Raw genomic sequence first — 56,516 nt, 5'->3', positions numbered from 1 at the left:
GACGCCGTGGTCGATCCCGACGTGTTCGAACTGGAACACCATGTCGAGCTCGCGCCGCTGCGGATCCGTGACCAGCACGGCCTCCTCGAGAGTGACCCCGGGCATCTCCCCGACCGTGAGGAAGGCGCCCTCGCGGTGCGCGAACACGGCCTCGTTCATCTCGCGGAGGTACTCGTGGAGCCGCGGCCCCACGCCGCCCATGATGCCCGTGCCGCCCTGCTCACCGTCGATCGCCTCGACGTCCTTCGAGACGAGGTTGATGACGTCCATCCGGAAGCCGTCGACTCCGCGGTCGAGCCAGCGGTTCATCATCGCGTGCACCGCTCGCCGCACCTCCGGATTCTCCCAGTTGAGGTCGGGCTGCTGAACCGCGAAGAGGTGGAGGAAGTACTCGTCCGTCGCGGGATCCAGCGTCCACGCGGGCCCCGAGAAGTAGGAGCGCCAGCCGTTGGGCTCGGCGACATCGAGCCCGGCGTCGGCCGCCGCGTCGAGCTCGCGTCCCGGCTGGACCGAGCGGCGCCCGCGACGCCACCAGTACCAGTCGCGCTTCGGGTCCTCCTGCGAGGAGCGCGACTCGACGAACCAGGCGTGCTCGTTGCTGGTGTGGTTGACCACGAGGTCCATCACGATGCGGATGCCGCGCTCGTGCGCCTCCGCGAGCAGCAGGTCGAACTCCTCCAGCGTTCCGAAGCGGGGGTCGATGTCCTCGTAGTCCGAGATGTCGTAGCCGTTGTCGTGCTGCGGCGACGGGTAGATCGGCGAGAGCCAGACCACGTCGACACCCAGGTCGGCGAGGTGGTCGAGCTTGGAGCGGATGCCGCCCAGATCCCCGATGCCGTCGCCGTTCGAGTCGGCGAAGGAGCGCGGGTAGATCTGGTAGACGACCGCGCTCGTCCACCAGGGCGTCGATGTGTCCGGTGCGGCTGATCCGGGAGTCGGCGAGGCGGTGACAGAGGGGGTCGAGTCGTCAGAGTTCATGGTCGCGAATCTAGCCGGGACGACCGACACGGAGGGGGGCTTGGCGCACCAGCCTCAGGCGCGATCCGCACCCGTCAGCGGCGCCGTGTAACGATCTGGTGAACCGTCGCGGATCCGGCGGGGTGGCGGCTCCGCTGCTCGGTTACTCTCTCCCCGGCGGGCCCGAGCCGCCGCAGGGAGAGTGGTGGCGTGCCTAGGGACAGGACCGGCGCAGCCGTGAAGGCGCCCCGCCACAGTGCTGGTCCCGACGGCGCAGTTTCTGACGGCGCTGTTCTCGACGGCGCTGCTCCCGACGGCGCTGTCGCCCTCCGCGCCGTGCCCGCTCGTGCCTTTCCCCCTCGCGCCTTCCTCGCTCGCGCCGCCGGCGGTGCCCTCGCCGCGAGCGAGCCGGTCGAGCCGAGCGTCGTCGCTCCCTCTCGCCGCCGCCCACTGGGCGACTCCGGCCACGACCTCTTCCCCTTCATGCTCGACTCCGCCGCCCTCGGCCGCGAGGACGGCGCGGCACTGCTCGAGCGCTACGGGGCGTGGGGCGGCAACGGCGTCGTCGTTACCGACTCGAGCCTTGCGGAGGGCGCGGGCGGCTGGCCCGCGGGGCACCGCGACCGCGACCACTTCGTCCTGCTGGGCCGCTTCGGCGCCCCGAGCGCAACGCCCGCGACCCCGCGCGCGCTCGTCAGCCGTGTCGAGGAGTTGCTGCGCCGCCTCCGCACGGACCGCCTCGACGTGCTCGCCGTCCGCCCTGGCGGCGCGGGTCGCCTCGACGAGCTGCTGAGCGCCGTCGAGGTTCTTGTGGCGCGCGGGCTGATCCGCTCGGTGGTCGCCTCCGGGTTCTCGCCGGAGGAGCTGTTCGAGGCGCGCGTGCTGGCCGCTCACGGCCTGCCCCGGTTCGTCGGCGCGGAGGTGCGCTGGAACCTGCTGGAGCGGCAGGAGTCGGAGAGCGATCTCGGCCTGGTGTCCGCGAGGCAGGGGCTCTCCCTGGTCTCGACCGTGCCGCTCGCACACGGCTTCCTGCGCGGAGTCGAGCGGACCCGTCGCGAGCTGAGCCGCCTCCCCGACGGGGCCCTCGCCGCCGCCCACGTCGGCCGCCGGGGCCGCCGCGTGCTCGCGGTCCTCGACGCGATCGGCACCGAGCTCTCGGCCGCGCCCGCTGCCGTCGCCCTCGCCTGGCTGTTCGGGCGCCCGCACCTGGCCGCGGCGACCGTCGCCCCGCGCTCACCGGCCGATGTCGATGCACTGGTACGCGCGGTCTCGCTCGACCTCGACGCCGGGCACCTGGCCGCTCTGGAGCGCGCGCGCCGCTGACTGCGCCCGTCTGCGACGTCCCGCGGCCGCCACCCGCCACGGCGCGACAGCCCGCGGTGGCCCGTCGCCGGGGTGGCCTAGGGTAAGCACGATGAATCACGGAGTCGCACTGCCCCTCGACCAACCGGAGACCTCGGTCCGGGCCGCAGGCGGATCCACGGTCCGCCGCTCCGTTCTCCCGAGCGGTGTCCGCATCCTCAGCGAAGCGGTGCCGGGCGCTCGCAGCGCCACGATCGGCTTCTGGGTCGCCGCGGGATCGCGCGACGAGCGGACCGGGCGCCCCGCCACCGCGGGGGAGCCGGCCGTGCCCTCCAACGTCGGCTCGACGCACTTCCTCGAGCACCTGCTGTTCAAGGGCACGCAGAAGCGCTCGGCCCTCGACATCGCCGTGTCGTTCGACTCCGTCGGCGGGGAGCACAACGCTCTCACCGCCAAGGAGTACACCTGCTACTACGCCAAAATCCAGGACCGCGACCTGCCGATGGCGGTCGAGGTGATCGCGGACATGGTGACCTCCAGCCTGATCGACCCGGACGAGTTCGAGACCGAGCGCGGGGTCATCCTCGAGGAACTCGCGATGGCGGACGACGACCCGGCCGACGTCGCGGGGGAGAAGCTGTTCGAGGCCGTCTTCGGCGACCACCCCCTCGGCCGACCGATCGGCGGCACCGCCGCGACCATCGGTGAAGCCACCCGCGACGCGGTATGGGCGCACTACCGCTCCGCCTACCGCCCCCGCGACGTTGTGATCACTGTCGCCGGCGCCGTCGACCACGAGGCACTCGTCGCCCTGCTCGAGCGCGTGCTCGTCGCCGACGGCTGGGACCTCGGCACGGCGGCGTCCCCGGTCGAGCGCCGCGTCGGCGGACGCGCCTCCTACACCCGCGGCAGCGCCCTCTCGGTCGTGCACCGCCCCACCGAGCAGGCGAACCTCCTGGTCGGCTTCCCCGGTCTCGCTGCGGGCGACGAGCGGAGGATGACGATGGGCGTCCTCAACTCGATCCTCGGCGGTGGCATGTCCTCGCGGCTGTTCCAGGAGGTGCGCGAGAAGCGGGGCCTGGCCTACTCCGTCTACTCCTTCGCGCCCTCCTACTCCGACGCCGGGCTCTTCGGCCTGTACGCCGCGTGCACGCCCGCGAAGGCGGGGACGGTCGCCGAGCTCTTGCTCGCCGAGTTCCACCGCCTCGCCGAGCACGGGGTGAGCGACGACGAGCTGATCCGCGCCCGCGGCCAGTTGTCGGGAGCGGCCGCTCTCGCGCTTGAGGACTCCGACACCCGGATGTCCCGCCTCGGCCGTGCCGAGCTGACCTTCGGCGAGTTCGTGGACCTCGACGAGAGCCTGCGCCGACTCGCCCTCGTCGGCGCGGAGGATGTCCAGGCACTCGCGGCAGACTTGGCCCGGGGGCCGTCATCGATCTCGGCGGTCGGTGCGGTCGACGAGTCGGCCTTCGCCGGAATCGCCGGGGTCATGAGCGCCTCCGCGATCTGATCCGATCGTCGAACGCCCGCCGACCGCGCACCGCTGCGCCGCACCAGGGAGGACTCCCGTGTCCCACTACATCTACCTCGTCCGTCACGGCGAGCAGCAGGACGCCGAGCACGGTCTGCCGGACGGTCCCCTCTCGGCGCGAGGCGAGCGCCAGGCGCGACTGATCGCCGAGCGGCTCGGCGGAGTGCCGTTCACCGGTGCGTGGCACTCGCCGCTGCGCCGGGCCGAGGAGACGGCCGCGCGCTTCCAGACGCTGCTCCCGAGCCTGCCCCTGCAACCGTCGTCGCTGCTGTTCGACTGCATTCCCTCCGGTCCGACCCCGGACATGCCCAAGGCGTTCGAGCCCTTCTTCGGCAGCGTGACCGCGGCCGAGATCGAGGCGGGCCACGCGCAGATGCAGGACGCGGTCGCGGAGTTCCTGGCACCGTCCCGCGAGGACCGCCACGACCTCCTGATCACCCACAACTTCGTGATCGGCTGGTTCGTGCGCCAGGTCTTCGACGCCCCCGACTGGCGGTGGCTCGGGTTGAACCAGGCCAACTGCGGCCTCACGATCATCCGCGTGCGCTCCCGGAAGCCGCCGGTACTCGTCGTGCACAACGACCTGTCCCACCTCCCCGTCGAATTGCGCACCGGCCTGCCCGAGGCGCAGCCGTACTGAGCCCGCGCCCTGACCGTTGCGGGCGCAGGGTGTAGGAGTCGGTCGGCGCCTCCTTGCGGCCGTCGAGGACTGCGCGGCACGAGCAGCGGCGACCGTGGTGCTGCACGTCCTGACCGGGAACGCCTCCGCGCTCGCCCTCTACGCCTCGACCGGATGGCGGCCCCTCGGCGCTCCCGTGCCGCATCCGCTCTCGGGAGCGCCCATGCTGACCCTGGTGCGCGATCCGCCGCCAGCGCGACCCAGCCGCACTGCGCCGCGGGATACGCTGAGCCGGTGACTACTTCCGTCGCCGTGGTCGGTGCCTCCGGCCGACTCGGCTCCTTCACCTGCTCCCTCATCGACGCGTCGAGCGAGTTCACGCTCGTCGCACGGCTCGGCTCGCGGAGCGATCTCGCCGAGATGCTCGCGGCCGACGTCGTCGTCGACATGACCGTGCCGGCCGTCAGCCAGCAGATCGTCGATGTCGCGGTGGCGAACGGCAAGAAGGTGCTCGTGGGCACCTCCGGTTGGACGGGCGGCCGCATCGCGGCGCTTCGGCGCACCGTCACGGAGCAGCCAGAGGCAGGTGTTGTCATCATCCCCAACTTCTCGCTCGGCTCGGTACTCGCGACCGCCCTCGCCACGGTGGCCGTGCGGTTCTTCGATGCCGCCGAGATCGTCGAGACCCACGGAGCGCGCAAGGTCGACTCGCCCTCCGGTACCGCGGTGCGCACCGCCGAGCTGTTGCTGCGTGCGCGGTCCGAGCTCGGTCCGGTGCAGGCGCCGCATACCGATCAGCGGGCTCGCGGCCAGCAGGTCGCGAGTGTGCCCGTGCACAGCCTTCGCCTGCCCGGAGTCGAGGCGCGCCAGGAGGTCGTCCTCGGCGGCACCGGCGAGACGGTGACCATCCGCCACGACACCAGCTCGCAGGCGTCCTACGAGCAGGGCATACTTCGCGCTCTCGACGCGGTCCGGACGACGACCGGCGTCGTGGTCGGTCTGGACGCGCTGATCGACCTGCGCGCCGCCTTCGACGCCGCTCCTCTGGCCGAGCGGCTCCTCGACGAGCAGCCCGTGGTTGGCCCGGCTCCGTCCGGTCAGGCCGCCGCGGCGACCAGCGCCCCGTGAGGACCCGGGTCGGAGTCGTCCTGATGGCGGTCCTGCTCGCCCTCTACCTGGTCGTGTGCCTGCAGTACTCCGTCGTCGCCTTCGCCGCGGGGACCGCGCCGGGGATCGTCATGGGCATCGGCCTGCTGATCCTGGGCGCTGTCGGGGTGTGGGGCCTCATCCGCGAGCTGCTGTTCGGACTGCGCGCCGAGAGGCTGGCTCGCCGGCTGGAGGGCGAGGACGCACTCCCGCAGGAGGTCCTCGATTCGCGCGCCAGCGGACGTCCGCTACGGGAAGAGGCCGACGCGCTGTTCCCCCGGTACGCGGAGGAGGTGGACGCGCAGCCGGAGAGCTGGCGCGCCTGGTACCGCCTCGGCCTCGCCTACGATGCCAGCGGCGACCGCAAGCGTGCGCGGGGAGCGATCCGCCGTGCGATCGCGTTGGAGCACGCCGCTCCGGCCTGACGGCTCCGGCTCCGGCTCCGGCCAGGCCGCTCCCGATCGCCGTCGCCGGGACTCGTCGTCACCGAGCGCGGGAGGCTTAGGCCAGTACCCACTCCAGCGCCTCGCTGACCGTGCGGTGCCGGAACTCGAAGCCGTCGTCGAGCAGACGCTGGGGGACCAGGCGCTGGCTCGACAGCAGGAGCTCGTGACCGGCATCGCGCAGCGCGAGCTCGATGACCTTCTCGGGCACGGGCAGCCTGAAGGGACGATGCAGCAGCTCGGCGAGTGTGCGCATGACATCGTTCGCGGTGGCGGGGACCGGCCCGGCCAGGTTCACCGGACCGGAGAGCTCGGACGTGAGCAGGTGGCGGAGTGCGGCGGCCTCGTCGTAGAGGCTGATCCACGGCCAGGCCTGGCCGCCGCCGCCGAGCGGCCCGCTCAGGCCGAGCTTCGTGAGGGGCAGGAGCGGCTTGAGAGCGCCTCCGTCGCCGAGGACGAGCCCGGTGCGGGCGGTGACGACCCGGGTCGCCTCGGGCGCGAGGTGAGCCGCCTTCTCCCAGCGGTCCACCACATCGGCGAGGAAGCCGGTGCCGCGCGAGGACCGCTCGGTGAGCTCCTCGCCCGGCCGGTCACCGTAGTAGCCGACAGCCGAGGCGTTGATCAGCGTTGCGGGAGGACTCGAGGACATCCGCATCGCGTCGGTGAGCGTCTGCGTCGACTGGATCCGCGAGTCGAGGATCTCGCGCTTGTACGAGGAGGTCCACGGCAGGCGGCTGATCGAGGCGCCGGAAAGATTGATCACGGCGTCGACTCGATCGAGGACGCTGAAGTCGAGCATGTGTGAGGTGGGCGCCCAGTGGAACTGATCCGGGCTCGTCGGTGCGTGGCGCACCAGGCGAAGGATCTGGTGCCCCTCGGCGCTCAGTTGACGGGTCAGCTCGGATCCGATCATCCCGCTGGCCCCCGAGATCAGGACGCGGAGTCGAGACGTCGAACCTTCTCGCCGGGGCGAGAGCTGCTCGGACGGTGTCGAGACGTGCTCGCGGGGAGTGCGCGCCGCGCGTCGCGGCGAACCCGTGCCGTTCGACCCGTCGTGATCGGAGTGCCGTGCGGATGAGTCGCTCATGGTGCCTCCCGGAGCCGGTCGCGGGCCGCCCGCGTAGTTGATCCAGCCTAGAGCCTCACGCTCAAGAGCCCGCCGATCGTCCGACGAGGCCTGCCCGCGCGAGCAGCAGGTAGAGCTCGCAGCCCAGACAGAGGCCGAACGCGGCGTTCAGGAACGCGGCGAGGAAGGCGACGGCCGCGGCGACGGGGACGGCTCCCGGCACTCCGGCGAGATGCAGGAGAACACCCGCGCCGGTGACGGCCAGGCCGATCAGCTGGGCGAAGCGCAGGGGCCGCGCGTCCTCCCACTCCTGCGGCGGGGCGAGATGCGGGCGGATGAGTCGGCGGAACAGGACGGCCCAGGGGCCGGAGCCGACGCCGCGCCCGGCGGACCAGGCGAAGAGCGCGGCCAGCACCAGGAGCAGGAGGAATCCGGGTTGCGCGAGACGGGCGACCAGATCGGCTCCGACGGGGACCGCGAGACCGAGGCCCACGGTGGTGAGGAGGAGCGCAGCGGTCACCGCGGCGGCGACCCGCGGACCACGGGGGTCGACAGCGCCGGGTGGGGGAGGGGCGGTCGTGGGCGACGGGTGTGTGCTCATCGGGTCTCCAGGAGTCGGTCGAGCTCGGTGGTCAGGGCGGCGCGGGTCGGTGCGCCGCCGATGCGGCTCCGCAGGGTGCCCGCGGAGTCGAGGAGGAAGAGGGTGGGCGTCTGCCGGACACGCAACCGCACGGCGAGGTCGGCGCGGTGTGTCAGGTCGACGTCGAGGTACGCCACCCCGGGCCGCTGCCGGACAAGCTCGCCCAGCATCCGCCGGACCGCGGGGCAGCGCGTGCAGACCTCGCTCGAGAACTGGACGACGGTGGCCTGCTCGCCGAGAACAGCGCCCGGGAGCAGCGCGCCAGGATCGATCGCGCCGGGATCGATTGCGCCGGGATCGATCGTGCCTCCACCGCGGTCGGCACTGCGTGCGACGCGTCCCGTGAGACGCCGGTGCAGGAGACCGAGGGCCGTGCCGATCGCGATCAGACCCGCGAGGGCGGCGGTGATCGTGACGGGGTCCATGCGGGAAGGCTACGTCGCGTGCATGCTTGCAGGAACCTCATGACGCGCCGTGACGCCCGGGTGTGCACCGGGTCTGGTCTAGGTTCGAAGCCGTGACTGAACTGAGCACCCCCCGCCCCGATGATCAGGCTCCTGTGTTCCGGAGCGATGTCGTCGTCGAGCTCGTCCGATCGAGCGCCCACGACTCCGACGTGCTCTTCGCCGCCCGCGTCTCGACGCAGGGCGAGAAGACGCTCGCCGAGGCGCTCGACGGTGAGGAAGCGGACGCCGAGCTACAGCGCAAGCGCGACCGCGGCCTGATTAATTACCTGATGCGCGATCGGCACGGCTCACCGTTCGAGCACAATTCGATGACCTTCTATGTTCAGGCGCCGATCTTCGTCTTCCGCGAGTTCATGCGGCACCGCATCGCCTCCTACAACGAGGAGTCGGGCCGCTACCGCGAGCTCCGCCCGGTCTTCTACGTGCCCGGCCCCGAGCGCAACCTCGTGCAGATCGGCAAGCCCGGCGCCTACTCATTCGAGCCGGGCACCCCCGAGCAGGCCGAACTCGTCGCCGAGGAGACCCGCCGCGTCAGCACACAGGCGTACGAGTCGTACCAACGGATGCTCGGCGCGGGTGTCGCCCGCGAGGTCGCCCGGATCGTGCTCCCGCTGACCATCTATTCCTCGATGTACGTCACGCTCAACGCCCGCTCGCTGATGAACTTCCTCTCCTTGCGCACCAAGCGCGAGGACTCGACGTTCCCCTCTTTCCCGCAGCGCGAGATCGAAATGGCCGCCGAGCAGATGGAGACGCACTTCCAGGAGCTGATGCCCCTCACGGCCGCCGCCTTCACCGCGAACGGCCGTGTCGCCCCCTAGCGGCCCGCGCGGTCCCCAGCGCGCGCGACCACGTGCCCCTGGTCCGTTTTGCCGCCCCGTCCGTTCTGCCGCCCCGTCCGTTCCGCCGCCCCGTCCGTTCTGCCCGCCCGTCCGTTCTGCCGCCCCGTCCGTTCTGCCGCCCCGTCCGTTCTGCCGGCCCCCGTCCGATGTGCAGGAGATGGTGCGATTCGCAGGCGCATCGTGATCGAGAGCGCTCTCTTCCCTCTGCGGCGGCGGCGAGAGCGCGCATCCCCTGCATATCGAACCGCAGCTCCTCCTCCACAGCACCCGATTCTCGGCGCTGTCCACTGATCGGCACTGCCGCCGCCCGCGAGGTCGTGGTCCCCGTCACTCTCGACGCATGCGCTCCTCCACCTCAGCCCTCCTTCGTGCCGGAGGCGTCGTCAAAACAGCTCAATTCCTGCGCGAGGGGACGACTCAGCGAGAGCTGACCCGCGCCGTCGTCGCTGGCTCCCTCGTGCGCATTCGGAAGGGCTGGTACGCCCGTCCCGGTCTCGCTCCCTCCATCGAGCAGGCCTTTCGCGTAGGAGGGGTCCTCGCCTGCGCCGATGCGGCTGCTGTGCACGGGCTCTGGGTCCCGCACTTCCGTGGACTCCACGTGGCCGTCGTGGATCGGGCGTCGCGGCTGCGCGATCGCGAGGAGTACCACCGGCGGCTCGCGCATGCCGCGGACGTCGTCGTGCACTGGTCGGAGACGGCTCCGTCACCCTGCACGCTGGTGCAGAGCATCGAGGACTGCATTGTCATTGCCGCCCGATGCCAGGGAGCCGAGTTCGCCTTCGTCCTCCTCGAGTCCGCTCTCAGGCTCCGGCTCCTCGGCGATTCAGCTAAGCAGCGGCTGCTGGAAAGGCTCCCGCCAAGGATTCAAAGGTTGTTGCTTCCTGCGGGTCGCCTCTCCGAGAGCGGCCTCGAATCGATGGTCGCGTTCCGTCTGCACCGCCTCGGTATCCGCTTCCGGCAGCAGGTGCGGATCGGCGCTCGCCGCGTCGACTTCCTCCTCGGCGAGGCACTCGTCCTCGAAGTCGACGGAGCGGCCTTTCATGAGGCCGATCAGGACAACCGCCGCGACATCGAACTCGGCCGCCTCGGATATCGCATCCACCACTTCCGAAGCTCGGCCGTCCTCCGCCACTGGGACACGGTCGAGGCGGATATCGTCGCAGCGCTCTCGCGCGGCGACCATCTCCGCGCTTGACCTCCTCCGCGCTTGACCCTTTCTGCGCTGGATGACCTCCGACGTCACTCTGCCCGCTCCTCCGGAAGGCTCTCGTGCCGTCACGCCCGTGCCATGTGCAGGGGATCCCGACGGCCCGATCCGAATCAGGCGGTGGAACTGCCCGAAGTGCTGGGACCCCCTGCAAATCGCACTGTGTCCTGCATATCGCACTGTCTCCTGCATATCGCACCGTGTCCTGCATATCGCACCGTGTCCTGCATATCGCACCGTGTCCTGCATATCGCACTGTGTCCTGCATATCGCACCGTATCCTGCACATCGCCATCGCCCCCACCCGCCGACGACGGCACCCCCACCACGCCGTCCGCGGCGGCGCGGCGCCGACCCCGCTACCCTGGCTCCGTGTCAACTCCGGAGAATCCCTTCGGCCAGGTCCTGGTCGCCCTGGTCACCCCGTTCACCGCCGACGGCGAGGTCGACTGGCCCGGGGTCGAGAAGCACATCGACGACTGCATCGCGGCGGGCGCCGACGGCATCGTGGTCACCGGCACCACGGGCGAGACCAGCACTCTCACCGACCCGGAGAAGATCCGCCTGGTCGAGGTCGGCCGCTCGGTCGCTGACGGCCGCGCGAAGATCATCACCGGCGGCGGCTCGAACGAGACCGCCCACGCGATGCAGCTCGCCCGTCAGAGCGAGAAGGCCGGCGCCGACGGCAACATGATCGTCACTCCGTATTACAACAAGCCGACGCAGGCCGGTGTGCTCACCCACTTCCGAATGATCGCCGATGCGACCGACCTGCCGGTCATCCTCTACGACATCCCGGGTCGCACTGGCGTCCCCATCCGCTACGAGACGATCCTGCGCGCGGCGAAGCATCCGAACATCCTCGCCGTGAAGGACGCGAAGGGGGATCTCTCCGAGGTCAGCCGCGTGCTCAACCAGACCGATCTGATGTACTTCTGCGGCGACGACGCGAACGTGCTCCCCGAGCTCGCCATCGGCGCCACCGGGCTGATCGGCGTCACCGCGAACATCGCCGCTGCACCGTACCGCACCATCGTCGACTCGGTGAACGCCGGCGACCTGCGCGCCGCGACCCGCGCGCACCAGCAGCTCGAGCCGCTCGTGCGCGCCTTGATGACGCATGTACCCGGCACGGTCGCCGCGAAGTACATCCTGCACGGCCTCGGCCGCATCTCGTCGCCCCGTGTGCGACTGCCGCTGGTGGGCCCTGAGGAGTCGGAGGCGGCCCTCATCGAGGACGAGCTCGGACTGGTGCGCGACATCCCGGGCGTCGACTTCCGCAACTTCCGGCCCGATCGCAACGCGGCGGCCGGCGGCGCCCTCCCGAAGGTCGCCGGCACCACCCGCTGAGTCCGAGCGGCGGCTCCCGAGAAGGTACTCGCAGAGAAAGAGGAGGGCGCATGCCCAGTCCCGTGATCACTCCCGCGCCCCTCGCGCCGGGCACCCTGCGGATCATCCCCCTCGGCGGCCTCGGCGAAATCGGTCGCAATATGACCGTGTTCGAGATCAACGGCAAGCTCCTGGTGGTCGATTGCGGCGTGCTCTTCCCGGAGGAGAACCAGCCGGGCGTCGACCTGATCCTGCCGGACTTCACGCCGATCAAGGATCGGCTCGACGACATCGTCGCAGTGGTGCTCACCCACGGCCACGAGGACCACATCGGCGCCGTCCCGTACCTGCTCCGGCTCAAGCGAGACATCCCGCTGATCGGCTCCACGCTCACGCTCGCCCTGGTCGAGGCCAAGCTCAAGGAGCACCGGATCAAGCCCTACACGTTGACGGTGAAGGAGGGCGATGTCGAGAACCTCGGTCCCTTCGAGCTCGAGTTCATCGCCGTGAACCACTCGATCCCGGACGCGCTGGCCGTCGCGATCCTCACCGACGCCGGCTCCGTGCTGCACACTGGCGACTTCAAGATGGACCAGCTCCCGCTGGATGGCCGCATCACCGACCTCCGCGCCTTCGCCCGCCTCGGCGAGGAGGGCATCGACCTGTTCCTGGTCGACTCGACCAATGCCGACGTCCCCGGATTCACGCCGAACGAGCGCGACATCGGCCCGGTCATCGAGAGCGTCATGGCGAAGGCGACCCGCCGCGTCATCGTCGCGAGCTTCTCCAGCCATGTGCACCGGGTGCAGCAGGTGCTCGACGCAGCGCACGCGAACGGCCGTCGGGTGGCGCTGCTCGGCCGCTCGATGGTGCGCAACATGGGGATCGCGGCCGACCTCGGCTACCTCAGGGTCCCGCCGGGGGTGCTGGTCGACATGAAGAAGGCGGGCGACGTGCCAGAGAACCGGATCGTCTATATGTCGACCGGATCGCAGGGCGAGCCGATGGCTGTGCTCAGCCGCATGGCGAACCTCGATCACCAGATCGAGCCGGGCGAGGGCGACACCGTGATCCTCGCCTCCAGCCTCATCCCGGGCAATGAGAACGCGGTTTACCGCGTGATCAACGGGCTCACCAGGCTCGGCGCGACGGTCGTGCACAAGGGCAACGCGAAGGTGCATGTCTCCGGGCACGCGGCCGCCGGCGAGCTGATCTACTGCTACAACATCCTCGCGCCGCTGAATGTCATGCCGGTGCACGGCGAGTACCGGCACCTGGTCGCGAACGCGAAGCTCGCGCGCGAGACCGGGATCGCGGAGGAGAACACGATCATCGCCGAGGACGGCACGGTGATCGACCTGCTCGACGGGAAGGCGACCGTCGTCGGTCAACTCGACCTGGGTTTCGTCTACGTCGACGGGTCGTCGGTCGGCGAGATCACGGACGCGGACCTCAAGGACCGTCGGATCCTCGGCGAGGAGGGCTTCATCTCCATCATTGTGGTCGTCGAGGCCGGGACGGGCCGGGTCGTGGTCGGCCCCGAGATCCATGCGAAGGGATTCGCGGAGGACGACAGTGTCTTCGACGAGGTGAAGCCGCGCATCGCGGCGGCACTCGAGGAGGCAGTGCAGAACGGAGCGAGCGATCAGCACGCGCTCTCGCAGGCCGTCCGTCGCGTTGTTGGTCGATGGGTCAACACGTCGTACCGTCGCCGTCCGATGATCGTGCCGCTGGTCATCGAGGCCTGAGGCTCCTCCACAGGACCGATCGGCGTCCCGGATGTCCGCCCGCGGCGCGGGTCACCGGAGCTGACGGAGGTGCCGGGTACGGTGGCCTCATGGCGACCAGTACCAAGACGACCTCGCGCGGGCGCGGCAGCGCGACTCCCCGCTCCGGCGCGCCGCGATCCGGCCGAGGTTCGGGCAAGGCGGCCGCCGAGACGAAGACAGTGGCCTTCGAGTCCGCGCCCCGCACGAACCCCGCGGTGCGGGTCTGGATGGCGCTGGCCCACCTGGCGGGCGGCGCAGCCCGTGCGCTCGGTCCCGAGCGGCTGGCGAAGGAGGAGCGCCGCGACGGCGTTCCCTTCCTGTTGCTGCTGCTCGCGGTCGCCGGCGCAGTGGTCGAGTGGTTCCTCGCGACCGACCCGGTCGCCCTCGTCCTCGACGCCTGGAGCTTCGGCGGTTTCTTCGGCCGCGTCGCGTACGTCCTCCCGGTCGTGCTGCTGCTGTTCTCCCTCTGGTTGTTCCGCCACCCCCGTTCCGTCGACGACAACGGCCGGATCGGCGTCGGCGTGATCACGCTGCTCGTCGCCTCGGCGGGCCTCTGCCATGCGCATCTTGGCCTGCCCCAGCCCGGACAGGGCATCGAGACGATGGCGGCAGCGGGCGGAGTCCTGGGCTGGCTCGTGGGTGCTCCGCTCGCGGCGATCGCGACGGTCCCCGGTGCCACTGTGCTGCTGTCGGTCGTGATCCTGCTCTCGCTCTTCATCATTACCAAGACCCCGCCGAATCGGATCGGAGCGCGCTCGCGCGAGCTCTACGGCTACCTCTTCGGAGCCCCGGTGCTCGACGACGAGGAGCGCGCTCGGCTGAAAGCCGAGCGCGCGGCCGCAAAGGCCGCAGCGAAGGCGGAGGCGGAGCAGGAGGAGGACTCCCATCAGGACGGCGGAGAGCTGCCCTGGTGGCGGCGCACCGAGTCCGGTCGCGAGGACGAGCCGACCGTGCAGCCCGAGCTTCCTATCGACTCCTTCACCGAGGTCATCGAGGGCACGGCGCCCGCCCGGAGCCGGGCGAAGGGGTTCGACACCGCACTCGAGGAGCGCGACGACGAGGCGCAACCGCCCACGCGTTCCTACGCCACCGAGGTGCTGGCCGACGCCGAGACCGCGGAGGCGGCGCTCGCGCGCGTCGAGCAGGGCGGCGCGCTCCGTGCAGTGACGGGAGTGGTCGACGACGACGCGACCGACGTCATCCGGCTCGATCGACTCGATGTGGCGCCCGCCGTCCCCGTCCCGCCCGTCATCGAGACGGGCCCGATCGCACCGCTGAGCGAGGAGGACCCGACCGCCGGGTTCGACTCGTCCTTCGAGGACAACGCCCCCTACCGGCTCCCGTCGGCGGCCGCTCTCTCGACAGGAACTCCTTCGAAGGCGCGGTCGGCCGCCAACGACGAGATGGTCCGCGCCATCACCGAAGTGCTGCAACAGTTCGCCGTGGACGCGAGCGTCACCGGCTTCTCACGCGGTCCGACCGTGACCCGCTACGAGATCGAGCTCGGCCCGGGCGTGAAGGTCGAGCGCGTCACCGCGCTGAGCAAGAACCTCTCCTACGCGGTCGCCAGCAACGAGGTCCGGATCCTGTCCCCGATCCCGGGTAAGAGTGCGATTGGCGTCGAGATCCCGAACACCGACCGCGAGATCGTCTCGCTCGGTGATGTCTTGCGCTCGCCGGCGTCGACGACCTCCACGCACCCGATGACGATCGGCGTCGGAAAAGACGTGGAGGGCGGATACGTCGTCGCCAATCTCGCCAAGATGCCGCACCTCCTGGTTGCCGGCTCGACCGGCTCCGGCAAGTCCAGCTTCATCAATTCGATGATCACGAGCCTGCTGATGCGCGCGCGGCCGCAGGACGTGCGCATGGTGCTGATCGACCCCAAGCGCGTCGAGCTCACGATCTACGGCGGTGTACCGCACCTGATCACTCCGATCATCACGAACCCCAAGAAGGCCGCCGAGGCGTTGCAGTGGGTCGTGAAGGAGATGGACATGCGCTACGACGACCTCGCCTCGTTCGGCTTCCGTCACATCGACGACTTCAACGCAGCGGTCCGCGGCGACGAGATCAAGCTCCCGGCCGGAAGTAACCGTGTGCTCAAGCCGTACCCGTATCTGCTGGTGGTGGTCGACGAGCTCGCCGACCTGATGATGGTCGCCCCCCGCGATGTCGAGGACTCGATCGTGCGCATCACCCAGCTGGCGCGCGCCTCGGGGATCCACCTCGTGCTGGCCACGCAGCGCCCCAGCGTCGATGTCGTGACCGGCCTGATCAAGGCGAACGTACCGAGCCGGCTCGCCTTCGCGGTGACGAGCGTGACCGACTCGCGGGTCATCCTCGACCAGCCCGGAGCCGACAAGCTGATCGGGCAGGGCGACGGTCTGTTCCTTCCGATGGGCACCAACAAGCCCATGCGCGTGCAGGGCGCCTGGGTGCGCGAGGACGAGATCGCGAAGGTCGTCGAGCATGTCACGCGGCAGGCCCAGCCCGAGTACCGCCAGGACATTACTGTCCAGGCGCAGCGCAAGGAGATCGACTCCGATATCGGCGACGACCTCGAGCTGCTCATGGCCGCGGCCGAACTCGTGGTCAGTACGCAGTTCGGCTCGACTTCGATGCTTCAGCGCAAACTGCGCGTCGGCTTTGCCAAGGCCGGACGTCTGATGGACCTCCTGGAGTCGCGCGAGGTCGTCGGCCCGTCCGAGGGGTCCAAAGCCCGCGACGTGCTGGTCACCTCGGAGCAGCTGGCGGGAGTCCTCGCGCGGATGCGCGGCGAGGAGCCGGGCGAGGGGACCGCCCCGCCGCTTTCGGTCGCGACGGGCCCGTCCGCGGACCCGCTGGCCGAGCCGACCGGCCCGGTTGCTACCGACTACCACGACGACGACGAGGGGTCCGGCGAGGACGCTTGGGCGCTGACGGGACGCGAGTGATCCCCGCGGTCGCTCGCCCGAGAACGAACGGCGGAGCACGATGAGCACTCCCACGGCACCCGCTTCGGCCCGGTCCGGGAACTGGAACCTACCCAACGCGATCACGGTCGTCCGCATCCTGCTGGCGCCGATCTTCCTCTGGCTGCTCCTGGCCGACGGCGGGCAGGACGGCGGGCTCCGCATCGCCGCGGCGCTGCTGTTCATCGTCGCCATCGCGACGGACGGCATCGACGGCCACATCGCCCGCAGCCGCGGTCTGGTGACCGATCTCGGTAAGCTCCTCGACCCCATCGCGGACAAGGTGCTCACCGGAGCGGCGCTCGTCGGCCTCTCCATCCTCGCGGAGTTGCCGTGGTGGGTCACGGTCGTCATCCTGGTGCGCGAGATCGGCATCACGGTGTTTCGGATGGCCGTGCTCTCCGACCGGGTGATCCCGGCCTCTCGCGGCGGCAAGCTCAAGACGATCGTGCAGTCGGTCGCGATCTCCCTCGCTCTCCTTCCCCTCTGGGCGGTGCTGGGAGAGTGGGTGCACTGGCTGAACGGGGTCACGATGACCGCCGCCGTGGTGCTCACGGTCCTGACCGGTATCGACTACCTCGCCGATGCGGCCCGTCAGAGCCGAGCATCGCGGCCGAAGCCGTGACGCCCGCGGACCTCATTGCGGAGCTCCGCCGCCGAGGCGTCGATCTCGCTGTCGCGGAATCGCTCACAGGCGGCGCGCTCAGTTCGGCGCTGGTGGACGTCCCTGGAGCCTCCGCTGTCTTCCGTGGGGGAGTCGTCAGCTATGCCACCGAGCTCAAGCACCGCCTCCTCGGAGTTGATGCCCGTGTGCTCGAGGCGCGCGGACCGGTTGATCCCGGAGTCGCCGTGCAGATGGCCCGCGGAGCGGCGTCGCGTCTGGCGGCGGACGAGCGGTCCACGCTGGGCCTGGCGACCACGGGCGTGGCGGGCCCTGAACCTCAGGGAGGTGCGGCGGTCGGCACGGTCTTTGTGGCCGCCGTGCTCGGGGGCGATGAGCTCGTTCGCGAGCACCGCTTCGCCGGGGATAGAGCGGCGATCCGCTCCGCTTCCGTCGTGGCCGCCCTCGCGGTCGGCGCAGAGATGCTCGCCCGCCGGGCGTGAGGCGGATCCCCGGCCGGGAGCCGGGGTTCGGAATGCCCCGCAGTGCAGCCCGGTTACATCTGATATCGCTCACACGCAAAGTCCAGTCATCCGGTATTAGAGTCGTTACCATACGAACCGGGTAGTGAACAGCTACCCGGTTCTCTCGTCCCAGCCCCCCGATCACGCGCTCCGGAACATCCCGGCGCCCGTACTCCCGGAGCAGGTGCGCGACATGCGGTTGATGTGGAGAAGGAGGGTCCAGTGGTTCTAGTTCGTCAGGAGATCGGCGATGTCCTCAGGGACTTTCGCCTGCAGAAAGGTCGTACGCTCCGTCAGGTAGCGAGCAAGGCGAGCGTAGCGCTCGGCTACCTGAGCGAGGTCGAACGTGGTCAGAAGGAGGCCTCCTCGGAGATCCTCGCCTCTGTCGCGGACGCTCTCGACACCCCCATCTCGGTGATCATGCGCGAGGTTGGCGATCGTCTCGCCGTCATCGAGGGCATCGACACCATCCCCGACACCATCCCGGCCGATATGGTCGCCGGCTTCGACGCGGATCTCGTCGCGCAGTAGTCGGCTCCCGTCCCCTCCCACCCACCGCACCCCGTTCCACGCGAAGGGCGTCCAGGCTCCGGCCGGGCGCCCTTCGGCGTTCCCGGGGGAGTGGTGGGCGGGAGCGGCTAGCGTGGAGTCATGCGCTTGAGCGAGTTCCGCCAGCTGGTCGACGACGAGTTCGGCGCAGGGTATGCGCGTGTGCTGGTCTCGGATCTCGTGCTCACCGAGCTGAGCGGGCAGACCGCAGAGCAAGCGCTCGCGAACGGCGCGGAGCCCCGGGATGTGTGGCTCGCCCTGTGTCGAGCCAGCGATGTTCCGCAGGCGCGCTGGCACGGCGTGGACTCGGGCAAGCGCCGCCGGTAAGTCATCGCCTGCCGAAGCCGTGTTCGACACGCCGGCATCCTCTGCTCGAATCCGTGTTCGAACGGGTCTAAGCTCCTCCACAGAAGCAGAAACGGCCCCGTATCCACGGAGTCGCTCTCGCTCGGCACCGGTGTCGGTGGTCGGGCGTACCGTCGGAGACACCTGAACGGATCTGCTTCACCGCCTTGTCGCAGCCGGCCGGCACTGTCACTCCGACAGCCTCCGGCATGTCGCGACAGCCTGTAGGCGACACCACGACGAAATGAGAGCGAGACGGCCATGCCCAGTTCCTCCGACCGCGAGAAGTCCCTCGAGACCGCACTCGCCCAGATCGACCGCCAATTCGGCAAAGGCGCGGTCATGCGCCTCGGCAGCGATGAGCGCGCTCCCGTCGAGGTGATCCAGACCGGTTCCATCGCTCTCGACGTCGCTCTCGGGATCGGCGGGCTGCCCCGCGGCCGTATTGTCGAGATCTACGGTCCCGAGTCCTCCGGCAAGACCACGCTCACACTGCACGCGATCGCCAACGCGCAGCGCAACGGCGGCATCGCCGCCTTTATCGACGCGGAGCACGCACTCGACCCCGAATACGCCAAGAAGCTCGGAGTCGACATCGACTCGCTCCTCGTGTCCCAGCCCGACACGGGAGAGCAGGCCCTCGAGATCGCCGACATGCTCGTGCGCTCCGGCTCGATCGACCTCATCGTGATCGACTCCGTGGCCGCGCTCGTGCCGCGTGCGGAGATCGAGGGCGAGATGGGCGACTCCCACGTCGGCCTCCAGGCCCGCCTCATGTCGCAGGCCCTTCGCAAGCTCACGGGTGGGCTGAACACCACCAACACCACGATGATTTTCATCAACCAGCTGCGCGAGAAAATCGGCGTCTTCTTCGGAAGCCCCGAAACCACCGCCGGAGGCAAGGCTCTCAAGTTCTACGCGTCGGTCCGCCTCGACATCCGCCGCATCGAGACGCTGAAGGACGGCACCGAGGCGGTCGGTAACCGCACCCGCGTCAAGGTCGTGAAGAACAAGATGGCCCCGCCCTTCAAGCAGGCCGAGTTCGACATCCTCTACGGCATCGGGATCTCCCGCGAGGGAAGCCTCATCGACTTCGGCGTCGAGCACGAGATCGTCCGCAAGTCCGGCGCCTGGTACACCTACGACGGCGACCAGCTTGGGCAGGGCAAGGAGAAGGCGCGGCAGTTCCTGATCGACAACCCCGATGTGGCCGCCGAGATCGAGAAGCGCATCCTGGTCAAGCTCGGCGTGGTCGCAGACCCGAATGCTGCCGTCGAGGCCGCTCCCGTAGCGATCGAGACCAAGCAGCCCGTCCGCAAGGGCGCCTAGCTCGTGGCGGAGAAGGCCGCGGAGGGCGCCGGGGGACGTCCGGTGGCCTTCCTGCCCTGGGTCGACCGGAGCGCGGCGGAAGACGAGGGGTGGGCGCCCGCGGCGCCGGACACCGAGCGTCCTGGCGCCTCAGCGCAGTCGCGGGAGTCTGAGGCTCCGGGTGCGAATGAACCGAAGTCCACGAACCGGGGCGCAGGCGGGTCCGCTGTCGGCTCCGGTGGGTCCGAGCGGATCGCCGAGCTCTCTGCCCATATCGCCAGGCGTGCACCGGCCTTCATCGAGGACGCAGACGACGAGGAAGCGGTCGAGGGGCCCCGGGAGGTCGACCCCGAGCAGGTCGCCGACTGGATCGTGCGGGGACTCTCTCGCAAGAGCCTGTCGGTCGCCGAGGTGGAGGCGCGGCTCTACACCGAGGGGGTGGCAGAGAAGGACGCTTTCGAGATTGTCGAGCGCTTCACTCGGTTCGGCTACCTCGACGACCTCAAGATGGCGGAGCAACTGGTCGTGTCGCTGCGCGACCGCAAGAAGTTGGGCCGCTCCTCCCTCCAGCAGGAGTTGCGCGCCCGCAAGCTCGACCCCGATGCCATCGCCTCCGCGCTGGACGAGTTCGACGGCGACGACGAGTACCGCACGGCGCTCGAACTTGCGCGCAAGCGCCTGCCGAGCCTGCGCTCGCTCTCGGACGAGGTCGCCGAGCGACGTCTCACGGGTTTCCTCGCCCGTCGCGGATATGCCGGCGGACTCGTGCAGCGCGTCGTCCGCGAGACGATCCGTCAGCCCGGATCGAGCGTCCGCTTCCGCTGAGACGGCGGACATGAAGCGGTTGGTCCGGCGCGTAGAATCGCACACCATGAGCACGCTCGGTACCGCCCCGTCGCCCGCCGCTAAGTCCCGGCCCAGAACCTACGAGGTCCGCACGTTCGGGTGCCAGATGAACGTGCACGACTCCGAGCGGCTGAGCGGCTCGCTCGAAGCGGCGGGCTACGTACCGGCCGGTGAAGGCGAAGCCGACGTGGTCGTGATCAACACCTGCGCCGTCCGTGAGAACGCCGACAACAAGCTCTACGGCAACCTCGGTCACCTCGCCTCGGTCAAGCGCCGCCACGAGGGCATGCAGATCGCGGTCGGCGGATGTCTCGCCCAGAAGGACAAGAGCGTCATCCTCGATCGCGCCCCCTGGGTCGATGTGGTCTTCGGCACGCACAACATGGGCTCCCTCCCGAGCCTGCTCGAGCGCGCCCGCCACAACGACGAAGCGCAACTCGAGATTCTCGAGTCGCTCGAGGTCTTCCCCTCCACTCTCCCTACCAAGCGCGAGTCGACCTCGAGCGGCTGGGTCTCGATCTCGGTCGGCTGCAACAACACCTGCACCTTCTGCATCGTGCCCTCGCTCCGCGGCAAGGAGAAGGACCGCCGCCCCGGCGATGTGCTCGCCGAGATCCAGGCGCTGGTCGACGATGGCGCGATCGAGGTCACGTTGCTCGGGCAGAACGTCAACTCCTACGGGGTCGAATTCGGCGATCGGCAAGCGTTCTCGAAACTCCTCCGCGCCGCCGGCACACTGGAGGGCCTCGAGCGCATCCGCTTCACCAGCCCCCACCCCGCCGCGTTCACCGGCGACGTGATCGACTCGATGGCCGAAACGCCGGCGGTCATGCCGCAGCTGCACATGCCGTTGCAGTCCGGGTCGGACCGTATCCTCAAGGCGATGCGCCGCTCGTACCGCTCCGAGAAGTTCCTCGGCATCCTCGACCGTGTGCGCGACCGCATCCCGCACGCGGCGATCACCACCGACATCATCGTCGGATTCCCCGGCGAGACCGAGGCCGATTTCCAGGAAACCCTGCGGGTTGTCGAGCAAGCGCGCTTCGCGTCCGCCTTCACCTTCCAGTACTCCATCCGGCCAGGCACCCCCGCGGCGACGTTGCCCGATCAGATCCCCAAGGCTGTGGTGCAAGAGCGCTACGAGCGCCTCGGCGCCCTGCAGGATGCCATCAGCGAGCAGGAGAACCGCACGATCGTCGGCCGCGAGGTCGAGGTGCTGGTGGCGACGGGAGAGGGCCGACGTGACGCCGAGACCCACCGGCTGAGCGGCCGCGCGGAAGACAGCCGTCTGGTGCACTTTGACGTTCCCGCAGGCTCCGAGCAGCCGCGCCCCGGCGACGTGGTCTCGGTGCTGGTCACTCGGGCCGCCCCGTTCTACCTTCTCGCCGATTCGCCGGACGGAGCGCCGCTGCGCATCCGCCGCACCCGCGCCGGAGACGCGTGGGACCGGGCCCAGTCCGAGTCCTGCGGCGTGCCCTCACCCCCCGGCGGCACAGGAGCGCCGCGGGTGCCACTCGGACTGCCCTCCCTGCGAGCGCAGAGCAGCAGCACCCTGACCACGCCGATCTACCACGCCGCCGATGGCGAGCGCTGAGCGCAGGGCCTCCGCGCCCGCACTGATCGCGATCGTCGGCGCGACCGGCACCGGCAAGACCGCCCTCTCGCTCGATCTCGCCGAGACGATCCGGAGCGAGGGAGGTTCTGCCGAAATCATCAATTCGGACGCGACCCAGCTCTACCGTGGGATGGACATCGGCACCGCGAAGCTTTCCGTCGAGGAGCGCCGCGGCATCCCGCACCACCTCTTCGACGTCCTCGACCTGACCGAGGAGGCCTCGGTCGCGCGGTACCAGACCGAGGCCCGGCGGGCGATCGAGGAGGTTCAGGCCCGCGGCGCGACACCGATCCTCGTGGGCGGGTCCGGTCTCTACGTGTCGAGCGTTCTCTTCGAGTTCTCCTTCGCGGGGACCGACCCGGAGGTGCGGCGCCGGCTCGAGGAGACGGCTGCGCGCGAGGGCCTCGGCGTCCTCGTCGAGCGGCTGCGCGTGATCGACGACGCTGTTGCAGAGCGGATCGGTCCGCACAACGCTCGGCGGATCATCCGCGCGCTCGAGATCGCCGAACTCACCGGTGGGCGGACCCACAGCGCACTGATGTCCGATGAGCCCGTCGCCTGGTGTGCCGCCTCGACCCTCTTCCTCGAGGCGCCGCGGGAGGAGCTGGTGCAGTGGCTCGACCGGCGGACCGAGCTCATGTGGGCGGGCGGGATGCTCGACGAGGTCGAGCGCCTGATCCCTCTGGGTCTCGAGCAGGGCGTCACGGCGCGACGCGCCATCGGTTACGACCAGGCTCTCGCCCAGCGCGCGGGCACTCTGACGCAGCGGGAGGCGATCGCGGCCACCCAATCGCTCACCCGCCGCTACGCCCGTCGGCAGAACAGCTGGTTCCGCCGTTACGCAGGGGCGCACCGGCTCCCGTACGACGCGCCCGATCTGGTGGCTCGTGCGCGCGCCGCCACCCAGGTCGCGGCGCCGGGGCCTCGATAGGCTGTGCGCCATGACGATCGAGCTGCACTTCACCAAGGGCCAGGGCACGGGCAACGACTTCGTGCTCTACAGCGACCCGGACGGTGAGGTGGACCTCTCGCCCGCGCAGGTCGCGATGATCTGCGACCGGCACTTCGGCGTCGGTGCCGACGGTGTCATCCGAGCGGTCCGCTCCAGGGCGATCCCGGAGGGTGCGGCCTCCCTCGCCGAAGAGAGCGAGGCGGAGTGGTTCATGGACTACCGCAATGCTGACGGCTCGATCGCGGAGATGTGCGGCAACGGCGTCCGCGTCTACGCGGCGTTCCTGCTCGCTGCCGGACTGGCCGCCCTCGAGCCGGGCGACACCCTCCCGATCGGCACCCGCGCGGGAGTGCGCGACGTGACGCGCAGCGGTGCAGGCTTCCAGGTCGACCTCGGCCGCTGGGAGCTGGCGGGCGGCGAGCCTCTGGTGCGGGCGAAGGAGCTGAGCGTCGCGCGGCCCGGACTCGGACTCGACCTCGGCAATCCGCATGTCGTCGTTGCCCTCAGCAATGACGAGGAGCTCGACTCCGCCGACCTCTCCTACATCCCTCACCTCGACCCTGAGCCTGCCGCCGGAGCGAACATCGAGTTCGTCGTACCCGGCGAGCCCCTCGTTCACGACGGTATCGGCCGGATCCGGATGCGCGTGCACGAGCGTGGCAGCGGCGAGACCCTCAGCTGCGGCACCGGCGCGGCCGCGGCGGCACTGGCGGTCCGGCACTGGGCGGGACCCCGCGCCCCGCAGTCGTGGCGCGTCGAGGTCCCGGGGGGGACGCTCGGCGTCACCATGTTCGCCGCGGAGGAGGGCGAGCACGTCGGCCTCTCCGGCCCGGCCGATCTGGTCTTCACCGGCACCATCCGGCTCGACTGACCTGTCGGTTCAGGCCGAGCGGGTCGTGCGCAGCACCCGGAAACCCTTGGCGGAGCTGACCCGCTCGACCCCGAGCCGACCGGCGAAGGCGTCGGTGAGCCAGCTCTGCAGCGAGTCGGAGCCGAGGTTGCGCTGCACGACGAGCCAGGCGTCCGCGCCCACCTCGAGCCTGGGTAGCCAACGCTCCAGGAGCAGGTGCAGCTCCTCCTTGCCGATCCGGATCGGCGGATTCGACCACACGGTGCGGAAGCGCACGTCAACGGGAACATCCTCGGGCAGCACAGCGTTGACATTATGGACGCCGAGTTCCTCGCAATTGCGACGGACCAGCTCGAGCGCCCGCGGGTTGACGTCGACCGCCCACACTCGGGCGTCGGGGGAGGCGAGGGCGAGCGCGAGGGCGATCGGACCCCAGCCGCAGCCGAGGTCCAGCAGGTCTCCGTAGGCGGGGGCGTCCGGCACAGCGTCCAGCAGGACGCGCGTGCCGAGATCGACGTGGCCGGGGCTGAACACCCCTCCTGCCGTGGTGACCTCGAGGTCACGCCCGGCCAGGCGGACCGGGATCCTGCGGGGCCGGAGGGTGCCGTCGGGAGTACTCGAGAAGTAGTGCTCGGCGGCCATGAGAAGTGAACCTATCAACACCTGAGGAGTTAGTGTTATCCGGATGACGGAAGACCTGAACGAGACCGACACGACCGAGGCCGTGGACGTGGTCTCGAGGGTCCTGGCGAACGCGCAGTCGCGCTCGACCGGGTACTCGCGATTCGTCGCGGGTGGCGCCCAGGCGTTGCAGAGCGCGGGCCACGCGGGCGAGAACAGCCGCGGCGAGAACAGTGACGGCGAACAGTTCGACCGCGACGACCGGCAGGCGCTGCGGCGCGTCGCCGGGCTGTCGACCGAGCTCGAGGACGTCACGGAGGTCGAGTACCGCCAGGTGCGCCTGGAGAACGTCGTGCTGATCGGCGTCTACTCGCAGAATTCTCTGGACGACGCGGAGAATTCGCTGCACGAGCTCGCTGCGCTTGCGGAGACCGCGGGCGCGACCGTGCTCGACGGCCTGCTGCAGCGTCGCCCGCACCCCGACCCGAGCACCTACCTGGGCAAGGGCAAGGCTCAGGAGCTCGCGGGGCTCGTCGCTGCCGTCGGCGCCGACACGGTCGTCGCCGACACCGAACTCGCACCGAGCCAGCGCCGAGCGCTGGAGGACGTGGTGAAGGTGAAGGTGATCGACCGCACCGCGGTGATCCTTGACATCTTCAGCCAGCACGCCACGAGCCGGGAGGGCAAGGCGCAGGTCGAACTCGCGCAGCTCGAGTACCTGCTGCCGAGACTCCGCGGTTGGGGCGAGTCGATGTCCCGGCAGGCCGGAGGCCAGGTCGGTGCGGGAGCCGGAATGGGCTCGCGCGGACCGGGTGAGACCAAGATCGAACTCGACCGTCGCCGGATCCACACGAGGATGGCACGACTGCGCAAGCAGATCACCGCGATGAAGCCGGCTCGTGAGGCCAAGCGCGCGAACCGCAAGCGCAACGCCGTCCCCTCGGTGGCGATCGCGGGCTACACCAACGCCGGCAAGTCGAGCCTGCTCAACCGGATGACTCATGCGGGTGTCCTGGTCGAGAACGCGCTGTTCGCGACCCTGGACGCGACCGTCCGGAAGGCGCAGACCAGCGATGGCCGCGTCTACACGCTTGCCGACACGGTGGGATTCGTCCGAGCGCTTCCGCACCAGTTGGTCGAGGCGTTCCGGTCCACGCTGGAAGAGGTGGCTGATTCCGACGTGATCGTCCACGTCGTCGATGCCTCCCACCCCGATCCCGCCGGGCAGATCGCCACGGTGCGCGACGTGATCGGCGAGGTGGGTGCGCGCGGCATCCCCGAGATCATCGCGTTCAACAAGGCGGATCTGGTCGATGAGGGAACGCGGCTGGTACTGCGCGGTCTCGCCCCCGACGCTGTTTTCGTGTCGGCGCGCAGCGGTGAGGGCATCGATGAGCTGGAGGCGCGGATCGCCGAGATCCTGCCCGAGCCCGACGTTGAGATCGACCTGCTCGTACCGTACGACCGCGGCGATGTGATCTCGCACCTGCACCGCAGCGGCCGGATCCTGTCGACGCAGTACGTCGAGGGCGGCACGCACGTGATCGCTCTGGTCCACGCTGACCTCGCGGGCTCGCTCGCCGAGTTCCAGGTGCCCGGGGCGGCCGTGCAGGCCTGATCCCGGCACTGAAGCGCCCGCCTCCCTTTCTGGGAGGTGGGCGTTTCGTGTAGCGGCGACGACATACAGCGTCACATCTGTTCATCCAGCGTCACGCGAATGGACTCCGGCGTTCGTCGTTCCTACCCTGATCCGCGAGGCGCCGACCGGCGCGTGGAGCGACAGCCGAGCCCGGCACCCGCCCGAACCCAGCCGACCTTCCGGGGTCGAACGAGGAACGGAGGGCACTGCGGTGTCGGAGCAGCGATCGGAGTCGGAGCCCGCCTGTCCGCGCGTCCCGTTCTCCTTCGAGGTCTACCCGCCGCGGACCGCCGCCGGCTCGCTCGCGCTCCTGCGGACGGTCGACCGGCTCACGGCCGCGGGTCCCTCCTTCGTCTCGGTGACCTATGGGGCGCAAGGGTCCTCGCGGAGCGCGTCGCTCGGGATTCTGCGCTACCTGCTCGAGCGGACAGCGACTCCGGCCCTCGCACACCTCACCTGCATCGGGTCGACGCACGAGGAAGCGAGCCGCCTCGTCCGCGAGTTCCTCGAGGCCGGGGTCACCCGCTTCCTCGCGCTGCGTGGTGACCGGCCGACCGGAACACCGGAGGAGGCGGCGTGCCTCGGCGAGCTCGCTAGCGCCGCCGAACTGGTGCAGCTGATCCACCGCGTGCAGGCCGAGCGCGAGCCGTACGGAGCCGTGCCGGTGCCGGGTCTGCCGAACGCGCAGCGCGTGGACGTGGCGGCGCGGCCGCACGCGGAGGTCGCCGTCGCAGCCTTCCCGAACGGGCACCCCCGCTCGCGCTCGCGGACGCAGGACATCGACGTCCTGCTGGCGAAGGAGGCGGCGGGAGCCTCGTTCGCCCTCACCCAGCTCTTCTTCCACGCCGAGGACTACCTGCGCTTCGTCGACCGCGCCCGCGCGGCAGGACTGCGGATGCCGATCGTCCCGGGTGTCATGCCCGTCACCAGCCCCGCGCGGCTGAGGCGGATGCTGGAACTCAGCGGCGAGGACCTGCCCGCCGATCTCGCGATCGCCCTCGACGTCGAGCCGGACGACGAGGCTCGGCTGCGGATCGGCGTCGAGTACGCCGCGAGACTGATTCGCACCGTCGTCGACGGGGGCGCCCCCGCCGTCCATCTCTACGCCTTCAACCGCGACGAGGCGGTGCTGGCCGTGCTGGCCGAGACCGGGCTGCTGCCGCCCGGATCCGTGCCGCCCCTCCCGACCGCCGCCGTCCTGTCCACCCCGTCCCCTCAGGAGCCAACCGCATGAGCACTACACCCGCCTTCCCGACTGGAACCGTCCTCGGCTACCCCCGCATCGGGCGCCGCCGCGAGCTGAAGAAGGCCGTCGAGTCGTTCTGGTCCGGCGCCGTCACTGCCGATCAGGTGGAAGAGGAGGGGGCCGCACTGCGCACCGCCACCCGTGAGCGCCTGCTCGCCCTCGGCCTCGGCCGCGACGACTCGTCGATTCCCGAGGCGCACTCCTTCTACGACCAGGTGCTCGACACCACGCTCGCGGTCGGCGCGATCCCGGAGCGCTTCGCGGATCTCGTTGTCGACGGAGCGGTGGACCTTGCAGGATCCTTCACACTGGCCCGCGGCGACGGCGATCGGGCGCCGTTGGAGATGACCAAGTGGTTCGACTCCAACTACCACTATCTCGTGCCCGAGATCGGTCCGGACACCGTCTTCTCGCTCGCCGACACCCGTCGCGTGCGCGAGGTGGCGGAGGCGCGCGAAGCGGGCTTCACCACTCGGCCGGTCCTGGTCGGGCCGGTGACGTACCTCCTGCTCGCCAAGCCCGACGCGACGGCACCGGAGGGCTTCGAGCCGCTTGCGCGCCTCGACGACCTCGTCCCGGTCTACGCCGAGCTGCTGGCCCGCCTGCGCGAGGCCGGGGCCGAGTGGGTGCAACTCGACGAGCCGGCTCTGGTGTCGGAGTCGCTGGGCGTCTCGAGGGACCGCGTCCTCGCGGCCGTTGCGGCGGCCTACCAGCAGCTCGTCGCCGCGCAGGAGCGGCCCGCGCTGTTCGTCGCAGCGCCGTACGGCACCCTCGGCGACGCCCTGCCGGTCCTCGTTCAGGCGGGCGTCGAGGCCGTCGGCGTCGACCTCGTGAAGGGCGCCGCTCCGGCCGCGGTGCCCGCACTGGAGCGCACCGTGCTCGTGGCCGGCGTCGTCGACGGGCACAACGTCTGGCGCGGTGACCTCTCTGCCGCCCTGGAGAAGGCGGAGGCACTGCGCCCGCTCGCCGCGAGCGTCGCGGTCTCCAGCTCCACCTCGCTCTTCCACCTGCCCCACGATGTCGCCGACGAGCCGGATCTCGATCCGCGTTTGGCGTCGTGGCTCGCCTTCGCCGACCAGAAGGTCGAGCAGGTCGCCGTACTCGCGCGGGGTCTGCGGGAGGGCCGGGCGTCCGTCAGCGCGGAGCTCGAGGCCGCGACCACCGCGTGGGAGGACCGCCGCACGGCACCGGGAGTGCGTGACGGCGCCGTGCGCACCCGCGCCGCGTCGCTCCGCCCCGAGGACCGGCACCGAGCGCCCGCCGCCGAGCGCCTCGCTGCCCAGCACGAGGCGCTCGCCCTGCCGCTGCTGCCCACGACGACGATCGGCTCGTTCCCGCAGACGCGCGAGATCCGCACGGCTCGCGCTGCCCTTCGTCGGGGCGACCTCTCTGCCGAGCAGTACAGCGAGCGGATGCGGGAGGAGATCGAGCGGGTGGTGCGCCTCCAGGAGGATCTCGGCCTCGACGTGCTGGTGCACGGCGAACCTGAGCGCAACGACATGGTGCAGTACTTCGCCGAGCACCTCGACGGCTTCGCGGTGACGCAGAACGGCTGGGTGCAGTCCTACGGCAGCCGCTGCACGCGGCCCTCGCTGCTGTGGGGTGATGTGTCGCGTCCGGCGCCGATCACGGTCGAGTGGTCGGGCTTCACCCAGTCGCTCACCGACCGGCCGGTGAAGGGGATGCTGACCGGACCGGTGACGATCCTCGCCTGGTCCTTCGTCCGTGACGACCAGCCGCTCGCCGAGACGGCCGATCAGGTCGCACTCGCACTCCGCGACGAGATCGCCGACCTGGAGCGCGCCGGGATCCGCATCGTGCAGGTGGATGAGCCGGCGCTACGGGAACTCCTGCCGCTCGAGGCCGCGGCCCAACCCGCCTATCTGGAGTGGTCGGTCGGCGCCTTCCGGCTCGCGACGGGTGCAGCGGCGACGGCGACCCAGATCCACACGCACCTCTGTTATTCCGAGTTCGGAGTCGTCATCGACGCAATCGACTTGCTCGACGCGGACGTGACCAGCATCGAGGCGGCGCGTTCGCGGATGGAGGTGGTAGCCGACATCGAGCGCTCGGGTTTCGCGCGGGGGATTGGACCGGGGGTCTGGGACATCCACTCGCCGCGCGTGCCGGGCGACGACGAACTCGGTGAACTCGTCCGGATCGCGCTCGACTCGATCCCGGTGCGCCAGCTCTGGATCAACCCGGACTGCGGGCTGAAGACGCGCGGATACGACGAGACGCTGGCCTCCCTCCGCGCGCTCGTGGCAGCCGCGACCAAGGCTCGCGCCACGCTCGCCGCCGTCTGAGCGCTCGGCACACGCGGGCGCTCTGTACACGGAGGCGCTCTGCGCACAGGAGGGGCCCGGTCGGCTGCGCGCCGGTCCGGGCCCCTCCTGCGCTGCCGCCTCAGACCGAGCGGAGGACCGCGACGATCTTCCCGAGCACCTCGGCCTCGTCGCCCAGGATCGGCTCGAAGTTGGAGTTGCGGGGGAGCAGCCAGGTGTGACCGTCGCGCTGGCGAAGCACCTTGACGGTGGCCTCGCCGTCGAGCATCGCCGCCACGATCTCGCCGTTCTCGGCGGTGCGCTGAGAGCGGACGACCACCCAGTCGCCGTCGCAGATCGCGGCGTCGATCATCGACTCGCCGACGACCTTGAGCATGAACAGCTCGCCCTTGCCGACGAGCTGTCGCGGCAGCGGGAAGACTTCGTCGATCTGCTGGTCGGCCATGATCGGCACGCCCGCCGCGATCCGGCCGACCAGGGGGACCATTGCCGCGTCGCCGACCGTGGCACTCGATTCGAACGAGCCGTCGTCCTCCGTGGAGCTGGGCACGTCGATGAGGATTTCGAGCGCGCGAGGGCGGTTGGGGTCGCGCCGCAGGTAGCCGCTGAGCTCGAGCTGGTTCAACTGGTGGGTGACGCTGGAGAGTGAGGCGAGCCCGACGGCGTCGCCGATCTCGCGCATGCTCGGCGGGTAACCACGACTCGATACCGAGCGCTGGATCGCGTCCATGATCGCGAGTTGTTTCGCGCTCAGGCTCTTCCGGCGCCGACCGGCGGCGGCCTTCGTCTTGGCGGCCGACGTGCCGGCCGTTCGCGCGTCGCTCACGATGCTCCCTCTATCCCGGCGCGCACGCCGCGTGCGCGCGTGCCCGGTCGCGACCATCCGTCGAATGTCGGTGGTCGCTGCTGTACTACGACCAGGCTCTCGAAACTGTATCCGCCGGGAGTCCGCGTGCGGAACATTCGTTCGAGTGTGTCGCGTGCACGTTCCGCTGCGGGTCGGCCGCCCGGGTCGCTTGACCCGCGGGGTGTTCGAAGATATGTTCGGTACAGGCGTTCGGGGTGGCCCTCCCGGCCGAGGGCCTCCCCGAATCCCTGTTGAAAGGAGCGATCTCATGACCGCACAGCTCACCTCCCGCTCGCTGGCACACTCGCACGCGGCTCAGTCCGTGTCGGGGCCGCAGCCCGTGTCGGAGCCGCAGTCCGCGGCCCTGGAGTCCGTTCCTGAGCAGCAGGGCGCTCCTGCCCGGGCGCGCATCATCCGCACCCACCTGCGCCTCACCCGCCGGGGCCGCGCCGTGGTCGCCGCACTCGGTGCGCTGCCGATCGTCGCCGGTGCCTTCGCGTTCGGTCTCAACGGCGGTGGGGCGGCGGCGTCGAGCGATACGGCAGCCGTCGAGTTCCGGTACGTCACGGTCCACGCGGGGGAGTCGCTCTGGTCGCTCGCGGAGGAGCTCGCGCCCCGGTCCGACCCGCGCGATGTGGTCGACGACATCCTCTCGCTCAACCAGCTCTCCAGCGCGGGTGTCGAGCCCGGCCAGCGCCTGGCGATCCCGGCCGAATACGACACCGCGCACTGAGGCCGGGTCGGACGCCTCGCTACCATTCTCTGGTGACGACTCTCGACGACCTCCCCCTCCGCGACGATCTCCGAGGCAAGCACCCCTACGGTGCGCCGCAGGTCGTCGTCCCCGTGGCGCTCAACGTCAACGAGAACACCCATCCGGTCCCGGACGACGTGATCGCCGACATCGTCGGCCGCGTGTCCGAGGCCCTGCAAACCGTCAATCGGTACCCCGATCGAGAGTTCCGCGAACTGCGCGAGTCACTTGCCGGCTATCTCGGGCACGGCCTCACCGCCGACGGAGTCTGGGCGGCGAATGGCTCCAACGAGGTGCTGCAGCACGTCCTCCAGGCCTTCGGTGGCCCCGGACGCTCTCTGCTGGGCTTCGCCCCCACCTATTCGATGTACTCGATCCTCGCCTCGGGAAGCGGGACCACATGGATCCCGGCCCCGCGCGAGGCGGAGTTCGAGGTCGGAGCCGCCTTCGCCGCTGAGCAGGTACGCCGCGCCCAGCCGGACATCGTTGTCCTCTGCGCGCCGAACAACCCCACCGGCACGCCACTCGACCTCACCGTGATCGAGGCCGTCTACGACGCGACGGAGGGGATAGTCGTGGTCGACGAGGCCTACGCCGAATTCGCCGGCCGCGACGCGCCCACCGCCCTCAGCCTGCTTCCCGGGCGGCCGCGCCTGCTGGTTTCTCGCACGATGAGCAAGGCCTTCGCCTTCGCCGGCGTCCGGCTCGGCTACCTGGCCGCCGACCCCGCCGTGATCGACGCGCTCCGCCTCGTCCGCCTCCCCTACCACCTCTCGGCGCTCACCCAGGCCGCGGCAACCGCAGCCCTCGCCCACGCCGACGAGATGCTAGCGATGGTCGGCGAGATCATCGTGCAGCGCGATCGGATGATCGAGGGTCTGCGCTCGCTCGGCTACCGTCCCTCGGCGACGGGCAGCAACTTCGTCCTCTTCGGCGGAGTCGACGATCCGGCCGCCGTGTTCGAGGGCCTCCTCGCCCGCGGGGTCCTCATCCGTGATGTCGGCATCCCCGGCCACCTCCGCGTGAGCGCCGGCACCGAGGAGGAGACGACCGCGTTCCTCGAAGCGCTCGCCTCCCTCTCCGCGCCCTCCGCCGACCCCGCGGTGGCGCTCGCGCGCGAGTGAGAGCGCGCCTGGGGGCAGTGATCGTCCGCGAATAGACTGGGAGCCATGATCTCCCCGAGCGCCGCACCCGGGCGCACCGCCTCCCTCAGCCGTACCACCACCGAGTCGAGTATCGAGCTCTCGCTCGACCTCGACGGCACCGGTGCGGCCGATCTCGAGACCGGCGTGCCCTTCTTCGATCACCTGCTGACGGCGTTCGCCAAGCACTCGCTGACCGACCTGCGTGTCCGAGCTCACGGCGACATCGAGATCGACATCCACCACACCGCCGAGGACATCGGCATCGTGCTCGGCTCCGCCATTCGTCAGGCGCTCGGGGACAAGGCCGGCATCTCTCGCTTCGGTGACGCGCTCGTCCCCCTCGACGAGGCGCTCGTGCAGGCGGTCGTCGACATCTCCGGCCGCCCCTACCTCGTGCACACCGGCGAGCCGGAAGGCTTCGCGCTGCACCTGATCGGCGGCCACTTCACCGGATCGATGGTTCGCCACGTCTTCGAGGCGATCGCCGTCAACGCCGGGCTCACCGTGCATGTCACCGTGCTCGGCGGCCGCGACCCGCACCACATCGCCGAAGCCGAATTCAAGGCCTTCGCCCGAGCTTTCCGGCAGGCGAAGGCACTGGATCCGCTGGTCTCGGGCGTGCCCTCGACCAAGGGCGCGCTGTGAGGTCGGGCCGCCCGTCCGTCGTCGTCTACGACTACGGCTCGGGGAATGTGCACTCCGCCGTCAAGGCGCTCGAACTCGCCGGCGCCGACGTCGAGCTGACCGGCGATCGGCAGCGCGCCCTCGAGGCCGACGGCCTGCTCGTTCCGGGAGTCGGCGCCTTCGACGCGGTGATGGCGGCCCTCAGCCGGGCGCGGGGCGGCGAGATCATCGAGAAGCGTCTCGCGGGCGGTCGCCCCGTCCTGGGCATCTGCGTCGGGATGCAGGTGCTGTTCGAGCGCGGGGTCGAGCGGGGTGTCGAGAGTGCCGGGCTGGGTGAGTGGCCGGGCACGGTCGACCGACTCCCGGCCGAGGTCGTTCCGCACATGGGCTGGAATACCGTCTCCGCTCCCCAGGGCTCGGTGCTCTTCGACGGGATCGCCGAGGAACGCTTCTATTTCGTGCACTCCTACGGCGCCCGTGAGTGGTCGCTCGACGTGATGCCGCCGTTCCCGCGACCCGCGGTGACCTGGGCGGAGCACGGGGGTCCCTTCATCGCCGCGGTCGAGAACGGTCCGCTCTCGGCGACCCAGTTCCACCCCGAGAAGTCGGGCGCCGCCGGGCTTCGCCTGCTGGCGAATTGGCTGGGCAGCCTCCGCACGAACTAGGATCGGCCGGTGGTCGGCGCCTCGAGGGGCCGGCACCGAGACTGAGGATGACGATGAGCGAGTTCACCAAGGCTCCGGGCCTGGTCCTCCTGCCCGCGATCGACGTGGCGGGCGGCAAGGCCGTGCGGCTGACGCAGGGCGAGGCCGGGACGGAGACCAACTACGGCGATCCCCTCGACGCTGCCGGCGATTGGGCAGACCAGGGTGCGACGTGGATCCACCTCGTCGACCTCGACGCTGCCTTCGGCCGCGGCGACAACCACGCCATCATGAAGAAGGTCATTCGGCAGGTGAAGAGCGTCAACGTCGAGCTCTCCGGAGGGATCCGCGACGATCGCAGTCTCGAGTCCGCTCTGAGCGCTGGCGCCAAGCGGATCAACCTCGGTACCGCGGCGCTCGAAAATCCGGAGTGGGCCGCGAGCGTCATCGCCCAGTACGGCGACCAGATCGCCGTCGGGCTGGATGTGCGCGGAACGACCCTCGCCGCCCGCGGCTGGACCAGGGAGGGCGGCGATCTCTGGCACGTCCTCGACCGGCTCGAGGAGGCGGGCTGCACGCGCTACGTCGTGACCGACGTCACCAAGGACGGCACGCTGAAGGGCCCGAACCTCGAGCTGCTCGAGCAGGTCATGGCCCGCACGCACCGCCCCGTGATCGCCTCGGGCGGGATCTCGAACCTCGACGACATCGCCGCACTGCGGGACCTCGTGCCCCAGGGCCTCGAGGGCGCAATCGTCGGTAAGGCGCTGTACGCGGGCGCGTTCACGCTCGCGGAGGCCCTGGATGTCGCATCCGAGTGACCCCGGCCCGCTCCCCGCGCATCTGACCGACTCCGCGGGCACCCCCTGGGCCGGCCGGCACTTCGAGCCGAGCGCCGCTCCGCAGGATGACGGCAGTGCCCCGCCGGCGTTGGTCGCCGCGCTCGCGTCGTTCACGTCCGGCGCTCGCGGACCGGAGGTCGTGGTGGACGCGCTCCGTTCGTCCCGCCTGCTCATCCCGCTGATCGCGCGCCTCGGCGAGGACGCAGCGGGCGTGGGAGGCCTTCGAGCGGATAAGACGCAGGAGCTGGCGATCGTCACCGTCGCCGGCCCCGGCGGCCGCACGGTGCTCCCCGTCTTCAGCGGCGTGGACAGCATGCGCCGCTGGGATCCGGCGGCCCGTCCCGTCCCGGTCGACGGACGTCGGGCGGCTCTGGCGGCGGTGGCGGAGGGAACCGAGGTGATGGTCCTCGACCCCGCCTCCGAGGGGGAGTTCGCGGTCCGCCGTCCGGCGCTGTGGGCGATCGTCGAGGGCGCCGAGTGGTGGCCGGCCGACACGGACCCGGACGTCCTCGCCGCTCTGCGCGCGGGTGCGGAGGGGGAGCCGGCCGTGGCGTCGCTGACGGCTCGCGCGGGCGATCCGGCGCAACGGCTCGCGGGACCGGAACTCGTCGTCGTGCTGAGCCTGCATCCCGGTCTCGATCAGGGGGCGCTGAGCGCCCTGATCGCGCGTCTGGGCGACCGGTGGGCGGCGGAGGACACCGTCGCGCGGCGCGTCGACTCGATGACCCTCCAGCTCGCCGCGGCCCGCTGACTCCGGATCAGGTGACCGGGCCCGTCCACTTCTCGCCCGGCCCCTTGCCGATCGAGTCGGCGATGGGGGAGGCCTCGCGGAACGCGAGCTGAAGGGTGCGGAGTCCATCGCGCAGGCTCCGGGCGTGCATGTCGCTGATGTCGGGCGCACCGGCCGTGACGAGCCCCGCGAGCGCGTTGATCAGCTTGCGCGCCTCGTCGAGGTCGACCTGCCCGTCCGGCTCGTCGGCGAGCCCGCATTTGACGGCGGCGGCGCTCATGAGGTGCACCGCCGCGGTGGTGATGATCTCGACCGCAGGGACCTCCGCGATGTCGCGGGCGGCCTCCACGTCGGAGGCGCCGTCGTCCTCGCCGAAGCGTCGGGTGTAGTCGTCGTTGTAGGTGTCGTCGTCGTCCTGGGCCATGCGTCCTTCGTTCGTCGTCCGGGGGCTGGGAGCTGGGCGGGGCGCGGCGCCGGATCGAGGGCGGCCGGATCCGCTCTGTCGGGTGGGCCGTCGTTCTGCTATGGTTATCCGGGCTCCGAGGCATGTCCTCGGTTCGAAAGTGGAGATTCTCCCACCCGCGCTTGACCGCTTCACAAGGTTACCGGGTCAGAAGCACTCCGCCGCCGATGGTCGCCAGACCAGCGGGGGCAGGGCTGCGGCTCCCGAGGTCCGCCTCGGGAACCGCGTCACAGGGTGCGAGCGCCGTGCTCACGCACGACGTGGACGGGACGATCACCTCTCTCGGGTGCGCTGGAGAAGACTCCGGTAGCGCAGCTGCACTCACCGAGATCAGAGGAGAAGCGCAATCAGCGATCCCCGTACCAACGACCGTATCCGCGTCCCCGAGGTTCGCCTCGTGGGTCCCGCCGGAGAACAGGTCGGCGTCGTCAAGATCGAGGTCGCCCTGCGACTCGCACAGGACGCAGACCTGGACCTGGTCGAGGTCGCCCCCAACTCCAAGCCGCCCGTAGCGAAGATCATGGACTACGGGAAGTTCAAGTACGAGCAGGCTCAGAAGCTCAAGGAAGCCCGTCGCAACCAGGCGAACACGATCCTCAAGGAGGTTCGTTTCCGCCTGAAGATCGACAAGCACGACTACGAGACCAAGCGCAAGCGCGCCGAAGGCTTCCTCAAGGCCGGCGACAAGGTCAAGGCGATGATCCTCTTCCGAGGTCGCGAGCAGTCGCGGCCCGAAATGGGTGTTCGTCTGCTCCAGCGTTTCGCGGAGGACGTCGCCGAGTTCGGCCAGGTCGAGTCCACACCGACCATCGACGGTCGCAACATGGTGATGGTCATCGGCCCGTTGAAGAACAAGTCCGAGGCGAAGGCAGAGGCCAATGCGGTCCGCGCTGCTCGTCGCGAGGCCAATACCCCCGAGGACACGGCCGAGGCCGAGTCCGTCTAGTACTTCGCCGCCCCGGCCTCGGGGCCGGTGGACGCCCCGCTTATGGGGCACCGGTTTCGCCCCGCCGTGCGCGGTGTGACGTTCACAAGGAGAGAACATGCCCAAGATGAAGACCCACTCGGGTGCCAAGAAGCGCTTCAAGGTGACCGGCTCCGGCAAGGTCATGAAGCAGCAGGCCGGTATGCGTCACAACCTGGAGTCCAAGTCCAGCGTTCGCACCCGCCGCCTCAACCAGGACCAGGTCCTCGCCCCGCAGGACGCCAAGGTCGCCAAGAAGCTTCTCGGTCTGTAGCTCACTGCCGGCGCAGTCGTTGCGCCGCGGAGTTTGCTACTCAACCGCCCGGATCGATAGGAAGAAAGAGCAATGGCAAGAGTGAAGAGGGCCGTCAACGCCCACAAAAAGCGTCGCGTTATCCTCGAGCGCGCCTCGGGCTACCGCGGTCAGCGTTCGCGCCTTTACCGCAAGGCGAAGGAGCAGGTCACCCACTCCCTCGTCTACTCGTACCGCGACCGCCGCGCCAGGAAGGGCGAGTTCCGTCGCCTCTGGATCCAGCGCATCAACGCGGCATCCCGCGCGAACGGCCTGACCTACAACCGCTTCATCCAGGGCCTCGCCCTGGCCGGTGTCCAGGTCGACCGCCGCATCCTCGCGGATCTCGCGATCACGGAGCCCGCCACCTTCGCCTCGCTCGTCGCGACCGCGAAGAGCGCGCTGCCCGCCGACACCTCGGCGCCCAGGGCCGCCGCGTAATCGGCACAGCATTCCGGAGGGGGTCGCGATCGAGAGGTCGCGGCCCCCTTGCGTCCTTGGGGGTGGCCGCGCGTCGTGTCTGCCGGGCCCGCGAACACCGCGCCGATAGGCTCGCCGCATGCTCGACAACCCCCGCTCTCCCCGTGTCCGCTCTGTGGCGAAGCTCACCCGCCGCCCGGCCCGGCTCGAGACGGGACTCTTCCTCCTCGAGGGTCCGCAGGCCATGTCCGAGGCGCTGCACTACCGCCCGGAGCTGCTCGTTGAATCATTCGCGACTCCGACCGCTCTGGAGCGTCACCCCGAGATCGTCGCCGCAGCAGCGGAGGCGGAGGTCGACATCGAGTACGTGACCGAGGACGTCCTGGACACGATGGCCGACACCGTCACCCCCCAGGGCTTCGTCGCGGTGTGCCGCCAGTTCCCCACGTCGCTCAAGGACGTCGTCGCCTCGGAGCCGCGCCTGGTCGCGGTCCTCGAGGAGGTCCGGGATCCCGGCAACCTGGGCACGATCATCCGCGCGGCCGACGCCGCCGGAGCCGACGCCGTCGTGCTCTCTGGCTGCTCCGTCGACCTCTACAACGCCAAGGTCGTCCGCTCGACCACAGGCTCGCTGTTCCACCTGCCGGTCGCGGTCGGCGCCGACCTCCCCGACGTCCTCGGGCGCCTGCGCGGCGTGGGCCTGCGCTCGGTCGCGGCGGACGTGAAGGGCGAGGACCTGCTTGAGGTCCGGGCCCGCGGCGACCTCGCTCAGCCCACCGTCTGGGTCTTCGGCAACGAGGCCCGTGGCCTCGAGGACGAGTCGCTCGCGCTCGTGGACGGCGTCATCTCGGTACCGATCTACGGCGCGGCGGAATCGCTCAACCTCGCGACCGCGGCCTCCGTCTGCCTCTACGAGAGCGCTTTCGCCCTGCGTTCCTGAGGGAATCGGTCCCCGGCCGGACAGAGGTGGAGGACGGTGCGCGTTGTTACCCTTGGGTTAAAACATTGCTCATGATTTGACCGGCCCATCCCCGTGTGCTTCTCTGGCGGCATGGTCACAGCCCCGCAAGACGAGCGCGCTGCCGCTCCCGTTGGTGAACCCCTTGTCGTCATCGCCGGAGTGCAGAAGCACTACGGCGACTTCCACGCCCTGAAGGACATCGATCTGACGGTGCACCGCGGCGAGGTTGTCGTCGTCCTCGGCCCCTCCGGCTCCGGCAAGTCGACGCTGTGCCGCACGGTGAACCGGCTCGAGACGATTTCCGGCGGCACCATCACCATCGACGGTCAGAAGCTGCCGGAGGAGGGCAAGGGCCTCGCCGCCCTCCGCGCCGACGTCGGGATGGTCTTCCAGTCGTTCAACCTCTTCGCGCACAAGACGATCCTCGAGAACGTCACGCTCGGCCCGATCAAGGTGCGGGGGCTCTCCCGCAAGGACGCGGAGGCGCAGGCCACGGCGTTGCTCGACCGGGTCGGAGTCGGCCACCAGGCCGCGAAGACTCCTGCTCAGCTCTCGGGCGGGCAGCAGCAGCGCGTCGCCATCGCGCGGGCGCTCGCAATGAAGCCCAAGGTGATGCTGTTCGACGAGCCCACTTCGGCGCTGGACCCCGAGATGATCAACGAGGTGCTCGACGTGATGGTCGGGCTCGCCAAGGAGGGGATGACCATGATCGTCGTCACGCACGAGATGGGCTTTGCCCGCAAGGCCGCCGACCGCGTTGTCTTCATGGCCGACGGCGAGATCCTCGAGGACACCGATCCGGAGTCGTTCTTCACTGCCCCGCGTAGCGACCGGGCCAAGGACTTCCTCTCCAAGCTCATCACGCACTAGCGGCGCGACCAGCAGCCATTCAGACCCGTCGGACCCCTGTACAGCGGGAGCCGATCTGACATCGCCCGCATCGACGGGCCGAACCCAGGAAGGACGATCATGCGCACGAAGCTCATGTTCATGACCGCGGGACTCGCAGCAGCGACCCTCGCCCTCACCGGCTGCGCCGGCGACTCCGGAACCGCCGGTGGCGGAGCGGAGGGAGGAACCTCTGCCTACGAGGTCGCCTCCGACGTCGCCGTCGAGGGCAGCCCGACCTTCGACGCGATGACCGCGGCCGACAAGGTCACCATCGGCGTCAAGGAGGACCAGCCCGGGCTGGGCTACCTCGACGCGGCGACCGGACAGCGCTCCGGATTCGACATCGAGATCGCGAAGTGGGTCGCTGCCTCCCTCGGCTTCTCGGCCGACAAGATCGAGTTCACGGCGATCCCCTCGGCCAACCGGGAGGCGTCGATTGTGAACGGCGACATCGACTTCTACGTCGGTACCTACTCGATCACCGATAAGCGCAAGGAGCAGGTCGGCTTCGCCGGACCCTACTTCGAGACCGGACAGCAGCTGCTCGTCGCCGCCGACAACAGCACGATCACCGGCCCGGACAGCCTCAGCGCGGACACCACGGTGTGCTCGGCGACCGGCTCGACCCCGATCCAGAACATCCGCACCAACTACCCCGAGGTGAAAACGGAGGAGTTCGACACCTATTCGCAGTGCGTGGACGCTCTCTCCGACGGCACCGTCGACGCGGTCACCACGGACGGCGCGATCCTGATCGGCTACGCGGCGCAGAAGCCCAACGAGCTCAAGGTCGTCGGCGAGCCGTTCAGCACCGAGCTGTACGGCATCGGCCTGCCCAAGAGTGACGATGCACTGCGCCACTTTGTCAACGGCATGCTCACCGACGGCGGCGACACCTGGAGCGCCATCTACGACGAGACGCTCGGCCAGTCCGGCACGACGGTCACCCAGCCGGCGGTGAACGACTACTAAGAGGTGCCCCGGGCGGCGTCAGCGTCGCCCGGGGGTCCCCCTCTCCTCGACCACCCCACCGCTCCGACAGAAGGGCCAGCCGCATGGATGTCCTGTTGAACAACCTAGACGTCTACGTCCCGGCTTTTGGCAACACCCTGATCCTCTTCAGCGTCTCGCTCGTATTCGCCCTGCTGATCGGTACGGTGGTCGGCGCGATGCGCGTCTCGCCCATCCCGATCGCGCGCGCGGTCGGCACGGTCTACGTGAACACCATCCGGAACACTCCGCTCACGCTGGTGATGTTCTTCTTCGCATTCGGCTATCCCAAGCTCGACCTGCCGAATGTCGACTACACGAACCTCGCGATCTGCGCCCTCAGCCTGTACACCGCGACCTACGTCGCGGAGGTTCTGCGCTCGGGCATCAACACCGTGCCGATCGGTCAGGCCGAGGCGGCCCGCGCGATCGGTCTCGACTTCGGCCTCACGATGACGCAGGTCGTCCTTCCGCAGGCCTTCCGCTCCGTTATCCCACCGCTGATGAGCGTGCTGATCGCGCTGCTGAAGAACACCACCGTCGCCGCCGGCTTCTCGGTCGCGGAGGCGGGCACCATCGTCCGCGTGCTCAACGAGCGCGGCGAGAACAGCCTCATCGTCGTCCTCTGGGTGGCCCTGACCTTCGTGGTCCTGGTCACCCTGCTCTCGCTCGTCCAACGTCAGCTCGAGAAGACGTGGAGGGTCGCCCGATGAGCTCCGTCCTCTTCGACAACCCCGGCCCCCGCGCCGTCCTGCGCAATCGCGTCATCGGCGTCGTCGTCGTCCTGGTGATCGCGGCGCTCCTCGCCTTCGTGATCTGGCGCTTCGCCGAGTCCGGCCAGTTCAGTGCCTCGAAGTGGCGGGCGTTCGGTTATCCGCTGGTGTGGCAGAGCATCGGAGCAGCGCTCGGCCAGACCCTGGCCGCCTTCGCCACCGCCGGCGTCGCCAGTCTCGTGCTCGGGCTACTCCTCGCGATCGGCCGCCTCTCGGACCATCGGTGGATCAGCCTCCCGGTCACACTCTTCATCGAGCTGTTCCGGGCGATCCCCGTGCTGATCCTGATGATGCTGATGTACTACGGCCTGCCGTTCGCGGGCCTGAAGCTCAGCCCCTACCTCGCCGTCGTCATCGCTCTGACCCTCTACAACGGGTCCGTCTTCTCCGAGATCTTCCGCGCCGGCGTCGAAGCCCTCCCGCGCGGACAAAAGGAGGCGGGCTACGCGATCGGCCTGCGCAAGGCCGGCGTGATGCGGCTGATCCTGTTCCCGCAGGCGATCCGCTCGATGCTGCCGGTGATCATTGCGCAGCTCGTCGTCGCCCTCAAGGACACGGCACTTGGCTCGATCATCACCTACAACGAACTGCTTTACTACGCCCGCTACCTCGGCAACCAGTCGAGCCTGGACAGTCCGATCATCCCCGCCGCTATCGTGATCGGTGCCATCTACATCAGCATCTGTCTCCTTCTCTCGGGGCTCGCGAAGTGGATAGAGATCCGCACGAAGAGCGGAGGCCGCGGGGCGCGCGGTAGCCGGACGGTCGGGGGACACCCGGCAGCCCGCGCCCAGACGGATACACAGCTGATCGCTGTGCAGGAGTGAATGGTGAGAATCGCCCGTAGGGCGATCCTCACCGCGGGAGGCGGGGTGCGGGCCGGCGGCGGGAGGGGGCGGAGGGGCTCGCCTACACTGGGGGATCGTGTCAGAGAGTAATCCGATCACCGATGAGGCCGTCTCCGCCGCGGTCGCCGCCGCCCTCTCCGCCATCGGCGCGGCAAGCGACTCCACAGCGCTGAAGTCCGCCCGAGCAGCCCACCTCGGCGAGGGCTCGACCCTTGCCCGCCTCAACGCGCAGATGCGCTCCGTCCCACCCGAGCACAAGGCCGCCTCCGGCAAGCTCGTCGGCGGAGCCCGGAAGCAGGTGGGAGACGCCTACACCACCCGCGAGGCGGAGCTGGTCGAGGCCGAGAACGCGGCCGCACTCGAGGCCGAGCGCGTCGACGTCACCGCCGGTGCGAGCTTCACCCGCCGAGGTGCCCGCCATCCGCTCTCGTTGCTCCAGGAGTCCGTCGCCGACGTCTTCGTCGGGATGGGCTGGGAGATCGCCGAGGGCCCGGAGCTCGAGAACGAGTGGTTCAACTTCGACGCCCTGAACTTCGACGAGGATCACCCGGCTCGCGCCATGCAGGACACCTTTTTCGTCGATCCCGTCGACACGCACCTGGTGCTGCGCACACACACCTCGCCGGTGCAGATCCGCTCGATGCTCGAGCGCCCCCTGCCGCTCTACATCATTGCTCCCGGCCGGGTCTACCGCACCGATGAGCTGGATGCGACGCACACTCCCGTCTTCACCCAGTTCGAGGGCCTTGCCGTCGACCGCGGCCTGACGATGGCGCACCTGCGCGGCACCCTTGAGCACGTCGCCCGCATCCTCTTCGGCGACGACGCCCGCATCCGCCTGCGCCCCAACTACTTCCCCTTCACCGAGCCCAGCGCTGAGCTCGACATCTGGCACCCCACCTTCGTCGGCGGTGCGCGCTGGATCGAGTGGGGCGGCTGCGGCATGGTCAATCCGAACGTGCTGCGCTCCGCCGGCATCGACCCGGAGGAGTACTCCGGATTCGCCTTCGGAATGGGAATCGAGCGGACCCTGATGTTCCGCAATGACGTGAAAGACATGCGCGACATGGTCGAGGGCGACGTCCGCTTCAGCGAGCAGTACGGGATGGTGATCTGATGCGCGTTCCGCTGAGCTGGCTGGGGGAGTACGTCGACCTCGAGCACGACGTCACGACGGAGTCCGTGCACGCGGCCCTGGTATCGGTCGGTCTGGAGGAGGAGGACGTCCACCGCTTCGAGGTGACCGGTCCCGTCGTCGTCGGCGAGGTGCTCGACCTCGCTCCCGAGCCCCAGAAGAACGGTAAGACGATCAACTGGTGCCACGTGCGCGTGGCGCCGGAGGGACAGCGGGCGGCCGACGGCGGTGAGGACGTCCGCGGTATCGTCTGCGGCGCGCACAACTTCGCGGCCGGCGACAAGGTCGTCGTCTCGCTCCCGGGCGCGGTCCTGCCCGGTCCGTTCCCGATCTCGGCTCGGAAGACCTACGGCCACGTGTCCGACGGGATGATCGCCTCGAGCCGCGAGCTCGGCCTCGGCGAGGAGCACGACGGCATCCTCCGGCTCGCCTCCCTCGGGCTCGACCCGGAGCCGGGCGCCGATGCGATCGCGCTCCTCGGACTCGACGACGCGGCGGTCGAGGTCAATGTGACGCCCGACCGCGGCTACGCCTTCTCCATTCGCGGCATCGCTCGCGAGTACGCGCACGCCACCGGAGCCGTCTTCCGCGACCCGGCGCACGCGGTCCCGTCGCAGGAGCGCCCGGATGCCGCTCCCGTCTTCCCGGTGACGGTCGCCGACGAGGCGCCGATCCGCGGACGCACGGGCGCCTGCGTGTTCGTGACGCGCGTCGTCCGCGGGATCGACACCTCGCGTCCGACCCCACCGTGGATGCTCGCGCGACTGCGCCTTGCGGGAGTGCGCTCGATCTCGCTCGTGGTCGACATCACCAACTACGTGATGTTCGAGCTGGGCCAGCCGCTGCACGGCTACGACCTGGCGACCCTCAAGGGCGGCATCGTCGTGCGTCGCGCCGCATCCGGCGAGACCCTCGAGACGCTCGACGGGCAGGTGCGCCGTCTGCACGCGGAAGACCTCGTGATCGCTGACGAGGGCGGCGCGATCGGCCTCGCCGGGGTGATGGGGGGCGCGCGCACCGAGATCTCGGTCTCCACCTCCGATGTCCTGATCGAGGCCGCGAATTTCGACCCGGTGTCGGTGGCGCGAACGGCCCGTCGGCACAAGCTGCCGAGCGAGGCGTCGCGGCGCTTCGAGCGCGGCGTCGACCCGCAGGTCGCGTCCGTCGCTGCCGCCCGCGCGGTGCAGCTCCTGGTGGAGCTCGCCGGGGGGACCGTGGACGAGCTCGGCTCGGTCCTCGCCGACCCGCGCAGGGCCGAGCCCGTTGAGCTACCCGACGGCTATATCGCCGGGCTGATCGGTGTGCAGTACACGCCGGAGGAGATCCGCGGCGCTCTCGTCGAGATCGGCGCGTCGGTCGAGGTCGGCGGCTCCGGATTCGTGGTCACGCCGCCGAGCTGGCGCCCGGACCTGACCGACCGCGCCACGCTCGCGGAGGAGGTCGCCCGCATCACCGGGTACGACCGGATCCCCGCAGTCCTCCCGGTCGCGCCTCCGGGACGGGGTCTCACCCCGGGCCAGCGCCTGCGCCGCACCCTCGCCCAGGCGCTCGCCGCAGCGGGGCTGACCGAGGTCCTCTCCTCTCCCTTCCTGTCGCGCTCGATGAACGACCGAGTCGGATCGGCCAGCGGAGAGCCGCAGGAGCAGGTCACCCTCGCGAACCCGCTCGACGCGACCGCCGCCCAGCTGCGGATCTCGCTCCTGCCGGGCCTCGTGCAGGTCGCGGCCCGCAATCGCTCACGCGGCCTGGTCGACCTAGCCGTCTACGAGCTCGGCCCCGTGTTCCTCCCGGCGGCCGGACGCCCGTTCGGCTCGGCGGCGTTGCCGGTCGGCGGCGCCCGCCCCTCCGCCGAGGTGGAGGCGGAACTGAACGCGGGTATCCCACCCCAGCCGCGCCACCTCGCGGCGCTGCTCACTGGCGCCGCCGTCATGCGTCAGCCCGGAGTCGTCGGCCGTGACGTCGACTGGCGGGATGCACTCGACGTGGTCCGCAAGGTAGCGGCAGCGACCGGAACCGAGCTGGTCCTTCGCCAGGGCGCTCACGCGGCGCTGCACCCCGGACGCACCGCCGAGGTCGTCCTCGACGGGGCGGTCATCGGCCACGCGGGGGAGCTGCTGCCGGCGCTGGCCGAGGAGCTGGACCTGCCGCGCCGTGTCGCCGTGGTCGAGCTGGACCTCGAGCCGCTGATCGCTCGAGCCGGGACGGTCGTCGTGGCCCGACCGGTCGGGGCGCTTCCCGCCGCGACCCAGGATCTCTCGCTCGTCGTGCCGATCGACACCGCTGCCGCCGACGTGCGCGCCGCCATCATCGAGGGCGCAGGGGAGCTGCTCGAGGCGATCCGGTTGGTCGACGACTACCGCGGAACCGGGCTCGCCGAGGGCACGAAGTCGCTGACCTTCGCGTTGCGCTTCCGCGCGCCGGATCGCACGCTCACCGCGGCCGAAGCGACGGTGGCGAAGGAGAGTGGCGTGGCGGTAGCGGCGGAGCGTTTCGGCGCTCGCCTGCGCGAGTGATGGTGGAGTCCCGACCGGCGTCACCGGGCGGGGCCCCGCGCCCGCACCGGCTAGGCTCTCGGGCATGAGTTTCTCCGTGGCGGTGGCCGGTGCGAGCGGCTACGCGGGCGGCGAGCTGCTGCGTCTGCTCGCCGATCACCCCGAGTTCGAGGTGCGCACCGTCACCGCGCACGCCAACGCGGGGCAGCCACTGTCCGCGGTGCATCCGCATCTGCGCTCGCTCCGCGACCTCGTCCTCGTCGACACGACTACCGAGAACCTCGCCGGTCACGACGTCGTCTTCCTCGCCCTCCCGCACGGGAAGTCCGGCGAGATCACCGCGACCCTTCCCGAGGGCGTCCTCGTCGTGGACTGCGGGGCCGACCACCGGCTGACCGACCCGCAGGACTGGGCCGACTACTACGGCGGTGACTTCGCCGGAGCCTGGCCCTACGGCCTCCCCGAGCTGCTGATCGGCGGTGGCGGGCGCAAGCAGCGCGAGGCGCTCGCCGGAGTTCGGCGCATCGCCGTCCCCGGCTGCAACGTCACGGCGATCACGCTCGGCCTGGCCCCAGGACTGCATGCCGGCGTGATCGAGCCGTCCGACCTTGTCTCGGTGCTGGCCGTCGGCCCCTCCGGAGCGGGCAAGAGCCTGCGCACGGACCTCCTGGCCAGCGAGCTGCTCGGCTCCGCGCACGCCTACGGCCTCGGCGGTGCGCACCGCCACAACCCCGAGATCCGGCAGAACCTCCTCCTCGCCGGAGCCGGTCCGGTCTCGATCTCGTTCACCCCGGTCCTCGTGCCGATGTCCCGGGGCATCCTGGCGACCTCGACCGCGCGCCTCGCCCCCGGCGTCTCCGCGCAGGATGTCCGAGCCGCGTGGGAGACCGCCTACGGCGACGAGACCTTCGTGCAGTTGCTTCCCGAGGGGTCATTCCCGCGGACCGCCGACGTGGTCGGCGCGAACACGGCGCTGATCGGCCTCGCGGTCGATGAGCGCGCGCGCCGCGTCGTGGTGGTCTCGGCCATCGACAACCTGGTCAAGGGCACCGCGGGCGCGGCCGTCCAATCGAGCAACATCGCCCTGGGGCTCCCCGAGTCCCTCGGGCTGAGCGTGAACGGAGTCGCGCCGTGAGCGTCACCGCAGCAGCAGGGTTCCGCGCGGCCGGCGTCGTCGCGGGGCTGAAATCGACCGGTGCGCGCGATGTCGCCCTCGTGCAGAACCTCGGTCCGCTGCAGAGCGCGGCCGCCGTCTTCACGAGCAACCGCTGCAAGGCGAACCCGGTCCTCTGGAGCGAGCAGGTGATGCGCGACGGCGTCGTCTCGGCGATCGTCCTCAACTCCGGTGGGGCCAACTGCTACACCGGTGCGCAGGGCTTCCAGGTCACCCACCGCACGGCGGAGCTCGTGGGCGACAGCCTCGAGGTCTCTGCCGCCGACGTGCTCGTCTGCTCCACGGGGCTGATCGGCGACCAGCTCGATCTCGGAAAGCTCGCCGCGGGGGTGGCCGACGCCTCGGCCGAGCTCGCCGAGGGTGCGGACGCGGGGGAGTCCGCCGCTCGGGCGATCATGACCACCGACACGGTCCCGAAGCAGGCGGTCGTGCGCTCCGAGCACGGCTGGAGCATCGGCGGGATGGCCAAGGGCGCGGGGATGCTCGCGCCGGGACTGGCCACGATGCTGGTGGTGATCACGACCGATGCGGCGCTCGACTCCGCCGCTCTCGACTCCGCCCTGCGCGCCGCGACCCGAGTCACCTTCGACCGGCTCGACTCCGATGGCTGCATGTCGACCAACGACACGGTGGCGCTGCTCGCGAGCGGAGCGAGCGGGAGAGCGGCCGATCCGGACGAGTTCACCGCGGCGCTGACCGACCTCTGTCGCGACCTCACCCTGCAACTGCAGGCCGACGCGGAGGGCGCCGCCCACGACGTCGCGATCCGCGTGCTGAACGCCGCGACCGAGGACGAGGCCCTGGTGGTCGCCCGTGCCGTCTCGCGGAGCAATCTCTTCAAGGCCGCGATCTTCGGCAACGACCCCAACTGGGGTCGGGTCCTCGCTGCCGTCGGCACGACCGATGCGCAGTTCGACCCGTACGGCATCGACGTCGCAATGAACGGTGTGCCGGTCTGCCGCGCGGGCGAGCCGCACGAGAGTCGTGACCTGGTCGACCTCGCCCCTCGGCAGGTCTCGGTCGACATCGACCTGCACGCCGGAGACGCGACCGCCACGATCTGGACCAACGACCTCACGCACGACTACGTGCACGAGAACTCCGCGTACTCGAGCTGAGGCGGCCGTGAGCGAGGACACCCCCACCACGGCGAGGAGACGCGCCGAGCGCGACGCCGCACCCGCCAAGGCCGCGACGCTGATCGAGGCGCTGCCCTGGCTGCAAAGCTTCCACGGCCGCACGATGGTGATCAAGTTCGGCGGCAATGCGATGGTGTCGGAGGAGCTGCAGCGCTCCTTCGCGCAGGACATGGTCTACCTGCGCTACGCCGGGATCCGCCCCGTCGTTGTGCACGGCGGCGGTCCGCAGATCTCGCGGATGCTGGACCGGCTCGGCATCGCCAGCGAGTTCCGCGGCGGCTACCGCGTCACGAGCCCGGAGGCGATGGAGGTGGTGCGGATGGTGCTCACCGGCAGCATCAGCCGCGACATCGTCCGCCGAATCAACGAGCACGGTCCGCTGGCGGCCGGCATCTCGGGCGAGGACGCGGGCCTGTTCGTCGGGCGCCGCCGGGGGGTTGTCATCGACGGCGAGGAGCACGACCTCGGCCTGGTCGGCGACGTGATCGCCGTGGACCCTGCCGCCGTGCTCGCGCAGGTGGAGGCCGGGCGGATTCCGGTCGTGTCCTCGATCGCCCCCGACTCCGACGATCCGACGCAGTCCCTCAACGTCAATGCCGATGCCGCTGCCGCCGCGTTGGCGGTCGCACTCGGCGCCGAGAAGCTCGTCGTCCTCACCGACGTGGCCGGTCTGTACGCCGACTGGCCCGATCGCGAGTCGCTCGTCTCGCACATCAGCTCGGACGACCTCGCGGCCCTGCTGCCCTCGCTCGAGTCGGGCATGATCCCCAAGATGACCGCCTGCCTCGACGCCGTGCGCGGCGGAGTGCCCAAGGCTGCGATCATCGACGGCCGCATCTCGCACTCGATCCTGCTCGAGGTGTTCACCTCGGAGGGCATCGGCACCGAGGTTGTCGCTTCGCTCGATCCCCGCGACCGGGAGCGAAGGTCGGGCCGCTGATCCTCAGCGGCCCCGGCTCCGAGCGTCCGTCCCGTCCCGGGCGGGCGCACCGTCGGCCCTCGTGGCCGGACCGCTCCGATCGAAAGGCTTCCATGTCCATCTCCACGACCGCGTCCCGCACCGAGGCCGCCCGTCAGCGCTACTCGAGCGCGATGATGCAGACCTTCGCGCCCCCGCTCGCCGTGCTCGAGCGAGGGGAGGGGTGTCGGGTCTGGGATGTCGACGGCCGCGAGTACCTCGATTTCCTCGGCGGCATCGCCGTCAACTCGCTCGGCCACGCGCACCCCGTCTTCGTCGAGGCCGTGTCCCGTCAGGCGGGTGCACTCGCCCACGTCTCGAACTACTTCGCGACCGCCCCGCAGATCGAGCTGGCCGAGACCCTGCGCCGCCTGACCGGGGCCGGAGACGCGGGCCGCGTCTCGTTCGTCAACTCCGGCACCGAGGCGAACGAGGCGGCCTTCAAGCTGGCGCGGCTCACCGCGGCCGGCGGGCGGCACCGCATCCTCGCCCTGCAGAACGCGTTCCACGGCCGGACGATGGGCTCGCTCGCCCTCACCGGGAAGGCCGCGATGCGGGCACCGTTCGAGCCGATGCCCGGCGGCGTCGAGCACCTCGAGGCGAGCATCGAGGCCCTGGAGGCCGCGCTCGATGAGTCGGTCGCCGCGCTGATCGTCGAGCCGATCCAGGGGGAGGCAGGCGTTATCCCGCTTCCGGTCGGCTACCTGCAGCGTGCGCGCGAGCTCACCCGCGAGCACGGCGCCCTGCTCATCGTCGACGAGATCCAGACCGGCGTCGGGCGGACCGGGCGCTGGTTCGCCTACCAGGAGGCGGGGATCCTCCCCGATGCGATCACCCTGGCGAAGGGGCTCGGCGGCGGATTCCCCATCGGGGCCCTGGTGACCTTCGGCGAGGCGTCCTCCCTCCTGCAGAAGGGCCAGCACGGCAGCACCTTCGGCGGTAATCCGCTGGCGACCGCGGTGGCCGGCGCCGTGCTCGCCGAGATCGAGCGCGCCGACCTGCTCGGCAACGCCCGGGAGCGCGGCGCGCAGATCGTCGAGTCGCTGTCCGCGCTCGACTCGCCGCTGATCGCGGGGGTCCGCGGAGCCGGCCTGCTCCTCGGCATCGCGCTGACCCGGCCGGTCGCCGCCGAGCTCGCCGCCGCCTGCCTCGACGCAGGCCTGATCGTGAACGCCGCGAACGACTCGAGCATCCGGCTCGCGCCGCCGCTCGTGGTGACCGCCGCCGACGTCGTTGAGTTCACCGAGCGCCTCGGCCGCGCCCTGCAGACCCTCTGACCCCGTACCTCCACCGAAAGCGACCAGCACTGTGACCCGCCACTTCCTCCGCGACGACGACATCACTCCCGCCGAGCAGGCCGAGATCCTCGATCTCGCCCTCGACATCAAGCGCGACCGCTTCGCCCACAAGCCCCTCGCCGGACCACAGACCGTCGCGGTGATCTTCGATAAGTCCTCCACGCGCACCCGCGTCTCCTTCGCCGTTGGCATCGCCGACCTCGGTGGCAGCCCGCTGATCATCTCGACCGCGAGCAGCCAGCTCGGCGGCAAGGAAACCGCGTCGGACACCGCGCGCGTCCTGGAGCGCCAGGTCGCCGCGATCGTGTGGCGCACCTACGCCCAGTCCGGTTTGGAGCAGATGGCGCGTGGCACCCGCGTGCCCGTGGTCAACGCGCTTTCGGACGAGTTCCACCCGTGCCAGCTGCTCGCCGATCTGCTGACCATCCGCGAGCATCGCGGGCGCCTGGCGGGTCTCACCCTCACTTTCTTCGGCGACGGCGCGAGCAACATGGCGCACTCCTACCTCCTCGCGGGAGCGACGGCCGGGATGCACGTGCGCATCGTCTCCCCGGAGTCCTACGCCCCCGTCCCGACGGTCCTCGCCGATGCGCAGCGCATCGCCGCGACCACAGGCGGGTCGGCGATCACCACGACCGACCCGGTCGAGGGCGCTTCGGGCTCCGACATCGTGATCACCGACACCTGGGTCTCGATGGGCAAGGAAGACGAGAAGGCCGCGCGGGTCGCCACCTTCGGTGCCTACCGCGTCGATGCGGGAACGATGGCCCTCGCGGCTCCCGACGCCCTGTTCCTGCACTGCCTGCCCGCGGATCGTGGCTACGAGGTGACCGCGGACGTGATCGACGGCCCGCAGAGTGTGATCTGGGACGAGGCGGAGAACCGCCTGCACGCGCAGAAGGCCTTGCTCGTGTGGCTCCTGGAGCGCGCGGGCGCCCCCGACGCCGCTCAGTAGACTCGACAGCCGAACCGAGGAGAACCATGACGGAACGACCCTCCGCCCGCGCGGGCGAGGCCGGAGCGCTCTGGGGCGGCCGATTCGCCGGCGGTCCCTCGCCCGAACTTGCTGCGCTCTCGAAGTCGACGCACTTCGACTGGCAGCTCGCCCCCTACGACCTGGCCGGCTCCCGCGCCCACGCCCGCGCCCTGGCCGCGGCGGGCTACCTCGATGACGCCGAACTCCCCGCGATGCTGAGCGCCCTCGACCGGCTCGATGCAGCCGTCGCCGAGGGGAGCTTCACGGCCGACGAGTCCGATGAGGACGTGCACGGCGCCCTTGAGCGCGGGCTGATGCTCGAGGCCGGCGCCGAACTCGGTGGCAAGCTGCGCGCTGGCCGCTCGCGCAACGACCAGATCGCGACCTTTGTGCGGATGTACCTCCGCGACCACGCCGCAGTCGTCGCGGAGTTGGTGGTGCAACTCATCGACGCGCTCGCTGCGCAGGCCTCGGCGCATCCGGCCGCGATCATGCCGGGGCGCACGCACCTCCAGCACGCTCAGCCGGTGCTGCTCGCGCATCATCTGCTCGCTCACGGCTGGGCGCTACTGCGCGATCTGGAGCGGCTGCGCGACTGGGCAGTCAGGGCCGATGTTTCGCCCTACGGATCGGGAGCACTCGCCGGATCCACGCTTGGCCTCGACGCCGAGGCGGTCGCCCGCGATCTCGGCTTCGCAGCGAGCGTGCCCAACTCGATCGACGGTACCGCCAGCCGCGACCTGGTCGCCGAGTTCGCGTTCGTGAGCGCGATGATCGGGATCGACGTCTCGCGGATCGCGGAGGAGATCATCCTCTGGAACACGCGCGAGTTCGCGTTCGTCACCCTCGACGACGGCTACTCGACCGGGTCCTCGATCATGCCGCAGAAGAAGAACCCCGACATCGCTGATCTCGCCCGCGGCAAATCCGGCCGGCTGCTCGGCAACCTCACCGGACTGCTCGCAACCCTCAAGGCACTGCCGCTGGCCTACAACCGCGACCTGCAGGAGGACAAGGAGCCGGTCTTCGACTCGGTGACGACCCTCGAGGTCCTGCTGCCCGCCTTCAGCGGCATGATCGCGACCCTCACCTTCCACACCGATCGGATGGCGGAGTTGGCGCCGCAGGGCTTCTCGCTCGCGACCGACGTCGCCGAGTGGCTGGTGAAAAAGCACGTGCCCTTCCGCGATGCGCACGAGATCACCGGCGAGCTGGTCAAGCTGGCGGAGTCGCGCGGGCTCGGACTTGAGGACCTGGACGACGACGCTCTCGCCTCGGTCTCCCCGCTGCTCACCCCCGATGTCCGCTCGGTGCTCAGTATCGAGGGGTCGGTCGCGAGCCGCGACGGAGTCGGCGGTACGGCTCCCGACCGGGTTGCGGAGCAGCTCGCCCAGCTGACCGAGCGCGTGCGGGTCGTCCGTGGCTCACTCCGCGGGGAGCGCTCGTGACGCTCCGCGGCGCATCGGGCGATGACGGCCGTCCGCCGCTTCCTCCCTGGCAGCAGCGGACCCTGGTGATCGTCGCCGCCGTCGTCATCGTCGCCGTGATCGTGATTACGCTGGTGTCGGGCCAGAGCTTCTTCTAGGCGTGTCTCTTCCGAATCTCTCGCGTTCGGCTCTTGAGGTCGCTCCGGAACTGCTCGGTCGGGTCCTCCTGCACCGCACGCGGGAGGGGGTGGTCGGTGTGCGGCTGACGGAGGTGGAGGCATACCTGGGCACCGGCGAGGATCCGGGCTCGCACGCCCATCGCGGCCCGACTCCGCGGACGGCGCCGATGTTCGGTGCGCCCGGCTCGGTCTACGCCTCCTTCACCTACGGGATGCACACCTGCGTCAACATCGTCTGTTCCCCGACGGGGGTCGCGTCGGCCGTGCTGCTCCGCGCGGGCGAGGTCGTGCTGGGGGAGGAGCTGGCCCTGCTCCGCCGTGGCCCGGTCCGGCATGGGGACATCGCCCGAGGGCCCGCTCGTCTCGCGAAGGCGCTCGGCGTCCAGCTCTCGGAGTCGGGCGATCCGCTCGAGACGGCGTTCGAGCTGCTGCCGGGCGAGCCGCCGACCGCTGTGATCACCGGCCCGCGGACCGGTGTCTCGGGGTCCGGTGGTGGCGAGGAGTTCCCGTGGCGGTTCAGCATCCCCGGCGATCCGACCGTCTCGCCTTACCGCCCGGCGGTACCTCGCCGTCGGCCCGCGGGGTAGGCCCGACCTGCGGTAGCCCGTGGTCAGCCCGTCAGGTAGAGCCGAGAGAGCACGCCGAGCGCCGCCGACCAGGCCAGGCTCGCCAGGGTGCCGATGATGAACCGCTCGCGCGCCTCCGGAGACGCGAGCTCGCTGAACCGGCCGACGCCCTTGATCGCCACGACGACCGCGATCCCCTCGGGCAGACCGCTCATCACAGCGCCGGCGGCGGCGATCCGCTCGAGGACGCCGATCGTCGTCCCGCCGCGGAGCACCTCGATCGGCTGCCCGATCGCTGAGGGCGCCCCTCCGTTCGCCGGACGAGAGCTTCCGGCCACCATGATTCCGCCGTGGCTGCCGGTGCGGGAATCGGCCGTGGCCAGGTCGAGGGTGAGCAGCACGACCGGACCGCCGCCGACAATCGCCAGGGCGAAGGCGAAGACCGTCACCAGCATGGAGTGGATCGGCGGTGCCGAGGGTCCGGCGATCGCCGTCAGGAGGAACGCGGCGGCCGCCGCAACGAGCGCGATCCACGCCAGCTGGGGTCGGCGCAGCCGCACGGCCAGCACCGCTCCGGCGAGCCCGGCGAGGAGCACGAGCACGACTCCCGTCCACGAGGCGGACTGGAGCGCCGAGGCGAGCAGTAGCGCAGGGGAGCCGGGGGCGGCCGTCATCGGGGTGTCCTCTCGTCGGTGGGGTCGAGCGTACGGTCGACCACCGTCAGCAGACGCGCGAGCGCGTCGCGGGCCGGCGCGTCCACTCGGGCGCTCGCCGCGCGGACCCGGAGGCTGACCGCCTGCGGGCTGACGGCGAGGTGCTCGGCGGCGTCCTTCTGCGAGAGGCCGCTCTCAAGCAGGTCGAGGATCTGCCAGCCGGCCTCCGTACGCGCGTCGCGCAGCAGGAGGAGCGGATCGATGAGCGCCAGCACGTCGGCGGATGCGGGGGCGGCCCCGTCGGGCGCATCGGGGTCGAGGGAGAAGCGCGTCGGCCGGCCCTTCGCCGCCTCGACCGCTCGGCGCGCCGCGAAGTATGCTTCGCCACGGGCCGCCCTCGTGGTCGCGGGGAGCGGCCGGGTCACGGGGCCGATCCCGAGGCCGATGCTCCAGTGGCCGCTGCGGTGCAGATCGAGCACGAGCGCGACGACGACGTCGGCCCGGTCGAGCACGAACTGGAACTCGTCGCCGGCGGTACGCTCCGGGGGCAGGACGAAGGAGTCTCCACCTCTCTCGAGGAGGCTGACGATGGCCTGCTCGACGCGGTCGTCGTCGTGTCTGCTGTCGCGCTGATCCGCGGTGATGACGAACATGGCACCTCCGCAATCAAGTATCCAGGCTTGATCCCGCCCGATCAAGCCCGAACGCTTGATCATCGATCCTCTCGCTCCGTTCCGCCGCGGTAGCCTGGGATCGTGACCGACCAGGATCTCCCCGGCTCCGCGACGAGCCCGCAGCTCGACCCCGCGTTCGACTCCGTGTGGGATGAGCTGGTCTGGCGGGGATCGGTGCACGTCTCGACCGATCCCGCGGCGCTGCGCGAGCTGCTGTCGGGGGAGCCGATCACCTACTACTGCGGATTCGATCCGACGGCCCCGAGTCTCCACCTCGGCAATCTGGTGCAGCTGATCGTGATGCGCAGGCTTCAGCTCGCCGGGCACCGTCCGCTCGGACTCGTCGGAGGCTCGACCGGCCTGATCGGAGATCCGCGGCCGACCGCGGAGCGGACGCTGAACTCCCGCGAGACGGTGATCGAGTGGGTGCAGCGCTTGCAGGCCCAGGTGTCCCGCTTCGTCCCGGCCGAGGGAGAGAACGGGATGCGACTGGTCAACAATCTGGACTGGACCGCCCCGCTCTCCGCGATCGACTTCCTCCGGGAGATCGGCAAGCACTTCCGCGTGGGCACAATGCTCAAAAAGGAGGCCGTCAGCGCGCGGCTGAACTCGGACGCGGGGATCAGCTACACCGAGTTCAGCTACCAGATCCTGCAGGGGCTCGACTACCTCGAGCTGTATCGGCAGTACGGATGCGTGCTGCAGACCGGTGGCAGCGACCAGTGGGGCAATCTCACCAGCGGCACCGATCTGATCCACCGCACGGAGGGGGTCTCGGTGCACGCTATCGGGACTCCGCTGGTGATGAACTCCGACGGCACCAAGTTCGGCAAGAGCGAAGGCAACGCCGTGTGGCTCGACCCCGAGCTGACCAGTCCGTACGCGTTCTATCAGTTCTGGGTCAACACCGACGATCGTGACGTCGTCGACCGCCTGCGGATCTTCACCTTCCTGCCGCGCGCGCAGATCGAGCGGCTCGAGCGGGCGAGTGCGGAGGAGCCGTTCCGCCGGGAGGCGCAGCGCGCCCTCGCCTGGGAGGTCACGTCACTGGTGCACGGAGCGGAGGTGACGCACTCGGTGATCGACGCGTCCGCCGCGCTCTTCGGTAAAGGCTCGCTGGAGGGGATCGATCCGACCATCCTTCGTGGTGCGCTCGAGGCGGTCCCCTCGATGGACGCCGTCTCGGAGACACCGGCTCTGCAGGCGTTCATCGAAACCGGGCTCGTCGCCAGCATGGGGGAGGCCCGGCGTGCTTTCGCTCAGGGCGGCCTCTCTGTGAACAATGTCGCGCTTGCGTCCGAGTCGATCACGCTCGGTGAGCTGCCGCTGATCAACGGGATCGCGGTACTCCGCCGTGGCAAGAAGAGCTTCGCCGGAGCCTTCGTCCGCTGATCGGCTCGCCGCCTCGGCATGCGGGTGGCCGCGCGGACGCGACGGACGGACTCCGAATCGCGACACGCCCGGGCCGTGGCTGATTTGCTGGACGGGCGAGGGCCGACGTAATGTAACTCCTCGTCACCCCAAAGGAGCGGCGAGCGAGAGTCAGGCGCAGAGCGTCACGACCAGCTGGCCGTCCTCAAGCGGGGACCATCCCCTCGCTACCACAGCCGGTGAGAGATTCGTCTCTTGAAGGTTGCGGGATCGCGAGCGTAAGATGGAGAACCTCAACGGGATACGGTCCCGGCTTCGACGCACGGCCTCGCGGCCGCGCCGGTGCATCGGTACGGTCTTTGACCGTACGGTCAACACCACGCTGAAGTCGGATTTGACACGGCCCGCGGATGTGCTAGGTTAGTCGAGTTGCCACGGAGGCGATCGGAACCACCGTTCCGATAAGTCTACCCGGTCTCGGCAGATATAACAAACGCAAGCAAAATATCGAGCGGTTCCGGCCGTCGCGTAACTATCTTTCGATCACTCTCGTTGTGAAGCATCGTTTTCGGTGTGGAGGCGGGGTGTGTCCGATTCTTGAGAACTCAACAGCGTGCACTATGTTCAATGCCA

57 protein-coding genes (1 of these 57 running past the window's edge) are annotated in these 56,516 nt (G+C 70.1%); 48 read left to right on the top strand and 9 right to left on the bottom strand.

The features are described 5' to 3' along the window. Positions 1-978, bottom strand: partial view of a glycoside hydrolase family 13 protein gene (locus tag C5D07_RS12835; protein ID WP_084415829.1) — the 5' portion only. 780 nt of this gene lie to the left of the window's left edge; 978 of the gene's 1,758 nt are visible here — the first part of the coding sequence; it begins with the start codon at positions 976-978; its stop codon lies off the left edge, out of view. Between the two features lie 189 nt (positions 979-1,167). Between C5D07_RS12835 and C5D07_RS12830 the strand changes: the two genes are divergently transcribed. From C5D07_RS12830 to C5D07_RS12805, 6 genes are all read left to right on the top strand, one after another. Further along, positions 1,168-2,280 (top strand): aldo/keto reductase, encoded by a 1,113-nt coding sequence (locus tag C5D07_RS12830; protein WP_146076716.1) that lies wholly within the window; start codon positions 1,168-1,170, stop codon positions 2,278-2,280. A gap of 91 nt (positions 2,281-2,371) precedes the next feature. Further along, positions 2,372-3,769, top strand: coding sequence for a M16 family metallopeptidase (locus C5D07_RS12825; protein WP_104259497.1), 1,398 nt, complete (start codon positions 2,372-2,374; stop codon positions 3,767-3,769). A gap of 58 nt (positions 3,770-3,827) precedes the next feature. Next, positions 3,828-4,430, top strand: coding sequence for a histidine phosphatase family protein (locus C5D07_RS12820; RefSeq protein ID WP_068252340.1), 603 nt, complete (start codon positions 3,828-3,830; stop codon positions 4,428-4,430). A 16-nt stretch (positions 4,431-4,446) separates the two neighbouring features. Further along, positions 4,447-4,707 carry a GNAT family N-acetyltransferase gene (locus C5D07_RS12815; protein WP_346243096.1) on the top strand — a complete coding sequence of 87 codons (261 nt, stop codon included), beginning with the start codon at positions 4,447-4,449 and terminating at the stop codon, positions 4,705-4,707. After that, a complete protein-coding gene (dapB, locus tag C5D07_RS12810; protein WP_104259495.1) occupies positions 4,704-5,537 on the top strand; it encodes a 4-hydroxy-tetrahydrodipicolinate reductase in 834 nt (277 codons plus the stop codon). The genes C5D07_RS12815 and dapB overlap by 4 nt, the downstream gene beginning before the upstream one ends. After that, positions 5,534-5,980, top strand: a complete 447-nt coding sequence (locus tag C5D07_RS12805; RefSeq protein ID WP_104259494.1) for a hypothetical protein — start codon at positions 5,534-5,536, stop codon at positions 5,978-5,980. The genes dapB and C5D07_RS12805 overlap by 4 nt, the downstream gene beginning before the upstream one ends. 76 nt (positions 5,981-6,056) lie before the next feature. Here C5D07_RS12805 and C5D07_RS12800 read toward each other — a convergent pair whose 3' ends face one another. The 3 genes from C5D07_RS12800 to C5D07_RS12790 all read right to left on the bottom strand — a co-directional run bounded on the left by C5D07_RS12800 (position 6,057) and on the right by C5D07_RS12790 (position 8,129). After that, positions 6,057-7,085, bottom strand: a complete 1,029-nt coding sequence (locus C5D07_RS12800; protein ID WP_084415830.1) for a TIGR01777 family oxidoreductase — start codon at positions 7,083-7,085, stop codon at positions 6,057-6,059. A 61-nt stretch (positions 7,086-7,146) separates the two neighbouring features. After that, positions 7,147-7,665, bottom strand: coding sequence for a DUF4395 family protein (locus tag C5D07_RS12795; protein ID WP_068252346.1), 519 nt, complete (start codon positions 7,663-7,665; stop codon positions 7,147-7,149). Continuing rightward, a complete protein-coding gene (locus C5D07_RS12790) occupies positions 7,662-8,129 on the bottom strand; it encodes a TlpA family protein disulfide reductase (protein ID WP_104259493.1) in 468 nt (155 codons plus the stop codon). Before C5D07_RS12790 ends, C5D07_RS12795 begins: the two co-directional genes overlap by 4 nt. 92 nt (positions 8,130-8,221) lie before the next feature. Here C5D07_RS12790 and thyX point away from each other — a divergent pair, with 92 nt between their 5' ends. From thyX to dapF, 14 genes are all read left to right on the top strand, one after another. Further along, entirely contained in the window at positions 8,222-8,992 is a 771-nt protein-coding gene (thyX, locus tag C5D07_RS12785) for an FAD-dependent thymidylate synthase (protein ID WP_181026395.1), read from the top strand. Positions 8,993-9,353: 361 nt separating this feature from the next. Then, positions 9,354-10,208: a DUF559 domain-containing protein gene (locus C5D07_RS12780; RefSeq protein ID WP_104259491.1), complete on the top strand. Its 855-nt coding sequence runs from the start codon at positions 9,354-9,356 to the stop codon at positions 10,206-10,208. A 384-nt stretch (positions 10,209-10,592) separates the two neighbouring features. Further along, complete coding sequence (gene dapA / locus C5D07_RS12775) at positions 10,593-11,570, top strand: 4-hydroxy-tetrahydrodipicolinate synthase (RefSeq protein ID WP_068252353.1); 978 nt, start codon at positions 10,593-10,595, stop codon at positions 11,568-11,570. A 50-nt stretch (positions 11,571-11,620) separates the two neighbouring features. Then, entirely contained in the window at positions 11,621-13,297 is a 1,677-nt protein-coding gene (locus C5D07_RS12770) for a ribonuclease J (protein ID WP_068252354.1), read from the top strand. A gap of 89 nt (positions 13,298-13,386) precedes the next feature. Further along, positions 13,387-16,254, top strand: coding sequence for an FtsK/SpoIIIE family DNA translocase (locus tag C5D07_RS12765; RefSeq protein ID WP_104259490.1), 2,868 nt, complete (start codon positions 13,387-13,389; stop codon positions 16,252-16,254). Between the two features lie 40 nt (positions 16,255-16,294). Beyond that, the gene (gene pgsA / locus C5D07_RS12760) at positions 16,295-16,897 is read left to right on the top strand and encodes a CDP-diacylglycerol--glycerol-3-phosphate 3-phosphatidyltransferase (RefSeq protein WP_068252360.1); all 603 of its coding nucleotides are present in this window, start codon (positions 16,295-16,297) and stop codon (positions 16,895-16,897) included. Beyond that, positions 16,894-17,376, top strand: coding sequence for a CinA family protein (locus tag C5D07_RS12755; RefSeq protein WP_208855050.1), 483 nt, complete (start codon positions 16,894-16,896; stop codon positions 17,374-17,376). The genes pgsA and C5D07_RS12755 overlap by 4 nt, the downstream gene beginning before the upstream one ends. Before the next feature lie 243 nt (positions 17,377-17,619). Then, positions 17,620-17,928 (top strand): helix-turn-helix domain-containing protein, encoded by a 309-nt coding sequence (locus C5D07_RS12750; protein ID WP_068252363.1) that lies wholly within the window; start codon positions 17,620-17,622, stop codon positions 17,926-17,928. Between the two features lie 120 nt (positions 17,929-18,048). Continuing rightward, positions 18,049-18,273, top strand: a complete 225-nt coding sequence (locus C5D07_RS12745; RefSeq protein WP_068252370.1) for a DUF3046 domain-containing protein — start codon at positions 18,049-18,051, stop codon at positions 18,271-18,273. Between the two features lie 279 nt (positions 18,274-18,552). Beyond that, positions 18,553-19,620, top strand: coding sequence for a recombinase RecA (gene recA / locus C5D07_RS12740; RefSeq protein ID WP_068252372.1), 1,068 nt, complete (start codon positions 18,553-18,555; stop codon positions 19,618-19,620). Positions 19,621-19,623: 3 nt separating this feature from the next. Further along, positions 19,624-20,424 carry a regulatory protein RecX gene (locus C5D07_RS12735; protein WP_104259489.1) on the top strand — a complete coding sequence of 267 codons (801 nt, stop codon included), beginning with the start codon at positions 19,624-19,626 and terminating at the stop codon, positions 20,422-20,424. A gap of 46 nt (positions 20,425-20,470) precedes the next feature. After that, complete coding sequence (gene miaB, locus C5D07_RS12730; RefSeq protein ID WP_104259488.1) at positions 20,471-22,039, top strand: tRNA (N6-isopentenyl adenosine(37)-C2)-methylthiotransferase MiaB; 1,569 nt, start codon at positions 20,471-20,473, stop codon at positions 22,037-22,039. Then, positions 22,026-22,991, top strand: a complete 966-nt coding sequence (gene miaA, locus C5D07_RS12725; RefSeq protein WP_104259487.1) for a tRNA (adenosine(37)-N6)-dimethylallyltransferase MiaA — start codon at positions 22,026-22,028, stop codon at positions 22,989-22,991. Before miaB ends, miaA begins: the two co-directional genes overlap by 14 nt. Before the next feature lie 10 nt (positions 22,992-23,001). Further along, a complete protein-coding gene (gene dapF / locus C5D07_RS12720; RefSeq protein ID WP_068252382.1) occupies positions 23,002-23,883 on the top strand; it encodes a diaminopimelate epimerase in 882 nt (293 codons plus the stop codon). A 9-nt stretch (positions 23,884-23,892) separates the two neighbouring features. Here dapF and C5D07_RS12715 read toward each other — a convergent pair whose 3' ends face one another. Next, positions 23,893-24,504 carry a class I SAM-dependent methyltransferase gene (locus C5D07_RS12715; RefSeq protein WP_104259486.1) on the bottom strand — a complete coding sequence of 204 codons (612 nt, stop codon included), beginning with the start codon at positions 24,502-24,504 and terminating at the stop codon, positions 23,893-23,895. A gap of 43 nt (positions 24,505-24,547) precedes the next feature. Here C5D07_RS12715 and hflX point away from each other — a divergent pair, with 43 nt between their 5' ends. The 3 genes from hflX (at position 24,548) to metE (ending at position 29,674) form a co-directional block, all read left to right on the top strand. Continuing rightward, complete coding sequence (hflX, locus tag C5D07_RS12710) at positions 24,548-26,101, top strand: GTPase HflX (RefSeq protein ID WP_104259485.1); 1,554 nt, start codon at positions 24,548-24,550, stop codon at positions 26,099-26,101. A 232-nt stretch (positions 26,102-26,333) separates the two neighbouring features. Then, the gene (locus tag C5D07_RS12705) at positions 26,334-27,356 is read left to right on the top strand and encodes a methylenetetrahydrofolate reductase (RefSeq protein ID WP_068252390.1); all 1,023 of its coding nucleotides are present in this window, start codon (positions 26,334-26,336) and stop codon (positions 27,354-27,356) included. Continuing rightward, entirely contained in the window at positions 27,353-29,674 is a 2,322-nt protein-coding gene (gene metE / locus C5D07_RS12700) for a 5-methyltetrahydropteroyltriglutamate--homocysteine S-methyltransferase (protein WP_104259484.1), read from the top strand. Before C5D07_RS12705 ends, metE begins: the two co-directional genes overlap by 4 nt. 100 nt (positions 29,675-29,774) lie before the next feature. Here the strand turns inward: metE and lexA are convergent, their stop codons facing one another. Beyond that, positions 29,775-30,479: a transcriptional repressor LexA gene (gene lexA / locus C5D07_RS12695; RefSeq protein WP_068252394.1), complete on the bottom strand. Its 705-nt coding sequence runs from the start codon at positions 30,477-30,479 to the stop codon at positions 29,775-29,777. Between the two features lie 289 nt (positions 30,480-30,768). On the opposite strand from lexA, the gene C5D07_RS12690 reads away from it, so the two are divergent. The 6 genes from C5D07_RS12690 to C5D07_RS12665 are packed head-to-tail and all read left to right on the top strand — an operon-like array spanning position 30,769 to position 35,260. Then, the gene (locus C5D07_RS12690) at positions 30,769-31,233 is read left to right on the top strand and encodes a LysM peptidoglycan-binding domain-containing protein (protein WP_084415832.1); all 465 of its coding nucleotides are present in this window, start codon (positions 30,769-30,771) and stop codon (positions 31,231-31,233) included. Between the two features lie 29 nt (positions 31,234-31,262). After that, entirely contained in the window at positions 31,263-32,378 is a 1,116-nt protein-coding gene (locus tag C5D07_RS12685) for a histidinol-phosphate transaminase (RefSeq protein ID WP_104259483.1), read from the top strand. A 45-nt stretch (positions 32,379-32,423) separates the two neighbouring features. Beyond that, positions 32,424-33,044, top strand: coding sequence for an imidazoleglycerol-phosphate dehydratase HisB (gene hisB, locus C5D07_RS12680; protein WP_068252401.1), 621 nt, complete (start codon positions 32,424-32,426; stop codon positions 33,042-33,044). Next, complete coding sequence (hisH, locus tag C5D07_RS12675) at positions 33,041-33,688, top strand: imidazole glycerol phosphate synthase subunit HisH (protein WP_068252403.1); 648 nt, start codon at positions 33,041-33,043, stop codon at positions 33,686-33,688. Before hisB ends, hisH begins: the two co-directional genes overlap by 4 nt. A gap of 53 nt (positions 33,689-33,741) precedes the next feature. After that, the gene (gene priA, locus C5D07_RS12670; protein WP_068257097.1) at positions 33,742-34,488 is read left to right on the top strand and encodes a bifunctional 1-(5-phosphoribosyl)-5-((5-phosphoribosylamino)methylideneamino)imidazole-4-carboxamide isomerase/phosphoribosylanthranilate isomerase PriA; all 747 of its coding nucleotides are present in this window, start codon (positions 33,742-33,744) and stop codon (positions 34,486-34,488) included. Further along, on the top strand, positions 34,472-35,260 hold the full coding sequence (locus tag C5D07_RS12665; RefSeq protein WP_104259482.1) for an SseB family protein: 789 nt from the start codon (positions 34,472-34,474) through the stop codon (positions 35,258-35,260). Before priA ends, C5D07_RS12665 begins: the two co-directional genes overlap by 17 nt. A gap of 7 nt (positions 35,261-35,267) precedes the next feature. Here C5D07_RS12665 and C5D07_RS12660 read toward each other — a convergent pair whose 3' ends face one another. Then, entirely contained in the window at positions 35,268-35,663 is a 396-nt protein-coding gene (locus tag C5D07_RS12660) for a DUF1844 domain-containing protein (RefSeq protein ID WP_104259481.1), read from the bottom strand. A gap of 385 nt (positions 35,664-36,048) precedes the next feature. On the opposite strand from C5D07_RS12660, the gene infC reads away from it, so the two are divergent. The 18 genes from infC to C5D07_RS12575 all read left to right on the top strand — a co-directional run bounded on the left by infC (position 36,049) and on the right by C5D07_RS12575 (position 53,206). Then, positions 36,049-36,648 (top strand): translation initiation factor IF-3, encoded by a 600-nt coding sequence (gene infC, locus C5D07_RS12655; protein ID WP_084415833.1) that lies wholly within the window; start codon positions 36,049-36,051, stop codon positions 36,646-36,648. A gap of 97 nt (positions 36,649-36,745) precedes the next feature. Next, positions 36,746-36,940: a 50S ribosomal protein L35 gene (rpmI, locus tag C5D07_RS12650; RefSeq protein WP_055793295.1), complete on the top strand. Its 195-nt coding sequence runs from the start codon at positions 36,746-36,748 to the stop codon at positions 36,938-36,940. Between the two features lie 72 nt (positions 36,941-37,012). Continuing rightward, complete coding sequence (rplT, locus tag C5D07_RS12645) at positions 37,013-37,399, top strand: 50S ribosomal protein L20 (protein WP_068252408.1); 387 nt, start codon at positions 37,013-37,015, stop codon at positions 37,397-37,399. 118 nt (positions 37,400-37,517) lie between these two features. Then, complete coding sequence (locus C5D07_RS12640; RefSeq protein ID WP_104259480.1) at positions 37,518-38,318, top strand: TrmH family RNA methyltransferase; 801 nt, start codon at positions 37,518-37,520, stop codon at positions 38,316-38,318. A gap of 111 nt (positions 38,319-38,429) precedes the next feature. Continuing rightward, positions 38,430-39,209: an amino acid ABC transporter ATP-binding protein gene (locus C5D07_RS12635; RefSeq protein WP_068252413.1), complete on the top strand. Its 780-nt coding sequence runs from the start codon at positions 38,430-38,432 to the stop codon at positions 39,207-39,209. 99 nt (positions 39,210-39,308) lie between these two features. Then, positions 39,309-40,202, top strand: a complete 894-nt coding sequence (locus C5D07_RS12630; protein WP_181134358.1) for a glutamate ABC transporter substrate-binding protein — start codon at positions 39,309-39,311, stop codon at positions 40,200-40,202. A gap of 83 nt (positions 40,203-40,285) precedes the next feature. After that, positions 40,286-40,933, top strand: coding sequence for an amino acid ABC transporter permease (locus C5D07_RS12625; RefSeq protein ID WP_068252421.1), 648 nt, complete (start codon positions 40,286-40,288; stop codon positions 40,931-40,933). After that, the gene (locus tag C5D07_RS12620; protein ID WP_104259502.1) at positions 40,930-41,820 is read left to right on the top strand and encodes an amino acid ABC transporter permease; all 891 of its coding nucleotides are present in this window, start codon (positions 40,930-40,932) and stop codon (positions 41,818-41,820) included. Before C5D07_RS12625 ends, C5D07_RS12620 begins: the two co-directional genes overlap by 4 nt. 97 nt (positions 41,821-41,917) lie before the next feature. Beyond that, positions 41,918-42,958: a phenylalanine--tRNA ligase subunit alpha gene (gene pheS / locus C5D07_RS12615; protein WP_104259478.1), complete on the top strand. Its 1,041-nt coding sequence runs from the start codon at positions 41,918-41,920 to the stop codon at positions 42,956-42,958. Then, entirely contained in the window at positions 42,958-45,489 is a 2,532-nt protein-coding gene (gene pheT / locus C5D07_RS12610; protein ID WP_104259477.1) for a phenylalanine--tRNA ligase subunit beta, read from the top strand. Before pheS ends, pheT begins: the two co-directional genes overlap by 1 nt. Before the next feature lie 64 nt (positions 45,490-45,553). Beyond that, entirely contained in the window at positions 45,554-46,603 is a 1,050-nt protein-coding gene (argC, locus tag C5D07_RS12605) for an N-acetyl-gamma-glutamyl-phosphate reductase (RefSeq protein ID WP_104259476.1), read from the top strand. Then, positions 46,600-47,760 (top strand): bifunctional glutamate N-acetyltransferase/amino-acid acetyltransferase ArgJ, encoded by a 1,161-nt coding sequence (gene argJ / locus C5D07_RS12600; RefSeq protein ID WP_104259475.1) that lies wholly within the window; start codon positions 46,600-46,602, stop codon positions 47,758-47,760. Before argC ends, argJ begins: the two co-directional genes overlap by 4 nt. Positions 47,761-47,767: 7 nt before the next feature. After that, positions 47,768-48,721, top strand: coding sequence for an acetylglutamate kinase (gene argB, locus C5D07_RS12595; RefSeq protein ID WP_068252433.1), 954 nt, complete (start codon positions 47,768-47,770; stop codon positions 48,719-48,721). Positions 48,722-48,813: 92 nt separating this feature from the next. Then, entirely contained in the window at positions 48,814-50,016 is a 1,203-nt protein-coding gene (locus C5D07_RS12590; RefSeq protein ID WP_084415834.1) for an acetylornithine transaminase, read from the top strand. A 31-nt stretch (positions 50,017-50,047) separates the two neighbouring features. Then, positions 50,048-50,992: an ornithine carbamoyltransferase gene (gene argF / locus C5D07_RS12585; RefSeq protein ID WP_104259474.1), complete on the top strand. Its 945-nt coding sequence runs from the start codon at positions 50,048-50,050 to the stop codon at positions 50,990-50,992. A 26-nt stretch (positions 50,993-51,018) separates the two neighbouring features. After that, positions 51,019-52,461: an argininosuccinate lyase gene (gene argH / locus C5D07_RS12580; protein WP_104259473.1), complete on the top strand. Its 1,443-nt coding sequence runs from the start codon at positions 51,019-51,021 to the stop codon at positions 52,459-52,461. Continuing rightward, a complete protein-coding gene (locus tag C5D07_RS15815) occupies positions 52,458-52,598 on the top strand; it encodes a hypothetical protein (RefSeq protein ID WP_157593786.1) in 141 nt (46 codons plus the stop codon). The genes argH and C5D07_RS15815 overlap by 4 nt, the downstream gene beginning before the upstream one ends. A 2-nt stretch (positions 52,599-52,600) precedes the next feature. After that, positions 52,601-53,206, top strand: a complete 606-nt coding sequence (locus C5D07_RS12575) for a DNA-3-methyladenine glycosylase (RefSeq protein ID WP_068252440.1) — start codon at positions 52,601-52,603, stop codon at positions 53,204-53,206. Positions 53,207-53,229: 23 nt separating this feature from the next. Here the strand turns inward: C5D07_RS12575 and C5D07_RS12570 are convergent, their stop codons facing one another. Next, positions 53,230-53,859 carry a hypothetical protein gene (locus C5D07_RS12570; protein WP_068252443.1) on the bottom strand — a complete coding sequence of 210 codons (630 nt, stop codon included), beginning with the start codon at positions 53,857-53,859 and terminating at the stop codon, positions 53,230-53,232. Continuing rightward, positions 53,856-54,491: a hypothetical protein gene (locus tag C5D07_RS12565; protein ID WP_068252445.1), complete on the bottom strand. Its 636-nt coding sequence runs from the start codon at positions 54,489-54,491 to the stop codon at positions 53,856-53,858. Before C5D07_RS12565 ends, C5D07_RS12570 begins: the two co-directional genes overlap by 4 nt. Before the next feature lie 102 nt (positions 54,492-54,593). Between C5D07_RS12565 and tyrS the strand changes: the two genes are divergently transcribed. Then, the gene (tyrS, locus tag C5D07_RS12560; RefSeq protein ID WP_068252448.1) at positions 54,594-55,904 is read left to right on the top strand and encodes a tyrosine--tRNA ligase; all 1,311 of its coding nucleotides are present in this window, start codon (positions 54,594-54,596) and stop codon (positions 55,902-55,904) included. The last annotated feature ends 612 nt before the right edge of the window (positions 55,905-56,516 follow it).

It is taken from the genome of Rathayibacter tritici (genome assembly GCF_002932875.1).
In the GTDB taxonomy this organism is placed as follows: domain Bacteria; phylum Actinomycetota; class Actinomycetes; order Actinomycetales; family Microbacteriaceae; genus Rathayibacter; species Rathayibacter tritici.
This window is presented reverse-complemented; position numbering and strand designations above follow the sequence as displayed.

What these genes read in the sequence shown, in the direction of transcription:
- C5D07_RS12630 (WP_181134358.1), top strand. Translation starts at nt 39,309, where the DNA reads ATGCGCACGAAGCTCATGTTCATGACCGCGGGACTCGCAGCAGCGACC.
- C5D07_RS12665 (WP_104259482.1), top strand. Translation starts at nt 34,472, where the DNA reads ATGTCGCATCCGAGTGACCCCGGCCCGCTCCCCGCGCATCTGACCGAC.
- rpmI (WP_055793295.1), top strand. Translation starts at nt 36,746, where the DNA reads ATGCCCAAGATGAAGACCCACTCGGGTGCCAAGAAGCGCTTCAAGGTG.
- argH (WP_104259473.1), top strand. Translation starts at nt 51,019, where the DNA reads ATGACGGAACGACCCTCCGCCCGCGCGGGCGAGGCCGGAGCGCTCTGG.
- C5D07_RS12800 (WP_084415830.1), bottom strand. Translation starts at nt 7,085, where the DNA reads ATGAGCGACTCATCCGCACGGCACTCCGATCACGACGGGTCGAACGGC.
- C5D07_RS12690 (WP_084415832.1), top strand. Translation starts at nt 30,769, where the DNA reads ATGACCGCACAGCTCACCTCCCGCTCGCTGGCACACTCGCACGCGGCT.
- C5D07_RS12570 (WP_068252443.1), bottom strand. Translation starts at nt 53,859, where the DNA reads ATGACGGCCGCCCCCGGCTCCCCTGCGCTACTGCTCGCCTCGGCGCTC.
- priA (WP_068257097.1), top strand. Translation starts at nt 33,742, where the DNA reads ATGAGCGAGTTCACCAAGGCTCCGGGCCTGGTCCTCCTGCCCGCGATC.
- miaA (WP_104259487.1), top strand. Translation starts at nt 22,026, where the DNA reads ATGGCGAGCGCTGAGCGCAGGGCCTCCGCGCCCGCACTGATCGCGATC.
- C5D07_RS12660 (WP_104259481.1), bottom strand. Translation starts at nt 35,663, where the DNA reads ATGGCCCAGGACGACGACGACACCTACAACGACGACTACACCCGACGC.
- pgsA (WP_068252360.1), top strand. Translation starts at nt 16,295, where the DNA reads ATGAGCACTCCCACGGCACCCGCTTCGGCCCGGTCCGGGAACTGGAAC.
- C5D07_RS12825 (WP_104259497.1), top strand. Translation starts at nt 2,372, where the DNA reads ATGAATCACGGAGTCGCACTGCCCCTCGACCAACCGGAGACCTCGGTC.
- rplT (WP_068252408.1), top strand. Translation starts at nt 37,013, where the DNA reads ATGGCAAGAGTGAAGAGGGCCGTCAACGCCCACAAAAAGCGTCGCGTT.
- C5D07_RS12620 (WP_104259502.1), top strand. Translation starts at nt 40,930, where the DNA reads ATGAGCTCCGTCCTCTTCGACAACCCCGGCCCCCGCGCCGTCCTGCGC.
- C5D07_RS12635 (WP_068252413.1), top strand. Translation starts at nt 38,430, where the DNA reads ATGGTCACAGCCCCGCAAGACGAGCGCGCTGCCGCTCCCGTTGGTGAA.
- C5D07_RS12780 (WP_104259491.1), top strand. Translation starts at nt 9,354, where the DNA reads ATGCGCTCCTCCACCTCAGCCCTCCTTCGTGCCGGAGGCGTCGTCAAA.
- C5D07_RS12795 (WP_068252346.1), bottom strand. Translation starts at nt 7,665, where the DNA reads ATGAGCACACACCCGTCGCCCACGACCGCCCCTCCCCCACCCGGCGCT.
- C5D07_RS12765 (WP_104259490.1), top strand. Translation starts at nt 13,387, where the DNA reads ATGGCGACCAGTACCAAGACGACCTCGCGCGGGCGCGGCAGCGCGACT.
- C5D07_RS12745 (WP_068252370.1), top strand. Translation starts at nt 18,049, where the DNA reads ATGCGCTTGAGCGAGTTCCGCCAGCTGGTCGACGACGAGTTCGGCGCA.
- C5D07_RS12715 (WP_104259486.1), bottom strand. Translation starts at nt 24,504, where the DNA reads ATGGCCGCCGAGCACTACTTCTCGAGTACTCCCGACGGCACCCTCCGG.
- hflX (WP_104259485.1), top strand. Translation starts at nt 24,548, where the DNA reads ATGACGGAAGACCTGAACGAGACCGACACGACCGAGGCCGTGGACGTG.
- C5D07_RS12640 (WP_104259480.1), top strand. Translation starts at nt 37,518, where the DNA reads ATGCTCGACAACCCCCGCTCTCCCCGTGTCCGCTCTGTGGCGAAGCTC.
- C5D07_RS12770 (WP_068252354.1), top strand. Translation starts at nt 11,621, where the DNA reads ATGCCCAGTCCCGTGATCACTCCCGCGCCCCTCGCGCCGGGCACCCTG.
- C5D07_RS12790 (WP_104259493.1), bottom strand. Translation starts at nt 8,129, where the DNA reads ATGGACCCCGTCACGATCACCGCCGCCCTCGCGGGTCTGATCGCGATC.
- C5D07_RS12590 (WP_084415834.1), top strand. Translation starts at nt 48,814, where the DNA reads ATGTCCATCTCCACGACCGCGTCCCGCACCGAGGCCGCCCGTCAGCGC.
- miaB (WP_104259488.1), top strand. Translation starts at nt 20,471, where the DNA reads ATGAGCACGCTCGGTACCGCCCCGTCGCCCGCCGCTAAGTCCCGGCCC.
- argC (WP_104259476.1), top strand. Translation starts at nt 45,554, where the DNA reads ATGAGTTTCTCCGTGGCGGTGGCCGGTGCGAGCGGCTACGCGGGCGGC.
- hisB (WP_068252401.1), top strand. Translation starts at nt 32,424, where the DNA reads ATGATCTCCCCGAGCGCCGCACCCGGGCGCACCGCCTCCCTCAGCCGT.
- C5D07_RS12565 (WP_068252445.1), bottom strand. Translation starts at nt 54,491, where the DNA reads ATGTTCGTCATCACCGCGGATCAGCGCGACAGCAGACACGACGACGAC.
- C5D07_RS12625 (WP_068252421.1), top strand. Translation starts at nt 40,286, where the DNA reads ATGGATGTCCTGTTGAACAACCTAGACGTCTACGTCCCGGCTTTTGGC.
- dapF (WP_068252382.1), top strand. Translation starts at nt 23,002, where the DNA reads ATGACGATCGAGCTGCACTTCACCAAGGGCCAGGGCACGGGCAACGAC.
- metE (WP_104259484.1), top strand. Translation starts at nt 27,353, where the DNA reads ATGAGCACTACACCCGCCTTCCCGACTGGAACCGTCCTCGGCTACCCC.
- recA (WP_068252372.1), top strand. Translation starts at nt 18,553, where the DNA reads ATGCCCAGTTCCTCCGACCGCGAGAAGTCCCTCGAGACCGCACTCGCC.
- pheT (WP_104259477.1), top strand. Translation starts at nt 42,958, where the DNA reads ATGCGCGTTCCGCTGAGCTGGCTGGGGGAGTACGTCGACCTCGAGCAC.